This window comes from Aeromonas sp. 2692-1 (genome assembly GCF_013085505.1).
Lineage (GTDB): Bacteria > Pseudomonadota > Gammaproteobacteria > Enterobacterales > Aeromonadaceae > Aeromonas > Aeromonas hydrophila.
The window spans coordinates 721,659-778,888 of record NZ_CP038513.1 but is presented as its reverse complement, the minus strand read 5'-3'; the positions used below and the strand labels follow the sequence as shown (position 1 = coordinate 778,888).

The window sequence follows — 57,230 nt, the reverse complement described above, 5'->3', positions numbered from 1 at the left end:
GGAGTGATATCGGCTCCGGGCATGGGGGGCGAAATATAGCGCCCCTGGCCCATCAGACAGCCGAGATCGATCAGTTTCTGCAGTTGTTGCTGGTTTTCGATGCCTTCCACCACCAGGGTGAAGTCCAGATCCTGGCAGATGTCGCGCATGGCACGAATGAGGGCGAGATCCTTGGGTGACTGCAGCATGCGATGGGTGAAGCTGTCATCCACCTTGATGTAGTCCACCGGGAAGTGGAACAGGGCGTTGAGGGAAGAAAACCCGGTCCCAAAGTCATCCAGACTGATCTGGATACCCTTGGCTCTCAGTTCGTGCAAAGAGGTGAGGGCATCGGAGTCCTGCCGTGACAGCTCCCGCTCGTTGAATTCAAAGATCAGATAGCCGGGGGCTATCCCCTCGGATTCGATGATTTCAACCAACTTCATGATCTGCTCATGGCTGACCAGATGCTTGCCGGACAAGTTGATGGCCACCTTGAACTTGCTCTGGCCTGACAGCGGCAGCCACTCCTTCAATTGTTGGCAGGTGTGGCTCAGGATCTGGTAATCCAGCTCCTGAATGAGACCGCACTGCTCCGCCAGCGGGATAAAGTCGAACGCATCCTTGAGTACCCCCTCTTCGGTGATCCAGCGGGCCATCACCTCCAGCCCGGTCAGCCGGCTGTCCTTGAGCCGGATCACCGGCTGGAAATAGGGGACGATGCGTCCTTCACGCAGCGCTCTTGCCAGCATCTCTTCCGGCGAGGCCCAGGTCTGGACCGAGCACTCTTCCGAATAGCTGACGATGCGACTGCGGCCGTTGCGTTTGGCCTGATACATGGCCAAGTCGGCCTGATGGAGCAGTTGGCTGATATCGGAGGTCTGTTCCGATACACTGGCCACCCCCAGACTGACCGTGATGCCCAGCTCGTTGCCCATCAGCCGAAAAGGGTAGGAGAGGCGGCTGATGATGCGGTTGAGTACCGGGCTGATATCCTCCTCGGTCTTGCTGTTGTCCAGATAGATGACGAATTCATCCCCGCCCAACCTGGCCACCATGTCGTTTTGCCGAATGCAGGTCTGCAGGCGGCGGCTCATCTCCTTGAGCAGCTGGTCACCGGCGCTGTGGCCCAGGGTGTCGTTGACCTGCTTGAAGTGGTCCACATCGATGAAGATCAGCGAAAACCCGGGCGACTTGTAGCGGTGAAAATGGGTCATGGCATGGTTGAGGTGATTCATCAGCAGGGCCCGGTTGGGCAGCTGGGTCAGCGGATCGTGCAGGGCGTCGAACTGCAGCCGGCGTTCCAGCTCTTGATGCTGCTTGAGTTGCTTCTGCAGCCGGAGGTTGGTCTGGCGCAACTGCTGCAGGCGCTGGTTGATGGAATCTTCCGAGTTGATGTCGTGCAGCTGCTGGCGGATCCGCCTCAGCTCCAGCAGCAGGGTGAGCTGGCTGCGCAGGAAGTCGAGAAACAGCCGATCATCGGTTTCCAGCGGGTGCTGCAGGCTGATGAGAAAGTGGGCGAAGTACTGCTGCTGCAGGCGCAGCGGTTGGCTGTACCAGTAGAGCTGCTCCTTGTGCTGCTCCATGTTGTTGGTGCTGTGGCACAGTCCGGTGATGAACTCGTCGCTGTGGGGGGGCTGCTCCGGATAGATCTTCTCGAGCCGGTGGCTGTCGATGCGCACCAGCAGCATGTCCTGAATGGCCAGCATCTGGCGCAGGACTGCCTCGAGCTGGGAGAACAGCGCCTGACTGGGCAGGGTGTTGGCCAGCCGGATGATGCGGTTGATGCTCTCGATCTTCTTCTGCCAGTCAGGGTCTTTGCGGATCAGCGGCGAGGCCAGCTCCGACAGCTGGGAGCCTGCCTGGGTCTCGTTCAACCGCTTGGCCAGGCACTCCAGCAGCAGGCGCAGGGTTGGCAGCTCCTTGGGCTGGCAGCAGGCCAGCAACCACTGGACCTGGCCATGCTCGACCGGCAGCGAGCACCAGCCATCGGCTTCATCGAGCTGGGTCAGTTGATCGGTGATGCGCGACTCCTCCAGCCCCAGCTGCAACTTGAAGCTGTCGGAGATCTGGTATTCGCATACCCACTGCAGGCCGGCTTCCGACAAGCCGAGCATGCCGAAATGCTGCAGCGGGCAGAGCTGGTTCAGCTGCTGGATCAGGGTGTCGTAATCTTTGGAGGTGGCGGCGGAGGGGGCGGGGAAATCCATAATAGCGGAGACCAACGCCAGCAAGGGAGTCGAGTAATGGGGTGCTATTGGTTGCGCTGACATGAGTAACTCCCGGTTTGCCTACCCTACAAAGAGTAGCCGGAAGTCATCAGATTGAAAGGGCCGCAAATGCGGCCCTTTCAAACACTTAGAGCTTGTCGATCATGTAGTGAATGGCGTTTTCGATCTCTTCATCGCTACAGGTGGCGCAAGTTCCTCGTGGCGGCATCACACCGGTCTTGCCCGCGAAGCCGGCAATGGCGTGTTTCTTAAGCGTTTCAATGCCTTGGGCGATACGTGGTTCCCAGGCGGCCTTGTCGCCCCGCTTGGGAGCTCCGGCGATGCCGGCATCGTGGCAGGCGAAGCAGGCGCCCTTGAACACGGCCTCGCCGTCGCGCGGACCAGATGCCGCTGCCGCCGCAGGGGCTGCGCCTGCGGTCGCAATCCCTTCCAGATCCTTGGCGGTATAGACTTGACCGACAGGCTTGATCCGCTCGGCGATTGCCTCCGGTGACATATCATCGGCAGCAAGCACCACGCCGGACAAACTGGCGGCCGTCATCCCGACCGCCAGCAAATAGCTCAGTTTTTTCAACACGCTCATGTACTCCCAGCAGGCTTTTATTATCCCTAGAAAACGACTGGATTATAACCGAATAGTTACAGCCATTTAAACGCTTGTGTGTGAAGTGTTAAGCACTCTGCGTGCAAAGTTTCTTCGTCAGATCACAAACTGGCGAGACCGGCCCGAAAAAAAGAAACCCGGTTTTCACCGGGTTTCATCTCATGGGCGGGCCGAAAGGCTTATTTGTCCCAGCTGAGGATCACCTTGCCGGACTGGCCTGAGCGCATGGCATCGAACCCTTGCTGGAAGTCGTCGATGTGGAAGCGGTGGGTGATGATGGGGGAGAGATCCAGCCCGGACTGGATCAGGCTGGCCATCTTGTACCAGGTCTCGAACATCTCTCGACCGTAGATCCCTTTGATAAACAGTCCCTTGAAGATCACCTTGCCCCAGTCGATGGCCATGGTAGCGGGGGGGATGCCGAGCATGGCGATTTTGCCGCCGTGGTTCATCTTGTCGATCATGTCCTGGAAGGCGCTGGGCACACCGGACATCTCCAGCCCCACGTCGAACCCTTCGGTCATGCCGAGTTCGCTCATCACGTCGCTGAGCTGCTCCTTGGCCACGTTGACGGCGCGAGTGGCGCCCATCTTGCGGGCCAGCTCGAGCCGGTATTCGTTGACGTCGGTGATCACCACGTGGCGGGCACCCACGTGGCGGCAGACGGCGGCGGCCATGATGCCGATGGGGCCGGCGCCGGTGATCAGCACGTCTTCACCGACCAGGTCGAAGGAGAGGGCGGTGTGCACCGCGTTGCCGAACGGATCGAAGATGGCGGCCAGTTCATCGGGGACGTTGTCCGGCAGCTTGAAGGCGTTGAAGGCCGGGATCACCAGATACTCGGCGAAGGCGCCGGGGCGGTTGACGCCGACGCCTATGGTGTTGCGGCACAGGTGGGTGCGGCCGGCACGGCAGTTGCGGCAGTGACCACAGGTGATGTGGCCTTCACCGGATACCCGGTCTCCGACCGCGAAGCCGCGCACTTCCTGGCCGATGGCGACCACTTCCCCGACGTATTCGTGGCCGACCACCATGGGCACCGGGATGGTCTTCTGTGACCATTCGTCCCAGTTGTAGATATGGATGTCGGTGCCACAGATGGCGGTCTTGCGGATCTTGATCAGCAGGTCGTTGTGGCCGAGTTCAGGGGCCGGTACGTCCGTCATCCAGATGCCGACTTCTTTGTGCAGTTTGGAGAGCGCTTTCATGGTTGTTCCTTCACGATGAATGCAGAAAGAAGGGGCGCCAGGCCCCTTGATTCAAATCAGATGATGTCGAGTTCGCGGCCGATGCGAATGAAGGCATCAATGGCCTTGTCCAGTTGCTCACGGGTGTGGGCGGCGGACATCTGGGTGCGGATGCGGGCCTGGCCCTTGGGCACCACTGGGAAGGAGAAGCCCACCACGTAGATGCCGGCGGCCAGCATGCGGCTTGCCATCTCGGCGGCCAGTTTGGCGTCACCCAGCATCACCGGAATGATGGCGTGATCGGCCCCGGCCAGGGTGAAGCCGGCGGCGCTCATCCGCTCGCGGAAGTATTGGCTGTTCTCCTTGAGGCTGGAGCGCAGCGCATGCCCTTCGGCCAGCATGTCGATCACCTTGATGGTGGCGGCGACGATGGAGGGGGCCAGCGAGTTGGAGAAGAGATAGGGGCGTGAGCGCTGACGTAACCAGTCGATCACCTCCTTCTTGCCGGAGGTGTAGCCACCGGAGGCGCCGCCGAGCGCCTTGCCCAGGGTGCCGGTGATGATGTCGACCCTGTCCATCACGCCACAGTATTCGTGGGTGCCGCGGCCGTTCTCGCCGATGAAGCCGACGGCGTGGGAGTCGTCCACCATCACCAGGGCGTCGTACTTGTCGGCCAGATCGCAGATGGATTTGAGGTCGGCAATGACGCCATCCATGGAGAAGACGCCGTCGGTGGCGATCAGCTTGAAGCGGGCGCCGTCGGCGTCAGCCTGCTTGAGCTGGGCTTCCAGCTCGGCCATGTCGTTGTTGGCGTAGCGATAGCGCTTGGCCTTGCACAGCCGCACGCCGTCGATGATGGAGGCGTGGTTGAGAGCATCGGAGATGATGGCGTCTTCGGCACCGAACAGGGTTTCGAACAGACCGCCATTGGCATCGAAGCAGGAGGAGTAGAGGATGGTGTCTTCGGTGCCGAGGAAACCCGACAGTTTCTGCTCCAGCTCCTTGTGCTGATCCTGGGTGCCGCAGATGAAACGGACCGAGGCCATGCCGAAGCCGTGGCTGTCCAGCCCCTGATGAGCCGCTGCGATCAGGTCCGGGTGGTTGGCCAGCCCCAGATAGTTGTTGGCACAGAAGTTCAGCACCTGCTCGCCGCCCACCGCAATCCGGGCCTGCTGGGCCGAGGTGATGACGCGCTCCTGCTTGTACAACCCTTCAGCCTGCACCTGCTCAAGCTGCTCGGTCAGGTGACGATAGAATCCGTTAGACATCCTCGATCCTTATTGGCTATTTCAGCTGATTATCAACAATGGGCAGTATTTTACTGCAATCTGTTGCGGTGAATTCAAATGATTGTGCTGACATTCAACAATTGTGAAACAGATCTCACCCGGCTGGTTGGGCCAGTTGACGATAGTGCTGTTCCAGCTGGCGGATCTGGTCGGCCACCTGGGGTTGCACATAGGGGCGCAGCAGGAACAGCACTCGCAAGACGCCCTGATAGAGCAGCGGCTTGGTGATGCGGGTGTTGGGGGCTTGGGCAATCTGGAACGGGATCCAGCAGGTGACCACCATCTTGATGGTCTGGCCCAGATCCGGCAGATCCTCGTCGCTGACATTTATGATGCCGCCCTCGCGCAGGCTTCTGAGCAGGGCCACCACGGCGGCGCGCAACTGTTCCTGGGCCTTGAGGTATTTTTGCTGCAGCGGCTCATCGCGGCTCAGGATGTCCGGCAGATTGGCGTAGAAAAAGCGGAACTGCCACATCAGATAGAAGATGGCATCCAGGTAGCCCATCAGGTTTTCCAGTTTGATCTCGTCGCTGCGCGCCGGCGTGAAGCTCTCGCTCAGGTGGCGGGCGTATTGGTCGAAGATGGAGTGGATGATGTCTTCTTTATTGCGGAAGTGGTAATAGAGGTTGCCCGGGCTGATGCCCAGATGGGCGGCAATGTGGTTGGTGGTGATGTTGCGCTCACCCTGATCGTTGAACAGCTCGGTGGCGCTGTGAATGATCCTGTCTCTGGTTTTCATCGCTGTTCCCTCTGCCGGGCCCCTGGCCGGTGAAATCGTCAAGGTCGAATCCCCTTGCGGCCCGTGATAAACTTTTCGGCAATTTCAAATTGGCTCACTATACACAGCTTTAACAGGCAGTCACACGTGGCCATCAACGTACGCGAGGCAAACTCCATGATCGTAGTAACTGGCGGTGCTGGCTTTATCGGCAGCAATCTGGTCAAGCAGCTGAACGCTCAAGGACGGACCGATGTGGTGGTCATCGATGACCTGACCGACGGCACCAAGTTCGTCAATCTGGTCGATCTGACCATTGCCGATTACATGGATAAGGATGAGTTCCAGGCGCGGATCGTTTCCGGCGACGAATTTGAAGAGTGGGATGGCGGTATCGAGGTGATCTTCCACGAAGGTGCCTGCTCCGCCACCACCGAGTGGAACGGCAAGTTCATCATGGAGGTCAACTACGAGTACTCCAAGGATCTGTTCCACTACTGCATCGAGCGTGAAATTCCGTTTATCTACGCCTCCTCTGCCGCCACCTATGGCGGGCGCAACGACAACTTCATCGAAGATCCGAAATTCGAGCAGCCGCTCAACGTCTACGGCTACTCCAAGCAGCTGTTCGACCAGTACGTGCGTCGCTGGATGCCGGAGATCAACTCCCAGGTAGTCGGTCTCAAGTACTTCAACGTCTATGGCCCGCGCGAGCAGCACAAGGGCTCCATGGCCTCGGTTGCCTTCCACCTCAATACCCAGGTGAAGAAGGGCGAGAATCCCAAGCTGTTCGAAGGCTGCGACGGTTTCCCCAACGGCGGCCAGATGCGCGATTTCATCTATGTGGATGACGTCTGCAAGGTGAACCTCTGGTTCTGGCAGAATCCGCAGCACTCCGGCATCTTCAACTGCGGTACCGGCCGGGCCGAACCGTTCCAGAACGTGGCCGAAGCGGTGATCAAGCATCATCAGAAGGGCGCCATCGAGTACATTCCCTTCCCGGATCACCTCAAGGGCCGCTATCAGAGCTTCACCCAGGCTGACATGACCAAGCTGCGCGGCGTCGGTTATGACGCCGAGTTCAAAACCGTGGCCGAAGGGGTTGCGGACTATATGGCGTGGCTCAACCGCTAACGGGTGAGTTTTACATCGCTATATGCAGACAAGCCGGAAGCAGGCCATACCTGCTTCCGGCTCTGTTGTTTGTCACGGTTTTTCTCAGTTTCTACCGGGTAACCACGCAATGAACATATTGATGGCACTCTCCCAGCTCGAAGTGACGGGCGCTGAGGTCTATGCCACCACGGTCGGTAATGAACTGACCCGGCGTGGCCACCAGGTTTTCTACGTATCGGACACCCTGACCAAGCCCACTCTGGGTGAGGTGTTCAAGCTGCGATTCAACAAGCGCAGCATTCTGCGCCGCTTTTGGCACGTGTTTTACCTCGTCTACCTCATCAAGAAACACCATATCCAGCTGGTGCATGCCCACTCCCGCGCCTCCGGTTGGAGCAGCTATGTGGCCTGCAAGCTGACCGGCACCCCCATGATCACCACGGTGCACGGCCGCCAGCCGGTGCATGCCTCCCGCAAGGCCTTCCATGCTCTCGGCTTTCGAGCGGTGGCGGTGTGCGAGGATATCGCCCACCAGATCATCGACAATCTGGGGGTGGATCCGGCCATCGTGCAGGTGCTGCGCAACGGCATCGAAACCGACAAGTTCCAGCCTGTGCCTGCCCCGACCAATGCCAGGCCGGTGATCGCCATCGTAGGCCGGCTGAGCGGCCCCAAGGGTGAGCTCTGCTATCGGTTGCTGGATGAGGTGCTGGATCTGGACGCCTGCCAGGTGAAGGTGGTGAGCGGCAGCCAGCTGCCTGCGCGTTTCCAGCGTTTTCAGGAGCGGGTCGATTTCGTCGGTTATGTGGAAGATGTCCCTGCGCTGATGGCGCAATGCGATCTGGTGATCGGCGCCGGTCGGGTGGCGATGGAGGCCCTGCTCTGCGGTCGTCCCGCCTTTGCCATCGGTGAGGCCAAGGCCATCGGGCTGGTGACCGGGCACAATCTGGATGAGGCACTGGCCAGCAACTTCGGCGACATCGGCCCTCAGGATCTGGCGATCGATTTTGCCGCACTGAAGGCGCAGATTGCCCCGGCCCTGGCCAGTGGCACCGTTTCAGACACAATTCGTCAGCGTATTCAGGCCGAATATGGCTTGGCGGGAGTGGTCTCCGGCCTGGAATCCATCTATCAGGATGCGGTGGTCGAGACCCTGCGCCGCGAGATGCCGGTCATCATGTACCACCGTTTCATCGAGCATGACAGCGAGAAGGGAGTGCATGGCACCTGGATGCCGATCGCCATGTTCGAGAAGCACCTGCGCCTGCTGAAGTGGCTGGGTTATGAGACCCTGACGTTTCGGGATTTGGCTGACCAGGGCTTCATTCACCGGCTGCAATATGGCAAGAAGTACCTGATGATCACCGCCGACGACGGCTATCAGGACAATCTGACCCGCATGCTGCCGCTGCTGGAAAAATATGGTTACAAAGCCGTGGTATACGTGGTCACGGGGGAAGGGTATAACCGCTGGGATGTGGAGCATGCGAGCAACCCCGACACCCGGGTGGACTTGATGAATGGCGAGCAGCTCAAGGCGCTGGCGGCCTCCGGTTATGTGGAGATCGGCGGGCATACCCTGACCCACCCCAGGTTGAGCAAGCTTGCACCCGAGCAGCAAGCTCATGAAATTCAAGAGAACAAACGACAGCTCGAAGCCCTGCTCGGCCACCCTCTGCTGTCGTTCGCCTACCCTTATGGGGATATGGATGAGAGCGCAAAGGCGCAGGCGATGGCGGCGGGCTACCGTTTTGCGGTCGCCACCAACAGCGGGCCCAGAGCCATGCACCAGGACCCTTTCCGGATCCGCCGCATTGCCATTTTCCCGCGTACCGATGTTTTTGGCCTGTGGCGCAAAATCCGGGGTAACTATGTCTTCAGGAAGTCTTGATTGATGCTCAGCAGAAGCCTTGCCTTGCTCGATAGAACAACCACAGCCCTGTTTGCGCTGACCATCCTGTTCTCCTTTTGCGGCCTGTTTCTGGCCCCTTTTGGCCAGAGCATTCAATCCAATCTGCTGGCCGTGACCGGCATCTTCGGTTTGTTGAATTACTTTGTCGGCAAACAACGGGATGTGGGGCTCAAAGACCGTCGCATGCTCTGGGGGCTGCTGGTCTATGCCGCCATGATCTTCGTCAACCGGTTGATCCACGGTGATCAATACGGGGTCATGCGCGGGCTGTTTTATGTCGTTGTCTTTGCGCTGATGATGCCGCGCAAGCCGATCCTGTTGGTGCTGGGTTATCTGGCTATCGTGCTGGGCGGGATGGGATTGGGCATTCTCAGCATCTGGCAATACCAGCACGGCATTGCCAGGGTGGAAGGGTTTACCAACGCGATCCTTTTCTCGCAGGCTGCGCTGACGCTGGCCATCCTCAACTGGTTCGTCTTCCAGCAAAAACAGTTGCCTGGATGGTTGAGGGGGGGGAGCCTGTTTGGCTTGATTGCGGCCCTGTTTGCACTTTATCTCTCCCAGAGCCGGGGGGTTTGGCTCGCCTTCGGGATCATTCTTGCCTACGTCATCTGCTACAAGGCCTACTTCAAACCGTGGAAATACATTGCGGTAGCCATATTGTGTACGGCCACAACGGGCGCCATTTATCAGACCAACCAGCTGGTTCAGGTTCGGGTCGCAGAGGCTGTCTCGGATCTCAACTCGGCAGAGAGGGGTTCATACGACTCATCATGGGGCTTGCGCGTCATTGCCTGGCAGAGTGCCTGGCTGGGTTTTTTGGATTCACCTGTGGCGGGGGTGGGCACGGATGGTTTCAATGCATTGAAACAGACCCAGATCGATAATCATCAGATATCTCCTCTGATATTTCATCCGGCGCTGGTCCATTCACATAATCAATATATGCAGAATCTGGTCGTTCGTGGCAGCGTAGGATTTATTGCACTGGTGATCTTTCTTGGCCTGCCGCTCTATCTGGCGGCGAACAATATAAGCAGGATTTCTGCGGGTGTGTTGGTTCCCCTCGCGTTTGCCATTAACTCCCTAAGCGATGTGCCGTTTGAGCATCAAGGGGTGCTCTATCTGTACACGCTCAGCCTGGTTTTCATCTGGTTTGCCCATGAGTCTAAAAAGGATACCCGCACGTCATGATTCCGGTTTTTGTCATCAGTTTGGCTCGCAGCGTTGAGCGACGGGCGATGGTTGTTCAGCAGATGGCGCATCTGGGCATAGATTTCGAGTTTGTAGATGCAACAGACGGGAAGGCGCTGAGCAATGCCGAGCTGGCCAAGGTGGATTTGGAGCTGGCCAAAGAAGTGTGTGGCCATGAACTGAGTTTTGGCGAGATTGGCTGCGCCATGAGCCATATTCGAGTTTATGAGCGCATTGTCGCCGAGGGTATTGAACGCTGTGTGGTGCTTGAAGATGACATCTACCTGCACATGCACAGCAAGGCGATCATCGAGACGATAGTGCACTCCTGCCAGTCCGAGATCGTCTTCCTGCATCATGGCAAAGCCAAACGCTGGCCATTCCTGTCATCCCTGCCCGGTGGCTACCGGCTTGCTAGATACCTGACGCCCAGCAGCTCCTCCAAGCGAGGAGTGCTCTCTACCGCTGGGTATGTGCTGACCCTGGCCGGGGCGAAAAAATTATTGCAGTGTGCCTATCCGCTGCGGATGCCCTCCGACTATCTGACCGGCCGCTTGCAGCTCAATGGCCTGTCTGCCTCCGGGGTGGAGCCCTGCTGTCTGGATGTGGATCTGTTCACCACCACCATAGATGACAGAGCCTACGGTCACTATCTGAAATAGCACTGGGCGTGCCGACGGTGGCTGTTGGTTGGCAGCCCTGTCAGCCTTGCCGACGCTGTGGGTCATACATGCTGGATAACTCATGAATCTCAAGAAGTTGCTTACCCACTCCATTGCCAGATGGCTGATCGGCAGAGCGCCTGACGCCGCCCCATGCCCCGCCGGGGCGAAGGTGAAGCGGGTGCTGGTGGTCGGTTATGACGCCATCGGCGATTTCATTCTCACCCTGCCCGCCATTGCCCGGCTTAGAGAGATCTACCCCGCCGCGCGCCTCGAGCTGGTGTGCAGCCAGCGCAACCAGCTGCTGGCGGCGTCGGTCGCCGGGATCGATGAGTGTCACGTGATCACCCTGAACGACACCCTGTGGCCGGCGAGCATGTGGTGCAAGCTGCGTGAACTCAGGCAACGGCAGTATGACCTGGTGATCAATCTGTTTGACGAGCCCGACGATATCGCCATGGCCAAGTTGCTGTTGCTGGCCAATGGGCGCTTGCAGTCGTTGCCCCTGCGCTTCAAGAGTGAAGGGCAGCAGAAGTTGCTGCCGCTGTTCAACCAGAAGGCCACCATAGTGTCGTCACGCCCAGTCCGGGATCACTTCGTCTATCGCATGCTCAGCGTGACCGGTGAGCAGACCGGGGTGCCGGTCACCATACCGTCCCCCTGCAATGAGCAGCTGGATACCAGCGCGTATGGCCGTTATCTGCTGGTCAACCTGACGGGCAGCCAGGTTGGCAACTCGATGACGGAGGCGCAGAGCGACGAGATCCTGGCCCAGTTGCCGACCTATCAGGGGATCTCCTACCTGGTATTCTCCAGGCAGCCCGTGGCGTGCCCGAGGCAGGACATGAGAGTGCTGTTTCCCGACACCATTCTCGATGCCGCCAAGATCATCAAGGATGCGCGAGGGGTCATCTCGACCGATACCTCCATCATCCATATCTCCTCTTCCTTCGGGGTGCCCACCCTGGTGTTGATGAACAACGAGTGCTGGCGCGATGCCTTCATTCCGCTGGCGGGTCGCAATATCATCCTGCGCTCGGCCACGGACAATCTGGCCGCTTTGTCACCGGCCGAGATCAGCCGCCAGGTCGATGCCCTGATGGCGCTCTAGGCGCGTCAGCCTGTTATCATCCTTTTTCCAACTCAACGGCCCTTCTGGTGGATTCATGTCATTAATCAACGATCTGCAACTCCAGCGTGACATTCTTCGCCGCAAGCTGGGGCAACTGCTGTTCGATCGCAAGCGGCCGGTCCCGCTGCATGAGCGCAAGGGGAAGATAGTGTTGCTGCGCTGGGATGCCAAGCTGGGGGATGCCATCGTCTCGTCCTGGGTGGCTCGCGAAATCAAGCGCGCCAGCCCGGAGCGGGAAGTGTGGATCGTCACGACCGCGGCCATGGCTCCCCTGTTTCGTGATCATTTCGGCATGGACAAGGTGATAGAGGTGCCCAAGCGGCCTGGCTATGGTCAGCTCAAGCGGTTGGCACACTCGCTGGGGGAGGTGGAGTGTCTGGTGCACTTTGGCAAGATGCTGAAAATGAAGGACATCTACTTCATCAGTCAGGTGAGGGCGGATTGGGTCGCCGGCATGGACGATGCCCTGCAGGCGGTCAACCTCAAGCTGGGCAAGGCCTCCAGCGGCATGCACTTCTCCGACAAGTTTGCCCTGTTGTTGCAGCGACTTGGCGTGACCAATCCGGACCAGCAATACATAGTCCCGACCATGAGCCCGCCCGATGCGCTGGCCAGCTGGTGGCCGGCCGAGCCGGTCCTCTGTTTCAACCCCTATGGCAGTGGCAGCTCCCGCCGTTTGCGGCCTGAGCTTATCAGCCAGATGCTTGAGTGGATGCTGGCGGCCGGATCTTGCGCCATCTGCCTGCTCTATCCACCGGGTATGGAGGAGGAGGTGGCCGGGATCCGGGCCGGCTTGAGCCGACCGGATCGCCTGCTGCTGTCACCGGATGCGCCTTCGCTGGCCGGGTTGTTCGCCCAGCTGCGCCAGTGTCAGGGACTGATCTCGGTGGACACGGCGACGGTGCACATCGCCGCCGGGTTGCACAAGCCCATTCTTGGCCTCTACAACCCGGACATAGGGGGCGGCAACGAAAACTTCCTGGAGTGGCACCCCAACTCCCCGTCAGCCACCGTGCTGTTCTCGACCAATACCCGGGAGCAGGATATCAACTCCCTCGATCTGGCCGAATTCGAGCGTACTTTCAGGGCGTGGCTGCTTGCCAACCAGGCAGCGCTGTCAGCCGTTCCATCACCAGCTCGGGAGTAATAGCGCGCAGCAGGGCTTCGTCGATGAAGTCCTTTTCCGCGTTCTGCGGCAACTGGAAGTCGGGTCCCTTGGCATCGAACACATCGATGGCCTGATAACGGGGGTGGTTGACCGGGTTGGCGATGATCTTGTCGCCGCCCGGGGCCACTATGGTCAGCAGGGGCAGGTCGATGGCTTGCGCCATGTGACGGGGACCGGTGTCATTGCCGACAAACAGCCGGCAGTGGGCAAACAGCCCCACCAGTTCCCGTACCGAGCGGGTCTTGATGTGGTCGAAGACGCTGGCTTGCAGGGCGGCGGGCAGCAGCGGTTTCAGGCCGCGGTTGTACTCCTCTTCCCCCGGCCCGCAGTAGATCAGGATCTGGGCGTCGTGCTGCTCGATCAGCCACTGGGCGACCTTGGCAAAGCAGTCGATGGGCCAGCGCTTGTAGTGCCCGAGCGAGTTGACGCCCATGGCGATCAGCGGGCGGCTCAGGTCGACGCCAGCGGCCAGCAGGGCATCCTTTCCTTGTTGCTTCTCTTCTTCACTGAGCCAGAGGTAGTAGTTGCGATCCTCGCTGGCCAGCTTGAGCGGCTTGAGCAGCGAGAAGCGATCGTCAACCAGGGTGCTGTTGCCCTGAAATTCGGTGTCTTTGCGAAAACGCACGATGCGGTTGTGGCCGAGCCGCCAGGGGAAGGAGTCAAACCCGATGCGCAGGCGGGCGCCGGAGAAGAGGCAGCTGAGCAGGCCGATCATCTGGCCCTGGCTGTTGACCACCACGTCGTAACGTTCGCGGCGAATGGCCAGCAGCAGATCCTTCATGTAGCGCCACTGGTTGCGCCTGGCCTTCTCGATGATGATGAGCCGATCGATATTGGGATTGCCCTGCGCCATACCCGCGCAATAATCCATGACCAGATAGTGAACCTCGCCGCTTGGGTCATTCTGCTTGAGGTTGTTGCACAGTGCGGTGGAGATCAGCACATCCCCTATCTGTTTGGTTTGAACTACAAGGTATTTCATAAGGCAGGCCTCAACAGAGGTCATGGTTGATCATCAGCGTGACAGCATACCGCACAAGTGAGTCAGATGCTGTCGGTGCAACGTGAAAATCCGATCTGGCGCAGGCCGCCAACCGGGTACGCCGTCAAATGAAAGAAGCCCGTCGTTGACGGGCTTCTTGTATCGATTACTCGATGTTCTGAATTTGCTCGCGCATCTGCTCGATGAGCACCTTCAACTCGACGGCGGACTGGGTCACCTCGGCGTTGATCGACTTGGAACCGAGGGTGTTCGACTCGCGGTTGAACTCCTGCATCATGAAGTCGAGACGACGGCCGCAGGCGCCACCCTTCTTCATGATCTTGTTGGTCTCGCTGATGTGCATCTCCAGGCGATCCAGCTCTTCGGCCACATCGATCTTCTGGGCCAGCAGCACGATCTCCTGCTCGATGCGGGCCGGGTCCAGCTCCACCTTGGCTTCGGCCAGCCGGTCGGTGAGCTTCTGGCGCTGCCACTCGATGATCTGCGGCAGGTGCACGCGCACCTTCTTCACCTCTACCTGAATGCCGGCCAGACGCTGTTCGATCAAGGCCTTGAGGTTGGCTCCTTCGCTGGCGCGGGAGGCGAGGAAATCTTCCATGGTCAGGTCAAATCCGCCGAGCAACTCGGTGGCGACCGCATCCATGTCTTGCTCGGCGGCAGCCATCACGCCCGGCCAGCGCAGCACGTCGACCGGGTTGAGCTGGCCCTGGCCCGCTTCTTTCATCACCCAGTTGGCGCTGTCGATGATGAGCTTGGCCAGCTCTTCATTGATGTGCAGCTGGCTGGCAGCGGCCTGCGCGGCCTCAAAGCGCAGGTTGCACTCCACCTTGCCGCGCTGCAGCTTGGCGCGGAAGCGCTCACGCAGAACCGGCTCCAGGCTGCGCAGTTGTTCCGGCAGGCGAATGTAGGTCTCCAGATAGCGCTGGTTGACCGAACGAATTTCCCAAACGGCTGTGCCCCAGTCGCCCTTGAGTTCCTTGCGGGCGTAGGCGGTCATGCTGTGAATCATTGATTGTTCCGGGCTTGATGAAGTGTGGGGCCAGTATACTCAGCCAGCCCTGCTCCGTCAGCCGACAGCGTGGTTTTAGCGGCTGATATTTGGGCTGGGATGGCTTAGGGTCTGCTGGTGCTTTGTCACGACCGCGACGGGGTCAGTTTTTGTGCGGGACTAGGCGCTAGGCGTGAAGTGTGGTCGTTCACATGAGCCGCCGAGTAACGACGTTACGCGCAAAAAACTGGCCCGTCCCTACGGGTTGCGCTGCAAATGACGTCATGCGTTGTTGCAGGGCTTGTCAAGGGAGTGGTGGCCATTGCCTGCGCCCCGCGCCTAGCTTGACGTCATTTGTCGCAGCAACGCGGCTTGCGCCAAAGCGCCAGCAGACCCTATACTCCTGCGCCAATTCAGCCAGCCCAGAGGTCCGTCCCATGTCACGTCCCAGCGATCGCACTGCCGCGCAGCTTCGTCCGGTCACCATTACCCGCCACTTCACCAAGCATGCTGAAGGGTCCGTGCTGGTGGAATTCGGCAACACCCGCGTGCTCTGCACCGCCAGCGTCGACACCAGCGTGCCGCGCTTCCTGAAAGGGAAGAATCAGGGCTGGGTGACCGCCGAGTACGGCATGCTGCCGCGCTCCACCCACTCCCGGATGAACCGCGAAGCGGCCTCCGGCAAGCAGAGTGGCCGCACCCTGGAGATCTCCCGGCTGATCGCCCGCTCCCTGCGCGCCGCGGTAGACCTGACCGCGCTGGGCGAGCACTCCATTACCGTTGACTGCGACGTGCTGCAGGCCGACGGCGGCACCCGCACCGCCGCCATCACAGGTGCCTGCGTGGCGCTGGTGGATGCGCTGAACTGGATGGTCGAGAAGGGCATGCTCAAGCAGAGCCCGCTCAAGCAGATGATCGCGGCCGTCTCCGTCGGTATGTATGAAGGGGAAGCCATCTGCGATCTGGAGTACATCGAAGACTCCGCCGCCGAGACCGACATGAACGTGGTGATGACCGAGGATGGTCGCATCATCGAGGTGCAGGGCACCGCGGAGGCCGAACCCTTCACCCACGAAGAGCTGCTGGAGATGCTGGCGCTCGCCAAGGGCGGCATCGCCGACATCATTGCGCTGCAGAAGCAGTCGCTCTCCTGATTTTAAAAACGCGGCATTGACCGCGTTTTTTTATACCCCACGAAAGTAAACGACAAGCCAAGCAAGGAGCCAGAATGAAAGCCTACCAGCGTCAATTTATCGAGTTCGCCCTGGAGAAGCAGGTCCTCAAATTCGGTGAATTTACCCTGAAATCCGGTCGTAAAAGCCCCTACTTCTTCAACGCCGGTCTGTTTAACAGCGGCCGCGATCTTGCCCGTCTCGGCCGCTTCTATGCCGCCGCCCTGATGGATGCCGGCATCGAGTTTGATGTGCTGTTTGGCCCGGCCTACAAGGGGATCCCCATCGCTTCCGCCACCGCGGTACAGCTGGTGGAGCAGCACGACGTGGACGTGCCTTGGTGTTTCAACCGCAAGGAGGCCAAGGATCACGGCGAGGGCGGCAATCTGGTGGGCAGTCCGCTCAAGGGGCGCATCATGCTGGTGGATGACGTCATCACTGCCGGTACCGCCATCCGCGAATCCATGGATCTGATCCAGGCCAACGGCGCCTCGCTGGCCGGCGTGCTGATCGCGCTGGACCGTCAGGAGAAGGGCAAGGGCGAGCTCTCTGCCATTCAGGAAGTGGAGCGTGACTACGGCGCCCACATCATCGCCATCATTCAGATGAGTGACCTGATTGCCTATCTGGAAGAGAAGCAGGCCGAGCAGCCGGAGCTGGCGGCGCAGCTTGTTGCGATGAAGGCTTACCGCGCCCAGTACGGTATCTGAGTCGCAGTTCACACCGCGCAATCGTTGAAGGCGGCGCCCGTTGGCTCTCTGGCAGCAAACGGGCGCCGTTTTTTCATCTGCAAAAAGTGGATCATGTGGCTTGAGCTTACCCTTGCAGTAAAGGTTAGGGTTTGTTGGTCGGCGCTCATTCTGGCCGACTGGTTCCGGGGAGGAACAACATGACCACTCATCTTCAATCACCCATTCATCTGCAGTTGCCGCTCAGCGGCATGAGCTGCGCCAACTGCGCCGGCCGCATCACGACCGCCCTCAACAAGCTGGAAGGGGTCGAGGCCACCGTCAACTTCGCACTGGAGCAGGCGGCCATCGAGCTGGCCAGCCCTGACCGCCTGCCTGCGGTGCTGGAGAGCATCAAAGCGCAGGGTTACGACTACGGCAGCGAGACCATCCTGTTTCAAATCACCGGCATGACCTGTGCCGGTTGCTCGGCCCGCCTGAACAAGATGCTGGCAGCGCTGCCCGGCGTCATCTCCGCCGACGTCAACTTCTCCATCGAGCAGGCCCGTATCGTGCTGGTACCCGGGATGCAGACGCCCGCGGCCCTGCGCGAGCAGATCGAGGCGCTCGGCTTTGGCGCCCAGTTGGCGCAGGGCTCGGCCAGCGGCCGCCGTCAGCAGTTGCTGGAGCGGGAAGCGCAGGAGGCCGCCAGCGCCCGTCAGGCGCAAACCCGGGTCATCGTCTCGGCCCTGCTGACCCTGCCGCTGCTGGCGGGCATGCTGGCCATGGCCGGTCTGCTGCCCTGGCATCTGCCCGCCTGGCTGGAGCTGGTGCTCGCCACCCCGGTGCAGTTCTGGATCGGCGCCCGTTTCTATCGCGGTGCCTGGCTCGCCATCAAGAACCGCTCCGCCAACATGGATGTGCTGGTGGCGACCGGTACCAGTGCGGCCTACTTCTACAGCCTCTATCTGCTGCTCAACCTGGGGATGGCCGCCAGCGGCCAGCTCTATTTCGAGGCAAGCGCCATCATCATTACCCTGATTTCCCTCGGCAAGTTGCTGGAAGCCAGGGCCAGACGCAGTACCCAGTCCGCCATTCGCGAACTGATGGCGCTGCGGCCGGAAACCGCCACCGTCTGGCGTGGCGAGAGCTGGCAGAGCGTCGCCATCGACGAGGTGCTGCGCGGCGATCGGCTGCGGGTGCTGGTGGGTGAGCGGGTGCCGGTGGATGGCAGAATCGTGAGCGGCGAGAGCGAGCTGGATGAGTCGATCCTCACCGGCGAGAGCCTGCCGGTGCCCCGTGGCGAGGGTGACAAGGTGCTGGGCGGTGCCATCAACCGCTCCGGCGTGCTGGAGATCGAAGCTACTACGGTGGGAGAGGATTCCAGCCTCAGCAAGATCATCGCACTGGTGGAGAATGCCCAGATGGGCAAGGCGCCGCTGCAACAGCTGGTGGACAAGGTCTCCGCCGTGTTCGTGCCGGTGGTGATGGCCATTGCCCTGTTCACCCTGCTGGTGTGGTACGCCATCAGCAACGACTTCGGTCAGGCGCTGCTGGCGGCGGTGGCCGTGCTGGTGATTGCCTGTCCCTGTGCGCTGGGGCTGGCGACGCCGGCGGCCATCGTCACCGGTACCGGGGTGGCGGCGCGCCACGGCATTCTGATCAAGGATGTCGATACCCTGCAGAAGGCCCATGCCATCAAGGCGCTGATCTTCGACAAGACCGGCACCCTGACTCAGGGCCGACCGGTTCTGGCCAGCTGGAGCGGCAACGACGAGCAACTGCGTCTCGCCGCCGCCCTGCAGCAGGCGAGCGAACACCCGCTGGCGCTGGCCATGCGCGAGGCGGTTGGCAAGGAGGCGGTGTTGCCCCAGCCGGAAGCCGTCGAGGTGCGGGTCGGTGCCGGTATAGTGGGTCAGGTCGCTGGTCACACGGTCGCCATCGGCAATGGCTCTTTGCTGGACCAGCTCGGCATCGACGTACCACAACAGGATGAACAAGCCGCTGACGGCGCGACCCGGGTCTGGGTGGCCATCGACGGGGTGGTGGCCGGCATAGCCGCACTGGCCGATACCCTGCGCCCCGAGAGCCCGGATGCCATCGCCACCCTGCGCCAGCGCGGCATCGCCAGCTGGCTGGTGAGCGGCGATGCGCCGGCGCCGGTGGCCCATATTGCCGCCAAGCTGGGGCTGGACGGGGCCTTTGACTCAGTGCTGCCGGCCGGCAAGGTGGAAAAAGTGGAGGCGCTGCGGGCGCAAACCAGCGGGCTGGTCGCCATGGTGGGGGACGGGGTGAACGATGCCCCGGCGCTGGCGGCGGCAGATGTCGGCATCGCCATGGGCTCCGGCTCCGACGTGGCGATGGAGACCGCCTCCATCACCCTGATGCGATCTGATCCGCGGCTGGTGGCCGATGCCATCGACATCTCGGCAGCCACCTGGCGCACCATCCAGCAGAACCTGTTCTGGGCCTTCGTGTTCAACATCATCGGCATTCCGCTGGCGGCGCTGGGTTACCTCAGCCCAGAGCTGGCGGGGGCGGCCATGGCCCTGAGCAGCATCACAGTATTGAGCAATTCCCTGCTATTGAAACGCTGGCAGCCGCGGGCTCTCGCCCAGGTCAGCACAGAATCGAACCGTTAAGGAGTCATCCATGAACATCAGCAAGGTAGCCAAGGCGACGGGACTGACCGCCAAGACCATTCGCTACTACGAGAGCATCGGCCTCATCTCGGCGCCGGTGCGCAGCGACAACGGCTACCGCAGTTACACCGAGGGGGCACTGCGCGAGCTGCGCTTCGTCAAGCGGGCGCGGGAGACCGGCTTCAATCTGGAGGAGTGCCAGGAGCTGCTGGCGCTCTATCGGGACGAGCACAGAACCAGCGCTCAGGTGAAGAAGCTGGCGCAGGAGAAGATCGTCGATCTGCGCGCCCGCATCGCCGGTTTGCAGGCCATGCTCAGCTCGCTGGAGGGGCTGGTCGGCTGTTGCCACGGGGATGAAAACCCCGAGTGCCCGATCCTCGACGAGCTGGAGCGCGGCTGAGCCGTCTCTGCCGGCAGGCCGGGGCCTGGCATCATCGACTGACTAACCGCTTAATAACGGACGTTTTATTGTTGGCTCCGAAGGGGTAGTGGTAGACTGTGCGGCTCTTGTACAGGGAGTACGCAGTTGACCCAGAGTGTGACACGTCAGGTGAAGCAGGCCATCATGGCCCAGCTCTATACCCACGCCTCATTCAGCCTGCCTTGCCTGGGTCTGCTGGCGCTTGGCTGGAGCCTGCTGTTCCACGACTACCTGCCCGCCGCCGAAGCGCTCGGCTGGCTGGCCGGGGTGTTGCTGCTGCTGATCTGCCGAGGCTGGCACCTGCGCTGGCGTCAGCCCAGGCTGGCGCAGATCCCGCTGCCGGTGCTGGAGCGCGAGCTCTTCATCGGGGTGACCATCACCTCCATCATCTGGGCACTGGGCGTGCTGCTCTACATGGACAAGCTGCCCGATACCTATCGCGCGGCCATGATGATGCTCTCCAGCCTGATCCTCACCGGCAGCGCCATCATGCTGTTTGGCAGCCGCCGCTCGCTTTACGGCGCCGTCTTGCCGCTCGGGCTGGCCATGCTGTTCGAGCTGGGGGCGGGCAACGAGCAGGAGCGGATCGTCTCCTGCATGCTGGCCGGGTATCTGTTCGTCTTCCTGCCGACCCTGCTGCGCCGCCTGCGGCGGGATCAGGTTGCCTCGCTTTATCACCGTTTCTCCAACGCCGATCTGGTGGCCGAGCTGAAGGCGGTCTCCGAGCATCTCAAGCTCACCTCCCGCTTGGACGGGCTGACCGGTATCGCCAACCGGGCCCACCTCGACTACTGCCTCGAGCGCGCCTGGCGTCGCTGTCACCGGGCCCGGGCGCCGCTGTCGCTGGTGCTGGTGGATGTGGACTACTTCAAGCAGTTCAACGACCTCTATGGCCATCAGCTGGGGGACGAGTGTCTGCAGCAGGTGGCGGGTCTGCTGGCCGAAGTACAGCGGCGCGAGGACGATCTCGCCGCCCGCTACGGCGGGGAGGAGTTCGCCCTGCTGCTGCCCTGTACCAGCATGCAGGGGGCGCTGCAGATCGCCGAGAACGTGCGGGTAGCGCTGAAGGATTTGAGCATTCCCCATCAGAAATCCCTGGTCTCCGGGCAGGTCAGTTGCAGCTTCGGGGTGGCGACCCTGGTGCCGGATCAGAGCCTCTCCATCAGCGAGCTGATTCAAAAAGCGGATGCGGCCCTCTACCAGGCCAAGCATAATGGGCGGGATCGTATCGAAGTAGCCTTGATGGGTAAGGTTGCCTGAGTTTCACAAGACAGATTAAAGAGGTCGTCTATGCAATGTCATCGTATCGAAGAGCTGCTGGAGTTGTTGCAGCCTGCCTGGATCAAGGAACAGGATCTCAGCCTGGTGCAGTTTGTTGCCAAACTGGCCGAGGAAGCGGGATTTGAAGGTCCTCTGTCCGAGCTGACCGACGACATGCTGATCTATCACCTCAAGATGCGGGAATCCGACAAGCAGGCGATGATCCCCGGCCTGGCCAAGGACCACGTGCCCGACTTCAAGGAAGCCCTGCTCAAGGCCCGCGGCATCAAGTAAAGATTGCTCCAGCTGGAGCCTTTATTGGTGTTCAAAAGAATCTCTCAAAAAGGCGTTTCGTCAACTGGCGATACGTCTTTTTTGTTGCTTGAAATTGCGACGCCACTCGAACATTAGATACATTTTACCCACACAATTAGCAGGCTGTTTAAGATATAATCCGCTCCATAACAATTAATGAGTGGAGCGAAGTGTTGCAATGGCCGACCAGGACAAGATCGATATCAAGGATGTCACCGGCGATGTAACGGGGACATACAACCCCAATACCTTCAAAGCGAGCGATGACAGGTTCAATCCCGGCAACCGCATCTACGTGAGGGCCCAGACCGGCTACTGGCAGCGGGTGCGCAAGGCCATGGGCTGGTTCTTCGTGGTGCTCTTCGTCGCCATTCCCTGGTTGCGTTATGACGGTCGCCAGGCCGTGCTGTTCGACATCGGTCACCAGCAGTTCCACATCTTCGGTGCCACCATCTGGCCGCAGGACCTGACCCTGCTGGCCTGGATCTTCATGATCGCCGCCTTCGGGCTCTTCTTCGTGACCACCTTCCTCGGCCGGGTCTGGTGTGGCTATCTCTGCCCGCAGACGGTGTGGACCTTCATGTTCATCTGGTTCGAAGAGAAGCTGGAAGGGGCGGCCAACAAGCGCCGCAAGCTGGATGCCTCGCCCTGGAACGCCGAGAAGCTGGCCCGCAAGGGGGCCAAGCATCTGGCCTGGATCCTGCTGTCGCTGGGTACCGGCCTAACCTTCGTCGCCTACTTCCAGGATGTGTTCCAGCTGGTGCCGGACTTCTTCACCCTGCAGGCCAGCGGCTGGGTCATCTTCTGGGTGGTGCTGTTCGCCGCCTGTACCTACGGCAACGCCGGCTGGATGCGCGCCATCATGTGCATTCACATGTGCCCGTATGCTCGCTTCCAGTCCGCTATGTTCGACAAGGACACCTTCATCGTCGGCTATGACGCCAAGCGCGGTGAAACCCGTGGCGCCCGGGCCCGCAAGGCCGATCCCAAGGCGCTGGGGCTGGGGGACTGCATCGACTGCGACCTCTGCGTGCAGGTCTGCCCGACCGGCATCGACATCCGCGACGGTCTGCAGTACGAGTGCATCAACTGCGGTGCCTGCGTCGATGCCTGCGATCAGACCATGGAGCGGATGGGGTATCCGAAGGGGCTCATCAGCTACACCACCGAGCACAAGCTGGCCAACGACTCCACCCACGTGGCGCGGCCCAAACTGATTGGCTATGGCCTGGTGATGGCGGTGATGCTGGGGGTGTTCGTCTACAACGCCATGTCCATCATGCCGATGGGGCTCGATATCCTGCGGGATCGCAACCAGCTGTTCCGCGAGAACAGCGAGGGGCTCATCGAGAACACCTACACCCTCAAGATCCTCAACAAGACCCTGCATCCCCAGACCTATCAGCTGGATGTGGAGGGGCTGCCGGAGCACGAATGGTTCGGCCCGCGTGAGGTGACCTTGAAGGCGGGCGAGATCTTCACCCTGCCGGTGAGCGTGGCGGTCGACCCCTTCAATCTGAAGAAGCCGACCCTGGACATCCGCTTTGTGCTCAAACGCGAAGGAGCGGCCGCGGACGACAGCAAGGGGATCCTGCGCCAGCCCAGCAAGTTCATCAGCCGGCTGTGACCGCCGTCGCCATGGCCGGTTTTAGCCGGTCATCGGGCGCGGCAATGATAAGCAGTAGTGATAGAATGGGGCGCAACGGCGCCCCTTTCTCATGGTGGATGACATGCGTTTCAACTATTCCGACCTCAATCCCGATCTCATCATGGATGCGCTGGACCTCAGCGGCCTGCGTATCGACTCCGGTCTCATCGAACTCAACAGCTACGAAAACCGGGTCTACCAGTTTCAGGATGAAGATCGTCGCCGCTACGTGGTGAAGTTCTACCGTCCCGGTCGCTGGAGCCGGGCCCAGATCCTCGAAGAGCACGACTTTGCCGCTCGCCTCAATGAGGCGGAGATCCCGGTTGCCGCCCCCATCGCCTTTGCCGGCGAGACCCTGCTGGAGCATCAGGGCTACCCCTTCGCCATCTGGCAGAGCGTGGGGGGCCGCCAGTTCGAGGTGGACAACCTCGACCAGCTGGAGTGGGTGGGGCGCTATCTCGGCCGCATCCATCAGATAGGGGCCAGCCGTCCCTTCCACCACCGAGTCCGGCTCGATGTGGAGAGCATGCTGCACGAGCCGCGTCAGCTGCTGGCGTCCGGCGAGTGGCTGCCGAGCGGGCTGGCCAAGTCCTTCTTCGGGGTACTGGACGAGCTGATCAAGCATGTCAGTGACGCCATGACTCTGGACGTGGCCCAGATCTCCCTGCATGGCGACTGCCACCCGGGCAACATCCTCTGGCGCGACGGCCCCATGTTCGTCGATCTCGATGACTGTCGCAGCGGCCCCGCCATCCAGGATCTCTGGATGATGCTGAGCGGCGAGCGGCACGAGCAGCTGATCCAGCTCGATACCCTGCTGGCGGGTTATGAGGAGTTCATGGAGTTCGACCCGCGCGAGCTGGCGCTGATCGAGCCGCTGCGGGCCATGCGCATCGTTCACTACATGGCCTGGCTGGCCCGGCGCTGGGAAGACCCTGCCTTCCCGCGCCACTTCCCCTGGTTCAACACCGATCACTACTGGCGCCAGCAGATCGCGACCCTGCACGACCAGCTGGAAGCGCTCAAGGCACCGCCCCTGACGCTGACGCCTGGCTGGTGATGAGGGAAAGAGAGCGGGCGGCAGACGGGACTCGCGCATCCTGCTTGACCATTGACTGCGCAGTGGTGACGCAATAGGCTTGGCACTGCTTCGGTTCGCCGGGCGTGCCTCACAGTGATCCCTTAACAGGAAACGTCATGAAAAAAGTACTATTTTTCCTTGCTGCCATGCTGATGATCCCCATGGTTCACGCCGCCCCCGAATTCAAGGAAGGCGTCAACTACGATGTGGTCAAACAGACCGGTAGCGCCCAACCGGAAGTGCTGGAGTTCTTCTCCTACTACTGCCCCCACTGCGCCAAGTTCGAGCCGATTGCCGAGGATCTGAAGAAGAACCTGCCGGAAGGCGTGCCGATGAAGAAAAACCCGGTGGCCTTCCTGGGCCGCGAGATGGGTCCGGAGATGCAGCGTGCCTACGCCGTTGCCAGCCTGCTGAATGTTGAAGGCAAGCTGACCCCGGCCATCTTCGACAAGATCCACACCCAGCGTCAGTACCCGCAGAGCCGTGCCGACGTGAAGCAGATCTTCGTGGACAACGGCGTGCCGGCCGAGGAGTTCGACGGTGCCGTCGACAGCTTCGCCGTCTCCGGCATGGTCTCCCAGTTTGACCGTAACACCGAGAGCTACAATATCCGCGGTGTGCCGGCCTTCCTGGTCAACGGCAAGTACATGGTGAAGATCGAATCCATTACTTCCCAGGAGCAGTTCAACCAGCTGGTGAAATTCCTGCTGGCCAAGAAAGACTGATCCCGCCAGACCCGACGAAAAAAGCCCGCCGCTGCAAACCGGCGGGCTTTTTGTTTTTTTGGGCCTGAGCCTGGCCAGCATGGCGCGGCCTCAGATCTGGCAGTCTCGCTGGGAGGGGGCGGGGCGCGGCAACCGGGTGCGTCTGCTGATGGCCTCCGCCAGCCAGACCAGCAGCAGGATGGCCAGGATCAGGGTGGCCGCCTGATCGTAACGGAACAGGCTCAGCGACACATAGAGCTGCTGCCCCAGCCCGCCTGCGCCCACCACCCCGAGTATGGTGGCGGCCCTCAGGTTCATCTCGCCGCGATAGAGGCTGTAGGCCAGCCACTGGCGTGATACCAGCGGAAACAGACCGTACCAGAAACTGGCAACGGGGCCCGCGCCGCTCAATTGCAGGGCGAGGCGAGGGCTCTGATCCGCGTTCTCCAGCGTTTCCACGAACAACCGGGCAAGCACCCCAGTAGTGTGCAGGGTGAGCGCCAGTATGCCCGCCACCGGCCCCAGCCCGACCGCGATCACCAGCAGGCTGGCGAAGATGAGTTCAGGCACCGATCGCAGCAGGTTGAACAACAGCCGCAGCGGCCAGCAGTGGCGGGCGAGGCAGGCCAGCGGTAGCGCCAGCAGGGCGCTCAACAGGGTACTCAGCAGCGCCATCTGCACCGTATCGAGCAGGCCGGTGCCGACCGTCAGCAGGAAGGGGGGTGACCAGTCCGGTTGCAGAAACTCACCGATGAACTGGCCCAGTCCGCCGAGGGAGAAGCTCAGCATGCGCCAGTCGAGCTGATGAAACGCCATGGCGCTGGCCAGTCCCAGGCAGGCCAGCAGTTGCAGGCCGGGGGAACGGGTGTGGCGCAGCCAGGCGCTGAGGCCATCCGCCAGGGTCACCAGCAGGATGAAGGCCAGCAGCAGGGTCACCACCTCGCCGCCGGCAAACATGCGCAGGGAGAGTTCGAGCTGCTGGCCGAGCCCGCCGGCACCGACGAAACCCATGATGACGGAGGCGCGCAGGGCACACTCCCAGCGATAGACGGTGTAAGAGAGCAGCTCCTGGCGCACCGCAGGTAGCACGCCGTACCAGAGCGCCTGCAACCGGCTGCTGCCACCGAGCAGCAGGGCGCGGGCCGGTTGCAGGGCGCCGCTCTCCATGATCTCGTTGTAGACCTTGGCCAGCATGCCGCCGTAGCTGACGGCGATGGCCAGGATGGCGGCCAGGGGGCCTAGCCCGGACAGGCGCACGAACAGCAGCGCCCAGATGAGCTCGGGCAGACTGCGTAGCAGGATGGCGAGGAACCGACTGAAGGCGCGCAAGGCGCCGCGCAGCGGGTTGGGGATGGGGCCCAGCTCGGCCAGCGACAGGGCGCGGGAGCCGAGCAGGGCGAACGGGATGCCGAGCAGCAGGGCGCCGGCCAGCCCCAGAGTCGCCACGGCCAGACTCTCCAGGGTGGCGGTCAGGGTCAGGGCAAGAAAGTCCGGATCCAGCCGGGGTGGCCAGCTGGTGGCGAGGAAGTTGCCCATCTGCCGCCAGCTCTGGCCGTCGAACAGGCCGAGCCAGCCGTCGGCCTGTTGCCACAGGCTGTAGCCGATCAGCAGCAACAGCCAGGGAAGGGGATGGCGCCAGCGGTGGGTCAGTTCAAACACGCTGCCGCCTCGTCATCACCGACGTAGAGCTCGGCCAGCATGGCTGGGGTGACGGCCGTCGCCGGACAGTCGAACAGTATTCGCCCCTCGCGCAAACCGATGATGCGGGGGAAACGGCCGAGCGCCAGCTCGACCGCATGCAGGTTGGCGACAAGGGTGCTGCCCCGGGCTCTAGCCTGGGCCAGCAGGGCATCCAGGCTGCTCTGGGCGAGCACGGGATCGAGGGCGGAGACGGGCTCGTCGGCCAGGATCAGATCCGGCTGTTGATAGAGCACCCGGGTGATGCCGACCCGCTGCAACTGGCCGCCGGAGAGCTCGCCGCAGCGCTGCAGCCACTTGTCGGCGAGGCCGAGGCGTGCCAGTTCGGCCCGCGCCCCTGCTGGGTCGCAGGGGCGCAGCAGGGAGAGCAGGGCGCGGCCGAGGGACCACTGGCCGAGCCGACCGGCCAGCACGGCGGTCACCACCGACTGGGAGGCGGGCAGCGGCGGTTGCTGCCAGACCATGCCGATCCGGCTGCGCAGCCGCTGGCGGGCCCGGGTGGAGAGGCTCCAGGGATCCTGCTCCCAGAGGGCGAGCCTGCCTTCACCGCGCAGTTCGGTACCGATCAGCCGCAGCAGGCTGGTCTTGCCTGCGCCGCTCGGCCCTATGATGGCGACACACTCTCCCGCCTCGATCTGCAGGCAAAGCGGATGCAGGATGCGATTCTCGCCGAGCCGCAGCCCTGTCCCGTCCAGCGCAACGGCGATCACTTCAGCAGACCAGCCTGGGTCGCGGCCGCTTCGATGCCCTGGTAGTTCTCTGGTTTGGTCTCGATGAAACGGCTGGCCCGTTGCAGCTTGAGGATCTCGGCCTGGGCCGGGACGGCAGGATCCAGGCTGAGGAAGGCCTGCTTGATCTTCTCCTGCAGGGCCGGGTCCAGGTCGCCGCGCACCGTCCAGTTGTAGTCAAAGTAGGTCGGCGTGGTCCAGATCACCTTGACCTTGGCGGTGTCGACCTTGCCCTCTTCCACCAGCTTGTCCCACACCGAGGCATTGAGCGCGCCGGCCGGTACCTTGCCGGAGGCAACCCAGGCGACGGTGGCATCGTGGGCGCCGGAGAAGGCGACGTGGGCGAAGTCACGCTCAGGGTTGATGCCCTGTTCGGCCAGGAAGTGGCGCGGCATCAGGTGGCCCGAGGTGGAGGAGGGGGAACCGAAGGCGAAGTCCTTGCCTTTGGTGTCGGCCAGGGTCTTGATGCCGCTGTCGGCGTTGGCGATGAACTTGGAGGTGAACTGGGCGTCTTCCTGACGCTGTACCAGCGGCACCACCTTGTCGGCCCGGCGATGGGCCTGCACATAGGTGAAGCCCCCGAGCCAGGCCATGTCGAGCTTGCCGGCCGCCAGCGCCTCGACCACGGCGGCATAGTCGTTGACCGGCACGAACACGACCTCGCGGCCGGTCTTCTCGGCCAGGTACTCACCCAGCGGGGCAAACTTGCGCTGCAGTTCGGTGGGGGCTTCGTCCGGGATTGCGGAGACCCGCAGCGGCTCGGCGGCGGTGGCGCCCAGGCAGGTCAGCAGGGTAGTGAGGGCAAATATCCATTTTGAGGTCATGGGCAGTTCCTTGTGGTCTGTCGTGCGGGCAAGAGAAAGGCCCGACACGAGTCGGACCTTGCAAAGGGGTCATGGTAGGGGGCCAGCGGCGCTCTGCGCAAGATGGGCCCCGCAAAAAGGCGCGTTACACCCCGACGTGGAAGGCCTGCTTGAGGTTGCGGATGAAGTCCGCATCCCGGCACAGGGTCTTGCCGGGGCTGTCGGAGATCTTGGCGACCGGGCCGCCGTTGCACTCCATCAGCTTGAACACGATGTTCATCGGGCTGACGCCGGGCAGATCGCAGGTGAGCTTGGTGCCGATGCCGAAGCTGGTGTTGATGCGACCGCGGAAGTGACGGAACAACTCGACCGCCTTGTCGAGGTTGAGGCCATCGGAGAACACCAGCGTCTTCTCGGTGGGGTCGATGCCGAGCCGCTGGTAGTGGCTGATGGCCTTCTCGCCCCACACCACGGGATCGCCGGAGTCGTGGCGCAAGCCCTGATAGCGGCTGGCCAGCTCGAAGTCGAAGTCGCGCAGGAAGGCATCCATGGTGATGCAGTCGGTGAGCGCGATGCCGAGGTGATTGGTGAATTCATCCAGCCAGCTGGTGAGGGCGGCCCGCTGGCTGTGCTCGAGCGGGAAGCCGAGCTGCTGGTGGGCCTGGAACCACTCGTGGGCCTGGGTGCCCACCGCCGGCAGGCCGTACTTCTGGGCCAGCAGGTAGTTGCTGGTGCCGCGAAACGCCGGCAGCCGTTCCTTGAGGCGACCCACCACCGCATCCTGCACCGCGAGGGAGAAGCGGCGCCGGGTGCCGAAGTCGATGAGGTTGAACTCGCTCATCTCTTCCCGGCTCAGCTCCCGCTCCAGCTTGTCGATCTTCTGATCGAGCCGCTCCAGCGCCTGAGTGGCGCCGAACTGGGGGTAGCGGAAGCGGTTGCGCATCTCGCTGATGATGGCGAGCACCGGGATCTCCCACAGGATCACGTCCTGCCAGGGGCCCTCGACCCGCACGTTGATGCGACCGTCCTGCTCGAACACCTTGAGCAGGGAGGCATCCAGCGGCTTGCGACGCAGGTGGTCGAGGTAATCGGCGGTAAAGAAGGGGCGCTCGGCCAGGAAGTTGAGCTCGGGCCTGGTCAGCCGCAGCGAGCCGGCAAGGTGCAGCTGCTCCTCGATCTGGCCCATCATGGGCAGCAGATCCTCTTCGTTGCGGCTGTGGAACTCGGCCACCACCTCGGCATCCGGATAACGATGGAACACCGCCTGCTGCATGTGCAGCTTGTAAGCATCTGTATCAAGCAGGCTGTTGAGTATGGGTGGCATATCAGACTCCCCGCAGGCGGGTGAACGCAAGAGCGCTCCCCTGCCGCTTTTGTAGATTGCAGACGCCGGTATCGGGCAGGCTGATGAGAATGAGGGGCATATCAGGCGTCCAGCAGGCGTTGTACATCGATCAGGCTTTGGGCGAGTTCGGCGCCGGCCTCGATCATCTGGGTGTGGGCGCTGGCAACCGTCTCGGGGGCGATGCCACGACAGGCATCGAGATGGACGATCACCCGGAAGCCGGCACGGCGCAGCTGCAGCACACTGGTCTTGACGCAGTAGTCGGTGGCGAGGCCGCCGGCCAGTACGGTAGTGACGCCGCGGGCGTGCAGAAACTCGATGAGTCCGGTGCTGCGGCGCTCGGCCAGATCGTGGAAGCAGGTGCCGTAGGGGTGCAGATCCGGCTCGACCCCCTTCCAGACGAAGAAGTCGTAATCGACCGGGGCCGGCAGGCCGTCGAGCAGTTCGAAGCCGCGGGTACCCGGCACGCAGTGCACCGGCCAGGTGAGGTCGGCGTTGGGCAGGTCCAGCGGCAGCAACATGCCGGCGGGATCGCTGACGGCCCAGGCGGCGTTGGCGGGATGAGAATCCTTGCTGCCGATCCGCAGGCTGGCGAGGGTGGCCTGAGCGTTGAGCGCAGCCACAATATCATCCCCGCCCGCGACGGGCAGTTCGTTCGGGCAGAGGGGGGTAAAGCCCTTCTGCGCATCAATATCCAGGCTGGCGACGGTTCCCATTGAGTGGCTCCTGCACATACTATTCGTGTGATATTATCTACCAAACATTAATCGAAGGCGAGCAGGGCGATCGGCATGTTGAGAATGAGTCTGGATATGGTGGTGCTGCGGTTGAACGAGGAGCGGCTCGAGCTGCTGCTTGAGACCCGCGATCGCCCACCCTTTGCCCACTGCTGGCAACTGCCGGCGTTGCGCATCGACGAGACCCGGGATCGGGATCTGGACGCGGCTCGCCATCGCCTGCTGACTGAGTGGGGGCTGGGCCACTGCTACAGCGAGCAGGTCTGCACCCTCGGCAACCTGGAGCGGGATCCCCGTGGCTGGTCCACCACCCTGGTCTATCTCTGCCTGGTGGACTCCGAGGTCGAGGCGGTGCACGGCTGCTGGCACCCGCTCTGTGACCTGCCGGGACTCAGCCTCGCCTTCGACCACACCCAGCTGATTGCCCGGGGGCTGGAGCGGCTGCGGATCAAGAGCCGCTACAGCACCTTGCCGCTGCAACTGCTGGGGGCAGAGTTCACCCTCTCCGAGGTGCAACGGGCTTTCGAAATCATCCTGCAGACGCCGATGAACACGGCGGCCTTTCGCAAGCGGATCCACCGCGCCGGCATCCTGCTAGATACCGGCCGCAAGCGTACCGGCAAGCAACGCCCCGCCATCCTCTACCGGATGGAGAGCCCCTGCTGCGTGATGTTCGATCAGGTGATGAACGGAGCGGAAGCATGAGTGGCGCAGGCGTGCACAAGGTATTGGTGAGTGCCTGCCTGCTGGGCCCATGTTCGTTGCGCGACGATGGCCCAGGTTTTAGCCAGCGGGGAACAACGCATGAGTGAGATCAGCGTGCACAAGGTGCTGGTCAGCGCCTGTTTGCTGGGCCAGCCGGTGCGCTACGACGGTCAGAGCAAGGGCATTGTCGGCGACTGGCTGCGCGAGCTGGGGGCTGAAGGGCGAGCGCTGGCGTTTTGCCCCGAGGTGGCGGGCGGTCTGCCGACCCCGCGCCCCCCTGCCGAACGGCAGGGCGAGCGGGTGGTGACCGAGGGTGGACTGGATGTGACGGCCGAGTTCGATCACGGCGCCCGGCTGGCGCTGCAACTCTGCCAGGCTCAGGGCATTCGCTTCGCCCTGCTGAAGGAGGGGAGCCCCTCCTGCGGCAGCGGCCGCATCTACAACGGCCGCTTCGAGGGGCAATCAGTAGCGGGCGAGGGCATGACCACGGCCCTGCTACGCCGCCACGGCATCCGGGTGTTCAGCGAGGATCAGCTGCCGGAGCTGGCCTCGGCGCTCGCCTTGGCTGCCTGCGGCTCGGCCTGAGCCGCCGCATCGGCTGCCTGCCACTGCGCCAGCACGGCGTCCTTCTCCTGCCAGCGCTGGTTCAGCCACTGCTGGAAGCCGCGTTTGAACTGCTTGTCGTTGAAGTAATCCCCCACCAGCTGCTCATCCACCGGCAGCTCCTCGATCCGTACCCGGATGCGCTTCATCCGCCCCATCAGGAAATCCTTGAAGGGGGTTTCAGGGTTGTCCGGGTAGCTGATGGTGACGTTGATCAGGCTGTCGAACTGCTCTCCCATGGCCGCCAGGGTGAAGGCCAGCCCGGCCGCCTTGGGCGACATCAGGTGCTGGTAACGGGAGCGGGAGGCGTCGCGCTTCGCCTCGGTGAAGCGGGTCCCCTCCACGAAGTTGATGACGGTGGTGGGGATGTGGCGAAACTTCTCGCAGGCGTTGCGGGTGGTCTCGATGTCCTTGCCCCGCAGATGCGGGTTCCTCAGCAAAAACTCCCGTGAGTAGCGACGCATAAAGGGCATGTCGAGCCCCCAGCAGGCCAGCCCCAGCAGGGGTATGTAGATCAGCTCGTGCTTCATGAAGAACTTGGGCACCGGCAGCCGGTCGCGAAACAGATGACCCAGCACCACGATATCGGTCCAGCTCATGTGGTTGCTGACGATCAGATACCAGCCATCCTTGCGCAGCCGGGTGTTGTCCTCCACCTGCCAGTCGATGCGGGTGGTGAGGCGGATGACCAGGGCGTTGCAGGCCAGCCACAGGCGCATGAAACGGTTGTTGAGGCGACTGCAGGCACGGCCAAAGGCCGGGATCGGCAGCAGCAGCTTGGCCAGTGACACCAGCAGGATCAGGCTGGCGCACAGGGCGGTAAACAGTATGGTCAGGCCGGCGCTGATGAGCAGCACCAGCGGACCCGGGAGCAGGGTTAGCATGGCGTCGTTGAGGGCGTCTTGTCCGCCAGCAGCTGATCCAGGGTCTGGTCCTTCTCGTGCCAGATCCCGTTCAGCCACTGTTGAAACTCTTGTTGGAACTCGGGGTCATTGAAGTAATCCCCCACCAGATTGCGTTCGATCGGCAAAAAGCGGACTCGAACCTTGATCTCCTTGACCCGACCGCACATGAAGTCCCAGTAACTGGGGATGCCGTCCGGATAGGCGATGGTCACATCCACCAGCTTGTGCAGCTGATCACCCATGGCCGCCAGAGTGAAGGCGATGCCGCCAGCCCGCGGGTGCAGCAGGTGGCGATAGGGTGCTGCCTGTTTGTCGTGTTTGCGGGCGGTGAAGCGGGTGCCCTCCACGAAGTTCATCACACTGACCGGAATATGGCGGAACTTGGCACAGGCCTGGCGTGTGGTCTCTATGTCTTTTCCCTTCAGATGCGGCTTCTTTTCCAGCAACTTGCGCGAATATCGCCGCATGAAGGGGAAGTCCAGCGCCCACCAGGCCAGGCCGAGAAAAGGTACCCAAATCAGTTCTTTCTTGAGGAAAAACTTCAGGAAGGGGATTTTTTGATTAAAAATCCGCTGCAGTACCAGTATGTCGACCCAGGATTGATGGTTGGCAATCACCATATACCACTCATTCCGGCGCCCTTTGTCCACTCCGACCACATCGAAAGGGGTTCTGATGATGGTTTTCTGGATCAGGTTGTTGAAACCGATCCAGCAGCCGGCACTGCCATCCAGCAGCGCGTTGCAGAGGGTGCGCCAGCCCTTGAGGGGCAGCAACAGTTTGAGCAGGCCCAGCGTGAGGATGGGGATAAACCAGAACAGGGTGTTGAGAAAATAGAGCAGGGTCGAGAGGCTGCCGCGCAGTCGCTCAATCAGCTTGTTGGGCATGAGTCGGGTCCGTCTTGCTGTCGATAAGGGGCCATCAAGTGGTCAGATCTGTGGCCATAATATCAGCCGATGGCCCGCGAGACCATGCAAGGGGCCATCGCGGTCGCTTCCTGCCCCGTATCAGCCGCTGCGCAGCCGTGACAACAGCCGGTCCATGGCCCGGTAGCCGAGCGCCTCGATCAGGTGCTCCTTCTCGATGGTCTGCCATCCTGCCAGATCGGCTATGGTGCGCGACACCCGCAGGATGCGGTGCCAGGCCCGGATGCTGAGCCCCAGCTTCTGGATGGCGTTCTCCAGAAACTCGGCATCCTGCGGCGATAAGCGGCAAATTTCTTCGATTTCACGGCTATCAAGCAAGTTGTTGAGCTTGCCGTTGCGGCTCAGCATGCGCTCCCGCGCCGCCAGTACCCGCTCGCGGATCTGCTGGCTCGACTCTCCCCGCTCTGCCTTGCCGGTCAGGCTGCCCTTGGGCAGCAGTGGCACCTCCACCGTCAGGTCGAAGCGGTCGAGAAAGGGGCCGGAGAGCTTGCCAAGGTAGCGCAGGATCTGATCCGGGCTGGAGCGGGTCTGGCCATCGCCATAGTGTCCACAAGGGCTGGGGTTCATGGCGCCGACCAGCTGGAAGCGGGCGGGAAAATCCACCTGACGGGCGGCCCGGCTGATGGTGATGTGGCCGGTCTCCAGCGGCTCGCGCAGGGAGTCGAGCACCTTGCGCTCGAACTCGGGCAGTTCATCCAGAAACAGCACCCCGTTGTGGGCCAGGGATATTTCACCGGGCCGCGGGTGGCTGCCACCCCCCACCAGCGCCACCGCCGAGGCGCTGTGGTGCGGCGTACGGTAGGGTCTGTGATGCCAGTGACCGGCGCGCGGGGTGAGGCCGCCGATGGAGTGAATGGCGGCGGTCTGCTGCGCTTCCTGTTCGCTCAGCGGCGGCAAGATGCCGGGCAAGCGGCTGGCCAGCATGCTCTTGCCGGTGCCGGGCGGGCCGATGAACAGCAGGTTGTGGCTGCCGGCGGCGGCAATCTCCAGCGCCCGCTTGGCCTGGGACTGGCCGATCACGTCCTGCAGGTCCGGCACATCGGGCAGGGCATCCGTGGTCTGGGGATCCGGTAGTGGCAGTTCGTACTGGCCTGCCAGCCAGGCGGTGACGGCCAACAGCTGGTGGGCGGTGCGCACTTCGGCGTCTTGGATGAGGGAAGCCTCCGGACCGTTCTCCCGCGGTACCAGCAGGGTGCGCCCTGCATCGCGGCAGGCGAGCACGGCGGGCAGCACGCCGAGCACGGGGCGGATCTCGCCGGTCAGGGCCAGTTCGCCTAAAAATTCGTGATCGAGCAGGTATTTTGCGGGTATCTGCTTGGAAGCGGCGAGGATGCCGATGGCGATGGCCAGATCGAAACGACCGCCTTCCTTGGGCAGATCGGCGGGGGCCAGATTGACCGTGATGTGCTTGCTCGGGAACTCGAAATTGCCGTTGAGCAGGGCGCTGCGCACCCGATCCCGCGACTCCTTCACCGAGGTTTCCGGCAGGCCCACCATGTTGAAGGCGGGCAGCCCGTTGGACAAATGGACTTCCACCGTCACTTGCGGGGCCGCAACACCCAAGCTGGCACGGCTATAAACCACAGCTAATGACATAAATCCCGTCCTTGGTTTGATATATGTGCTGGTTAACCGTTTTTTATTAGTTTTTTGTTCCAATCGACGCGTTCGGACTCAGTCAAAATCAGAGTCTTGTCAGGCAAAAAACGCTTGCCCAATAAAAATCACCATGCTAGTTCTAATAGCCATTCGCGGTAAAAACCGCCCAATTTCACAGGATTTCCGGTTGTAACTATGAACATGGCCTCCCGTTTCGTCAGCATTATTGTGGTCCTAGTGGTGATTATTATCTCACCGCTCGGGGCTCGTTTAGCTGCACGGAACAAGGGATAGACCCACCACCGGACAGAACGAAACAAGCGACCCCCGAGCCTCACAGCTCGGGGGTTTTTTTTCGACCACAGGACAGGATTTTCCAGATGAACGGCGCGCAGTTTTTGGTACAGGCTCTCAAGCAACAGGGTGTGACTCAGGTGTTTGGTTACCCGGGCGGGGCCATCATGCCGGTCTACGATGCCCTGTATGACGGTGGCCTGGCCCATCAACTCTGCCGCCACGAGCAGGGTGCCGCCATGGCGGCGGTGGGTTATGCCCGCGCCTCCGGTCAGGTGGGGGTCTGCATCGCCACCTCTGGCCCCGGCGCTACCAATCTGGTAACTGGCCTCGCGGAGGCGCTGCTCGATTCGGTGCCGCTGGTGGCCATCAGCGGTCAGGTGCCTTGCGCCGCCGTCGGGACCGATGCGTTTCAGGAAGTGGACGTGCTCGGCATGTCCCTCTCCTGCACCAAGCACTCCTTCATGGTGACTGACGTGGCCGATCTGCCGCAGGTGATCGCCGAAGCCTTCGCCATCGCCAGTGAGGGGCGCCCGGGCCCGGTGCTGATCGACCTGCCCAAGGATGTGCAACTGGCCAAGGTGCCAACCCAGAGCCCGCTGTTTGCGGTGGCAGAGCCCGAGCATCTGAGCCAGGCCGAACTGACGGTCGCCCGTACCCTGCTGGCCGGTGCTGAGCGTCCGGTACTCTACGTCGGCGGCGGGGTGGGCATGGCCAATGCCGAGTCACAGCTGCGCGTCTTTGCCGCCGCCACCGGCATGCCTGCGGTCACCACCCTCAAGGGGATAGGTGCACTCGACCCCGACAGCCCCGTTTATCTCGGCATGCTCGGCATGCACGGTACCAAGGCTGCCAACTATGCGGTGCAGCAGTGTGACTTGCTGCTGGTGGTGGGCGCCCGTTTCGATGATCGGGTGACCGGCAAGCTGGAGGAGTTCGCCCCCGAAGCCAAGGTGATCCATCTGGATGTGGACGCCGCCGAGTTCGGCAAGCGCCGCGCCGCCGAGGTGGGTATCACCCAGGATCTCAAACAGGTGCTGCCGCGCCTCGCCATGCCCCTTGCTATCGACCCATGGCGTGAGCATTGCGCGAACATGGCCCGCGAGTACGCATTTCGCTATGACCATCCCGGCCAGCCCATCTATGCCCCGGCGCTGCTCAAACAGCTCTCTGCCAGATTGCCGGAGACCAGCGTGGTGGCCTGCGACGTGGGTCAGCACCAGATGTGGGTGGCCCAGCACATGCGCTTCACCAGCCCGCGCAACCACCTCTCCAGTGCCGGTCTCGGCACCATGGGCTTCGGTCTGCCGGCCGCCATCGGCGCCAAGATGTCGCGCCCCGAAGATGAAGTGGTGCTGGTGAGCGGTGATGGCTCTTTCATGATGAACGTGCAGGAGCTTGGCACCATCCGCCGGGCCCAGCTCAAGGTGAAGATGGTGCTGCTGGACAACCAGCGCCTCGGTATGGTGCGCCAGTGGCAGGAGCTGTTCTTCGACGGCCGCTACAGCGAGACCATCCTCTCCGACAACCCCGATTTCATCGCCCTGGCTGCCGCCTTCGGCATCCCCGGCGAAACCATCACATGCAAGGATCAGATAGCCGGTGCCCTCGATCGCCTGCTGGCCAGCGAGAGTGCCTACCTGCTGCATGTGGCCATTTCAGAGGAAGAAAACGTCTGGCCCCTGGTTCCGCCAGGAGTCGCCAACCACCAGATGATGGAGCAACGCCCATGAGTCAGTTCAATACCTTGCAAATCCATGCCCAGCCCAGACCCGAAGTGATGGAGCGGGTGCTGCGGGTGGTTCGTCACCGCGGTTTCAACCTCTGCGCCCTCAACATGGAGCAGGATTGCCAACAACTGCGGATCACGGTTACTGTCGAGTCGGTGCGTCCCATCCAGCAGTTGTGGAGCCAGCTGGTGAAGTTGGTGGACGTTTCCCGGGTCGATGCACTGGAACAGCAACCCCGGATCAGAGCTTAAGGAGCCAAGCCAATGTCACAGCCTTCCCAATCCGCCACTCACCCCCAATACATCTGGTTCAACGGCAAACTGGTGCCCTGGCAGGATGCCCAGATACACGTGATGAGCCACGCCCTGCACTACGGCTCCTCGGTGTTCGAGGGTGTGCGTGCCTACGATACCCCCAAAGGCACCTGCATCTTCCGTTTGCAGGAGCACACCCGCCGCCTGTTCGACTCCGCCAAGATCTACTGGATGGACGTCCCCTACAGCGAGTCCGACGTGAATGAAGCCTGCCGCACCGTGGTGCGCGAGAACGGCCTGAAGAGCGGCTATCTGCGCCCGCTGGCCTTTGTCGGCAACGTGGGGCTGGGGCTGCATCCACCGCTGGATGCCAAGGCCGACCTGATGGTGGCGGCCCTGCCGTGGGGCGCCTATCTGGGGGAAGAGGGGCTGAAAAATGGGGTGGATGTCTGCGTCACCTCCTGGAATCGGCTCGCTCCCAACACCATCCCCACCGGCGCCAAGGCGGGCGGTAACTACCTTTCTTCCCAGCTGATTAGCCGCGAGGCCAAGCGCAACGGCTTCGCCGAGGGGCTGGCGCTGGATGTGAACGGCTATCTGAGCGAAGGGGCGGGGGAGAACCTGTTTCTGGTGAAGAACGGCGTGCTGTTCACCCCGCCCGCCACTGCTGCCATCCTGCCCGGCATCACCCGCGACACCATCATGACGCTGGCCCGCGATCTGGGTTACGAGGTGCGCGAGCAGGCGCTGCCCCGCGAGGCGCTCTATGTTGCAGACGAGATCTTCATGACCGGCACCGCCGCCGAGGTGACGCCGGTGCGCTCCGTTGATCGGATGAAGGTGGGCGCTGGCAGCCGTGGCCCAGTGACCGAGCAGTTGCAGAACGCCTTCTTCGGCCTGTTCAATGGCAAGACCGAAGACAAGTGGGGCTGGCTGACGCCCGTCAACGACTGATGAGAGAGGGGAGGCGCCATGCCTCCCCGAGTCGCTTCCGGTCAGGGCACTGCGCGGTGCCCTCACCAGGATCGATTCCCGATCCGAGAGTCACTTTTTCATTTCCAAAGATAATGAGCCCGCTGGGCATTCAGGGAGTAGAGACATGCCGAAGTTGAGATCCGCCACCACCACCCACGGACGTAACATGGCCGGGGCCCGCGCCCTGTGGCGCGCCACCGGAATGACCGACCAGGATTTCGGCAAGCCCATCATCGCCGTGGTCAACTCCTTCACCCAGTTCGTGCCGGGCCACGTCCACCTCAAGGACCTGGGTCAGCTGGTGGCGCGCGAGATCGAAGCCGCTGGCGGCGTCGCCAAGGAGTTCAACACCATCGCCGTGGATGACGGCATCGCCATGGGCCACGGCGGCATGCTCTACTCCCTGCCGTCGCGCGAGCTGATTGCCGACTCGGTGGAGTACATGGTCAACGCCCACTGCACCGACGCCATGGTCTGCATCTCCAACTGCGACAAGATCACCCCGGGGATGCTGATGGCCGCCCTGCGCATCAATATCCCGGTGATCTTTGTTTCCGGCGGCCCGATGGAAGCGGGCAAGACCAAGCTCTCCGACCAGATCATCAAGCTGGACCTGGTGGACGCCATGATCCAGGGCGCTGACCCCAAGGTTTCCGACGCCCAGAGCGAACAGGTGGAGCGCAGTGCCTGCCCCACCTGCGGCTCCTGCTCCGGCATGTTTACCGCCAACTCCATGAACTGTCTGACCGAGGCGCTGGGTCTCTCCCAGCCGGGCAACGGTTCCCTGCTGGCAACCCACAGCGACCGCGAGCAGCTGTTCAAGCTGGCGGGCCAGCGCATCGTGACCCTGGCCAAGCGTTGGTATGAGCAAGACGATGCGAGTGCCCTGCCGCGCAACATCGCCACCAAGGCGGCGTTCGAGAACGCCATGGCACTCGACATCGCCATGGGCGGCTCCACCAACACCGTGCTGCACCTGCTGGCGGCGGCCCAGGAGGCGGGCGTCGACTTCACCATGGCCGACATCGACCGCATGTCGCGCAAGGTACCACAGCTCTGCAAGGTGGCACCCTCCACCCAGAAATATCACATGGAAGACGTGCACCGCGCCGGCGGCGTGGTCGCCATCCTGGGTCAGCTGGAAAAAGCGGGCCTGGTGCACGGCGATACCCGCAACGTGTTGGGGACCTCGCTGGTGGAGCTGCTGGCCGAATATGACGTCAGCCGCCAGCCAAGTCAGGAGGTGGTGGACTTCTATCGCGCCGGCCCGGCCGGGATCCGCACCACCAAGGCGTTCAGCCAGGATTGCCGCTGGCCGGAGCTGGATCTGGACCGCGCCGAAGGCTGCATCCGCTCGCTGGACAACGCCTACAGCTTGGAAGGGGGCCTGGCCGTGCTCGCCGGCAACCTGGCGCTGAACGGTGCCATCGTCAAGACCGCCGGGGTGGATGAGGAGAACCTCACCTTCCGTGGCCCGGCCCGGGTATTCGAGAGCCAGGACACGGCGGTTGCGGGCATTCTGGATGGCACCGTCAAAGCCGGTGAAGTGGTGGTGATCCGCTACGAAGGCCCGAAAGGGGGCCCCGGCATGCAGGAGATGCTCTACCCCACCACTTATCTCAAGTCCATGGGGCTTGGCAAGGCGTGCGCCCTGATCACCGACGGTCGCTTCTCCGGCGGCACCTCGGGTCTCTCCATCGGCCACGTCTCGCCGGAGGCGGCCTCTGGCGGCACTATCGGTCTGGTGGAGGATGGCGACATCATCAACATCGACATCCCGGCCCGCAGCATGGTGCTGGAGGTGGCCGACAGCGTGCTGGCTGCCCGTCGCGTTGCCGTCGAGGCCCGTGGCTGGAAGCCGCTCGATCGCCAGCGTCAGGTCTCCTTTGCCCTGCGCGCCTACGCCATGTTCGCCACCAGTGCCGATAAAGGTGCGGTGCGCGATCGTTCGATGCTGGGGGAATAAACCATGGTCTCTGCGGCGGATTATCTACGCAAGGTGCTGCTCTCCCCCGTCTACGAGGCGGCGCGGGTCACCCCCCTGCAAACCCTGAAGAAACTCTCCGAGCGGCTCGGCAATCACGTCAGCCTGAAGCGGGAGGACCTGCAACCGGTCCACTCCTTCAAGCTGCGCGGCGCCTACCACAAGATCGCCACTCTGACCGAGGAGCAGAAGGCGCGCGGCGTCATCGCCGCCTCCGCCGGCAACCACGCCCAGGGGGTCGCCCTGTCGGCCGCCAAACTCGGCATCAAGGCGATCATCGTGATGCCCAAGACCACGCCGGACATCAAGATCGACGCGGTGCGCCGGCAGGGCGGCAACGTCATGCTGTTTGGCAACAGCTTCGACGAGGCCTACGGCGAGAGCCGCCGCCTCGCCGAGTTGGAGGGCTACACCCTGATCCCGCCGTTTGACGACGTCGAGGTGATCGCCGGGCAGGGCACCATCGGCAAGGAGCTGCTGGAGCAGGATACCCACCTCACCCATGTGTTCGTGCCGGTGGGCGGCGGCGGCCTGGCTGCCGGGGTGGCGGTCTATATCAAGCAGCTGCTGCCGGATGTGAAGGTGATCGGGGTGGAGGCGGAGGGCTCCGCCTGCCTCAAGGCCGCGCTGGCGGCCGGCGAGCCGGTCAATCTGGAACGGGTCTCGCTGTTTGCGGACGGGGTGGCGGTCAAGCGCATCGGCGAGGAGACCTTCCGGCTGTGCAACCAGTATCTGGACGAGGTGGTGACCGTCTCCAACGACCAGATCTGCGCCGCGCTGAAAGACATCTTCGACGACTGCCGCGCCATCGCCGAGCCGTCGGGGGCCCTGTCGCTGGCGGGCCTCAAGGCCTACAGCGAGCGGGAGCAGGTCAAGGGGGGCCGGATGGCGGCCATTCTGTCGGGCGCCAACGTCAACTTCCACAGCCTGCGCTACGTGTCGGAGCGCTGCGAGATTGGCGAGAAGCGCGAAGGCATGCTGGCGGTGACCATCCCCGAGCGCAAGGGGGCCTTCCTCGACTTCTGCCGTCAGCTGGGGCCGCGCATGGTGACCGAGTTCAACTACCGCTACGCCGATGCCGAGCAGGCGTCGCTGTTCGTCTCGGTGCGCCTCACCGGCGGTGACGAGGAGCTGGGCCAGATCATCGATCAGCTCGGTGGCAACGGCTATCCGGTGGTCAACATGACCGAGAGCGAGCTGGCCAAGAACCACGTGCGTTACATGATTGGCGGCCGCCCGGCCCGGCCCCTCGGTGAACGCCTCTACAGCTTCAAATTTCCGGAGCAGCCGGGCGCTTTGATGCGCTTTCTGGAGACCCTGGGTTGCCGCTGGAACATCAGCCTGTTCCACTACCGCAACCACGGTGCCGACTACGGCCGGGTGCTCTGCGCGTTCGAGCTGCCGGACGAGGACGTGGCCGCCTTTCATGACTACCTGCACGAGATTGGCTACGGCTGGAAAGAGGTGAGCGATGACCCCGCCTACCGGCTGTTTCTGGCCAGCTAGGTGGGTTGCAAGCAACAAGAGGGAGGCCATTGGCCTCCCTTTTTCATGGCGCTGGCTGGCACATCCGTGGATACCCCCTGCATGGGGCGTTTTCCTGCCGGGAATGCCGTGCGCTTCACACTCTTGAGTCCCAAGTCATTTGAGGCTGGCAACAGATGGGATAACCTGATGGACGGGGCCGGGTTTGCCCCATCAGGGAAGAGAGGCGCAAGAGCGCCCATCACGACTCATTGCAGAGGCTTTCACCATGAACAAATCGATACTTGCCGTGCTGGTCAGCGGCCTGCTCGTCAGCGGGGCCGTGCAGGCTGCCGCTCAGGACAACACCTGGTACGCCGGCGGCAAGGCCGGCTGGTCCAAGTTCTTCGACGTGGATCAGAAGCAGGTCGTCTCCGACACCCTGGGGGCGCTGCAAAACACCAGCACCAGCAAGGATACGCTCGGGCTGGGCGCCTTTGCCGGCTATCAGCTCAACCCCAACCTGGGCTTCGAATTCGGTTATGACTGGTTCGGCAAGTACACCTCGTCCGGCGAATTGAGCGGGGTGAGGGTGGAAGGGGAAGCCAAGAGCCAGATGATCCAGACCACCATGAAGATAGGGTTCCCGGTCAACGATGTGCTGGATCTCTATGGCCGGATCGGCGGCGGCTACGCCTGGACCAACAGCGAACTGTCGGCCCAGACAGCCACCGACTTCATCAAGGATACCGGCAACAAGCATGGCGCCGTGTTCGTCGGGGCGCTGGGGGCTGAATACGCCATCGACCGTGACTGGGCTGCCCGCCTCGAATACCAGTACACCACCCCGCTCGGGGATACCTCCCTCGATCGTGCCGGCATCGAGATGGACAACGGCATGCTGGCGTTTGCCATGCTCTATCGCTTCGGTCAGCAGGGCGGCGAAGTGGCGGCGCCCGCACCGGCCCCGGCTGCGGCGCCTGCTCCCGCCGTGGTGGTGGTGCCCAAGACCTTCAGCCTGAGCTCGGACGTGTTGTTCGAGTTCAACAAGGCGACCCTGAAGCCGGCTGCCAGCCAGGCGCTCGACAACCTGTTCAGCCAGATAGTGGCGGCCAATCCGAAAGACGGGGTGGCAACCGTGATCGGCCACACCGATCGCATCGGCTCCGACGCCTACAACCAGGCGCTCTCCGAGCAGCGCGCCCGCAGCGTCGCCGACTACCTGATCGCCAAGGGACTGTTTGCCGACAAGGTGCGGATCGAGGGGCGCGGCAAGTCCTCTCCGATCACCGGCAACAACTGCAGCAGCGGCTCCAAACCGGCGCTGATCGCCTGTCTGGCACCGGATCGACGGGTGGAAGTGCGGCTGGAAGGGGTCTCCCAACCGGTGCAATGACCACGGTGACAGCATGAACGACAAGGGAGGCTCAAGCCTCCCTTTTCATTGCCGCCAGCGGGGGCGGTTATGTGCAGATGCCGATGCCGCAGCCCTCTGATATAGCCAATCGGTGTTAAGCCCACCCCGACAGCTGGTCGATAACTGACCAGATGTATGGCGCCGAGGGCGAAGATATGCGCATCGATCACTACGACCTCCAGGGGGAGGTGCAATACCAGCAGCAACAGGCGCAGTCCCGCAAGGTGCGCCGGCTCGGCCCCGTGCCGGCAGCCAGCCAGGTGCAGTCCCCTGCCACGGCGCCGGCGGACTCGACGCCAGCGGCTGCCGGTGGCAGCCAGCTCACCTTCACCCGCAGCAGCCTGCTGACGCTGCAGATGGCCAGCCGCACTGCTGCCGGCCCGGTACCTGCGGCCCCGACACCGGCACCCGCCAAGCCTGCCGAGGCCGGCAAGGGCGAACAGGATGGCATTCCCAACGATGGGCTCGACAACCGCCAGCGGCTCATCAAGCTGATGATCGAGGCGATGCTGGGCCACGAGATAGAGCTGCCGGATCCGATCAAACCGGCCGATCAGAGCGCGGAGGGGGTCCCCGCGCCGACGGGCGAGGGGAGCCAGCCTGCCGCCGAGCCGGATCAGCTGGTGGAAGTGACCGACAGCCTGCTGCAAAAAGAGCAGCTCAACGTGGTGGCGGCGGCAAACGTGCAGACCCAGGATGGCCAGACCCTGCAGCTGGATCTCGGTTTTGTGCTGGACTGGCGCCAGCTCGACATCAGCCAGCGTCGCACCACCCTCAATGCCCTCAAGGATCCGCTGGTGCTCAGCCTGGACGGCAAGATAGCCGGCCTGACCGACGCCCGGGTCAATTTCGACATCGATCAGGATGGCAAGGCGGACAGCCTGCCCGGCCTCGGCGAGGGGAGCGGCTTCGTGGCGCTGGATCGCAACGGCAACGGCACCATAGATGACGGTGGCGAGCTGTTCGGTGCCCGTACCGGCAATGGCTTCGGCGAGCTGGCGACCCTGGATGAAGATGGCAACGGGGTGCTGGACGAGCGGGACAGCCAGTTCTCGGCGCTGCAGTTCTGGCAGCCGGAACAGTCCCCTATCGCCCTGGTGGAGCTAGGGATCGGCGCCATCCTGCTGCATCCCCTCGACACCCCCTTCAACCATCTGGGGGAAAGCGGCAATCAGGGGGTGCTGCGCCAGTCCGGTCTCTATGTGACCGAGCAAGGCAAGGGAGGCTGGGTGCAGCAGGTCGACCTGCGGGTCTGACCCCTGCACTCGCATGGCAAACCCGGTCGCTGACGCCGCGCGCCAGCGGCCGCTTCACCATCAGCTACCAGAGCCTGACTCAGTTCAGCTCGGTGGGGTCTATATCCAGACTCCAGCGTACCCGCTTGGTCTCGGGCCACCCCTCCAGCTCCTTCACCGCCCAATCCAGCAACTGGGCCAGTGGCGCCCGGTTCGGCCCCTGCACCAGCAATTGCATGCGGAATTTGCCCGCCTTGCGTTCCATGAAGCCGCTGATGGGCCCCAGCACCTGAACATGGGGATAGCGGGCGCTGCGCAGGGTATCGGCGAGACGGGTGAGGAACAACTGCACCTCGTCGCGGCCGTTGGCCTCGGCCCGAAACAGCCCCTGATAGCTGAACGGCGGCAGCCCCAGCAGGCGGCGCTCTTTCAGCGCCGTGTCGGCGAAGTGGCCATAGCCGTTCTGGGTCAGATCCTGCAGCAGGGCGTGCTCGGGATGGTGGCTCTGCAGCACCACCAGCCCCGGCTTGCTGGCACGACCGGCGCGGCCCGCCACCTGGGTGTAGAGCTGAGCCAGCTTCTCGGCAGCGCGAAAATCGGCACTGAACAGGGCGCCATCCACATCCAGCAGCCCCACTAACGTCACATCCGGGAAGTGGTGGCCCTTGGCCAGCATCTGGGTGCCGATCAGGATCTTGTACTTGCCCGCCTTGATGTCGCCAAGATGGGTCTCCAGCTCCCCCTTGCGACGGGTGTTGTCCCGATCGATGCGCACCACCGGATATTGGGGGAAAACCGTGGTGAGCAGCTGCTCCAGCTGTTCGGTGCCAACCCCGGATCCGATCAGATCAACGCTGCCACACTCGGGGCAGTGATGGGGCAGCGGGCGCACGCTGTCGCAATGGTGGCAGTGCAGCCGTCGCCCGGCCTGATGCCAGGTGTACCAGGCATCGCAGCGCTCGCAGGCGGCGCTCCAGCCGCACTGGTGGCAGATCAGGGCCGGGGCATAGCCACGGCGGTTGAGAAACAGCATCACCTGGTTGCCCGCCGCCAGATGCTCCGCCATCAACTGTTCCAGCTGGGGAGAGAGTCCGGCCTGCAGCCGCACGTTCTTGATATCGAGGATCACCTGGCGGGCCGTCTGGGCATTGCCGGCGCGGCGAGTCAGGCTGAGGTGGTGATACTTGCCGCTGCGGGCGTTGTGCAATGTCTCCAGCGACGGTGTGGCCGAGCCAAGCAGGATGGGGATGCCGGCGCGATGAGCCCGCATCACCGCCAGATCCCGCGCATGGTAGCGAAAACCGTCCTGCTGCTTGAAGGAGCCGTCGTGCTCCTCGTCGATGATGATGATGCCGAGGTTGTGAAACGGGGTGAACACCGCGGAGCGGGTGCCGATCAGGATGGCGGCGGCGCCGTCGCGGCAGGCCAGCCAGGCGTCGAGCCGTTCCCGATCGTTCATGGCCGAGTTCATCGCCACCACCGGCACGTTGAAGCGGCGCCGGAAGCGGTTGATGGTCTGCGGGGTGAGGCCGATCTCGGGCACCATTACCAGTGCCTGCTTGCCCGCCTTGAGCAGGGGCTCGAGGATGCTCAGGTACACCTCGGTCTTGCCGGATCCGGTGATGCCATCCAGCAGGAAGGCGCCAAACTGGTCGCTCTGGTTGGTGACAGCAGAAACGGCCAGCGCCTGCTCGCCGTTGAGGCGCAGCCCCTCGCCCGGCTCGAAGCGGGTAACCCAGTCGCCGTCATGGCTCGGCTCCAGCGAACGCTTCTCCAGCAGCCCCTTCTTCTCCAGCGCGGTGAGGGCAGCACTCTGGATCTCCTCCTGCTTGAGGGCGGAGGGGGTCTGTGACCCCTTGCGCAGCAGGGCGAGCGCCTGCTGCTGCTTGGCAGCCCGCTTGAGCTCGTTGAGATCGACCGCCATGCCGGCCTCGGTGGCGAACCAGAATTCCAGCTCGCGGTAGGCGGCGGGCTCCCCCTTGCGCACCAGCACCGGCAGGGCGTGGGGCAGTACCTCTCCCAGCGGATGCTGGTAGTAGCTGGCGCTCCAGTTCATCAACGCCAGAATGTCGGGTCCCAGCACGGGGGCGCCATCAAGCACGCGTTTGATCGGCTTGAGCTTGTTGCGCGGCACTTGGCTGTCGGCCGGGTGATCCACCACCAGCCCGACCAGGGTTTGCGGGCCGAACGGGATCTCGACCCGGCAGCCGGGAGCAGGCAAAGGCAGGGGGGAGAGATAGTCGAAGTGACGGCGTAACGGCACCGGCACAGCCACACGAACCAGATCCAGCGTTTGGGAAGAATTCACCAGAGATTGCCTATTTTTTCTGCGAAGCCACTTGCCTGAACTCAGGCATTTCCTATATTATTCGCAGCCTTTGAAACTGTGTTCAACAATCGTGTGGTGTCCGACAGAAGATCGGATAGCGACACGGCCTGATAATTGAGGTTGTCCATGAAAGCTGGTATCCATCCTGACTACGTAGCCATCACCGCCAAGTGCTCTTGCGGTAACGTCATCAACACCTTCTCTACCCTGGGTAAAGATCTGAACCTGGACGTGTGCTCCGAGTGCCACCCGTTCTATACCGGCAAGCAGAAAGAAGTTTCTAGCGGCGGCCGCGTAGACAAGTTCAACAAGCGTTTCGGTGCGATGACCACCAAGAAGTAATTCTACTTCTGAAGAATTCTGAAAAAGGCGCCCAATGGGCGCCTTTTTTATTGGTCGGCGTTCTGTAACGGCCCGCTTTGCCCTATGGTGGGACTCTCCTTTCTCCCTTCGCGGGAACAGGGGCGAAGATGCGGGGCGGTAACATGGGCAAGACAGGGAGTGTGCAGATGCGTGATTGTCTGGTGATGGGGGCGGCGGGTTACATAGGTTCTTACCTGGTGCCCCATCTGCAAGAACTGGGTTATCGGGTGATTGCCGGGGCGCGGCGCCCCTGCCGTCTGCCGCCCGGGGTGGAGTTTCGCCTTGCCGACAGCCTCAAGCCGATCACATTGCTGCCCGCCTTGGCCGGCATCGATACCGTCTTCTATCTGGTGCACGCCATGGGGGCGGGGGCCGACTTCCATCGGCTGGAGCAGCAGGGCGTGAAGAACTTCGCGGCCGCCGCTCGCGCCGCCGGGGTGCGTCGCATCATCTATCTGGGCGCCATCCAGCCGGCGCAGTGCAACAGCCGTCACCTCAACTCCCGCCGTTATTGCGGTGAGCTGTTTCGAGGCGCCGGCGTGCCGACGGTGGAGCTGCGCGCCGGCATCATAGTGGGGCCCGGCTCGGCGGCGTTTGAGGTGATGCGGGATCTGGTGTTCAACCTGCCGATGATGGTGACGCCCAAGTGGGTGCGCTCGCGCACACCGCCCATTGCGCTCTCCAACCTGCTGCACTATCTGGGCGGGCTGGTGGAGGCCGACGGGGTGGACGGCCAGATCTTCAACGCCGCCGGTCCCGAGCTGCTCAGCTACCAGCAGCAGTTGCAGAAGTTCGCCGCCCACATCGGCAAGCGCTGCCCCATCATCCCGCTGCCGTTTCTCAGCCCGCGCCTCTCCGCCTGGTGGCTGCAGTTTGTCACCTCGGTGCCGCAGCCGGTGGCCAAGGCGCTGGTGGGCGGCCTCAAGCATGACATCCCGGCCGATGACGGCCCGCTGCGGGCCCTGCTGCCGCAAACCCTGCTCAGCTTCGACGAGGCGCTGGCCGAGAGCCTCTCTCTGGAGCAGCAGCTGGGCGCCGAGCAGCAGGGGGAGGAGACCCCGCTCGGCCTGCGCTGGCGCCACCCCGAGTACGGCTTCTATGACCGCACCGCCAGCGGCGATGCCATCTGCCTCGCCTCGCCCGAGGTGGTGTGGCAGGTGCTGCAGCAGCTGGGGGGTGAGCAGCGCTACTTCTACATGAACCAGCTGTGGGTGGTGCGCGAATGGATGGATCACCTGATCGGCGGCCCGGCGCTGACCCGTGGTCGCACCAACCCTGATCGCTTCGTGAAGGGGGACATGCTGGACTCCTGGCAGATCCTCGGAGTGGACGAGGGGCGCAGGCTGGATCTGCTGTTCAACATGCGGGCCCCCGGCGTGGGCCGGCTGGAGTTCAACATACTGCCGGAGGAGTCGGGGCTGACCCGGCTCAAGGTGACGGCCCACTGGCATCCACAGGGGGCCTGGGGGCTGGCCTACTGGCTCGCCATGCTGCCGTTTCATCTCTTCATCTTCCAGGGGATGACGGAGGCCATCGCCAGGCAGGCGGAGGCGAAAGCGGGCATCCCTGTGATGGGGTGAAACCATATCTATAACTAAATGGGTATTCGTGGTTGGCATGACATGCTAATTACTGGCTTGTCAGTGGCTGCGTGACGATACTTTCCTCTGTGAAAGCCCGATGGTTTTCTTTATGATCCCCAGCCCTCGCCCGTGGGCGAGCCAATGCACCACTCAATTCACTACCGTATCGGGGTCCCCCATGTCCGATCAGCGTCACGATCTTCGTCAACAAGCACTCGATTACCACGCCCAGCCCGTGCCGGGCAAAATCGCCATCGCCCTCACCAAGCCCGCCGAGACCGCCCGCGATCTGGCGCTGGCCTACAGCCCGGGCGTTGCCGAGCCGGTGCGCGAGATCGCCGCCAACCCGGCCGATGCCTACCGCTACACCGGCAAGGGCAACCTGGTGGCCGTCATCTCCAACGGCACCGCCATCCTGGGGCTGGGCAATCTGGGTCCGCTGGCCTCCAAGCCGGTGATGGAGGGCAAGGCCCTGCTGTTCAAGCGCTTTGCCGGCATCGACGCCATCGACATCGAAGTGAAGCACGAGACCAGCCAGCAGTTCATCGACACAGTGGCGGCCATCGCCGACACCTTCGGTGGCATCAACCTGGAAGACATCAAGGCGCCCGAGTGCTTCGAGATCGAACAGGCGCTGATCGAGCGCTGCGACATTCCGGTGTTCCACGATGATCAGCACGGTACCGCCATCGTCACCGCCGCCGGCCTGCTCAACGCGCTGGAAGTGCAGGGCAAGCAGATTGGCGACAGCCGCATCGTCTGCATGGGTGCCGGGGCTGCCGCCACCGCCTGCATGGACCTGCTGATCAAGTGTGGCGCCAAGCCCCACAACATCTTCATGCTGGATCGTCAGGGCGTCATCCACAGCGGTCGCACCGATCTGAACCAGTACAAGCAGCGCTTCGCCAACGACACCCCCCTGCGCACCCTGATGGAGGTGATCGACGGGGCGGACGTGTTCGTCGGTGTTTCCGGCCCCGATGTGCTGCCCGCCGAAGCGGTGGCGCTGATGGCCGCCAACCCGGTGATCTTCGCCTGCTCCAACCCGGATCCGGAGGTCAAGCCGGCGCTGGCTCACGCAGTGCGCGGGGATCTCATCATGGGCACCGGTCGTTCCGACTATCCGAACCAGATCAACAACGTGCTCTGCTTCCCCTTCATCTTCCGCGGTGCCCTCGACGCCCGTGCCAGCCGCATCAACGATGCCATGAAGATCGCCGCGGTCGAGGCGATCCGCGCGCTGGCCAAAGAGCCGGTACCGGCCGAGGTGCTGACCGCCGCCGGCGTCAGCGAGCTGGCCTTTGGCAAGGACTACGTCATTCCCAAGCCGATGGATGCCCGTCTGCTGCCGCGCGTCGCCCGTGCCGTGGCACTGGCGGCGGTGGAGTCCGGGGTGGCCCGCGTCGCCTTGCCGGCGGACTACATGCTGGGTTGAATCACTGCACCCGCGCACAGAAAACAGAAGGGGCCCCATATCGGGGCCCCTTTTCATTACGGGAAGCTTGTTGGTCGATTACTTGGTCTTGGGAGCAACCTTGACGGCCGGCGCCTTGGCGTGGGCAGCCTTGTGGTGTTTTTTCACGACCTTGGTCTGGGTAGCCTGGGGAGCGGCAGCCTTGGTCGGGGTGGCAGCCATGGTGAGGCCGGAGGTCAGGGCGAAGACAGCAGCCAGGCTCAGGGGGATCAGCTTGTTCATATTCCAGTTCCTCATTCGGGTTGATGACATGGAGCGTTTCTCCATGACTTCATCCTAGGGCTGTTCGACCTGCGGTTCAGTGAGTGACTGGTGACGGTTTGTATCCAAATGTACAGGCAGCATCAGGCAGAAACGGGCACCGCTGCTGCTGGGCAGCAGTTGCACTTCGCCGCCGTGGTGGCGGGCGATGCTGCGCACGATGGCCAGCCCCAGCCCGGCGCCGCCGGTGCGTCGGTCGCGGCTCTGATCCAGCCGCACGAAGGGCTCGAAGATCTGCGGCGCCAGCGCGGGATCGATGCCGGCGCCGTCGTCGGCCACCTCCAGCAGATAGTGATCCTGCTGACGCGCCATGCTGAGGGTCACCCGGCCGGCGGCGTGGCGCAGGGCGTTGCCGATGAGGTTTTCCAGCGCCCGATCCAGCAGACGAGTATCGCCGCGCCAGGGCAGGGCCATGGCCGGGCGCACGAAGTCGAGCCGCTTGTCCGGCCGCAGCGCCTGCCAGTCGGCGAGACGGCTGCCGGCCCAGCTGCCGAGCTCCAGCTCGCTGCACTGCAGCGGCAGCTCGGGGCGATCGAGTCTGGCGTAGGTGAGCATCTCCTCGATGAGGGCGTCCAGCGCGCCGAGATCCCGCTCCAGCCCCTGCTGCTCCTCGGCCGAGGGCGCCGGATCCAGCATGGCGAGCCGGTAGCGCAGCCGCACCAGCGGGGTGCGCAGCTCGTGGGCGATGGCATCGGTCAGCTGCTTGCGGCTGGCCAGCATGGCCTGCAGCTGCTCTGTCATCTGGTCGAAGGTGCGGCCGACCCGGCCCAGGCTGCTGCCGGGCGGCAAACGGGTGCGGCAGGAGAGATCGCCGTCGCCGACCCGGCGGGCGGTCTGTTCGAGCTGTTGCAGGCCGCGCCAGTGCGGGCGCAGCCAGAGCAGGATCGGCAGCCCCAGCGAGAGACCGATGACCAGCAGCAGCCCCACGTCGACCCAGTGCAGTTCGTGCAGGTAGGAGAGATAGGGCACGGGGCCGACGATCAGCACCTGATCGGTGCCCGGAATGCGTTGCAGGAAAGTGTCATCCTCCTCGACGATGACGATGTTGCCCGCCTCCAGAAAGGCCTGATCCTCGTTGGCCAGCGGCTGGTTGGCGAGGGCGCCGATCTGCAGCGGCAGGGTGAGCTGGCGGCTCTGCTCGGCCATGCGGGCGGGCCAGTGCTCCGGCGGCAAGCGGGCCAGCTCGCCGGTGAGCAGGCCGAGGGAGCCCTGCATCATCCGCTCCAGATAGCGATCTCCCGCCCGTTCGGCGGTGACCTGATAGACCATGCCGACCAGCAGAATGGCCAGGGTGAAACAGCCGATCAACAGCAGATAGAACTGGATGAACAGGCGGCGCATGGGGGCTCTCCTCTTGCCTGGATTACGTCTGGGCATTGCCTTGCTGCCCCCTCATCCCCAACCCTTCTCCCGCAAGGGGAGAAGGGAGCAGAGAGCATCAAGGTCATTCGGCGGGGCTTATTCCCAGGCCTGGGGCACCAGCAGGTAGCCTTTCTGGCGCACTGTCTTGATGCGGGTCGGGTTACTGGTGTCGTCCCCCAGCTTGCGGCGCAGGCGGGAGATGGCCACGTCCATGCTGCGATCTTGGCCGTCGTAGTCGCGACCGCGCAGGCTGCGAAACAGCGCCTCCCGCCCCAGGATCTGGCCGGCGTGGCAGGCGAGCTCCCACAGGAGATCAAAATCGGCGGTGGAGAGCGGAATGCTGTCGCCGTCAAGGCGCACATCCCGGCCCGGGCCGTCGATCTGCAATCGGCCGAACTGCAGGCGCTGGGGCGGCGTGCTGGCGACCACGGACTGCGGGGCCTGCTGTCCCTGCTGGCGGAACTGGACCCGCAGCCGGGCAAGCAGCACGGGGGGCGGCGTGGTCTTGAGGATATAGTCGTTGGCACCCAGCTCCAGGCTCAGGATCTGGTTCATGTCGCTGTCCAGCGAGGTAAGCATGACGATGGGACCGGCAAAGCGCGGACGCAGATCCCGGCACAGGGAGAGACCATCCTGACCCGGCAGCATGATGTCGAGCAGCACCAGGTCCGGCTGCTCGGCCTCGACCCTGGCCAGCGCCAGATCGCCCCTCGGCTCCAGCAGCACTTCCATGTCGTGGCGGGCCAGCCAGCTGCTGATGAGTTGGCCTATCTCGGGATCATCTTCAACAAAAAGAATGCGTTGCATGGTGGCATGACACCCAGACTGTGGCGCGGATGCGCGTGCCGCCAGCATAGCGGCTCCGGCCGCCCCATGCACAGGGTTAAATAATCAAACAGGGCCCGCGGGCCCTGTCTTGCTGGTCGAGCGGGGCGTCGTGCCCCGGCGGCATCAACCTGCCTTGCGTTTGAGATAGACGCCGGCTTCCATGTCGTGAACCCAGGGAGAAGTGGCTCGGACAGGGCGAAGCGGTTTCTCCTGTGACATCAACCCGCTTTGCGCTTGAGATAGACCCCGGCTTCCATATGGTGAGTCCAGGGGAACTGATCGAACAGGGCGAAGCGGGCGATCTCGTGGGTTTCGCCGAGCACCGCCATGTTGGCCTGCAGGGTCTCGGGGTTGCAGGAGATGTAGAGGATGTTGTCGTAATCCTGCACCAGCTTGACGGTGGCGTCGTCGAGGCCGGCCCGGGGCGGGTCGACGAAGATGGTGTTGCACTGGTAGGCGGAGAGATCGACCCCCTTGAGGCGGTTGAACTCCCGCTCGCCGCGCATCGCCATGGTGAACTCCTCGGCCGACATGCGCAGGATGATCAGGTTGTCGACGCCGTTGGCGGCGATGTTGAACTGGGCGGAGTCCACGCTCGGCTTGGCGATCTCGGTGGCCAGCACTTTGCGGAAGTTCTGCGCCAGGGCGATGGAGAAGTTGCCGTTGCCGCAGTAGAGCTCCAGCAGGTCGCCCTCGCTCCCCTTGGTCACGTCCAGTGCCCAGCCCAGCATCTGTTCGTTGATGGCGGCGTTGGGCTGGGTGAAGCTGTTCTCCACCTGCTTGTAGACCAGCTCGCGGCCCTGCACATTCAACCGTTCGATGACGAACTCCTCCCCCAGGCAGATCTTCTGCTTGTGGGCACGGCCAATCAGCTGCAGCTCGAATCCCTTGGCCCGCAGGTCGGCCTGCAGCGCTTCGGCAGCCTGCTGCCACTCGCTCTCCAGCTTGCGATGGTAGAGCAGGCTGACGCAGATCTGGCCGGACTGGGTGGAGAGGTAGTCGATCTGGAACAGCTTGCGGCGCAGCACGGGGTGCGGGCGCAGCCCTTCCAGCAGCACCGGCATCAGCTGGTTGATGAGACGGCTGGCGGTGGGGAACTGGTCAACCCGGATGATCTCCTTGGTGGCCGGCGCATACATGCAGTGGTACAGGTCGTCACCGTCGTGCCAGATGCGAAACTCGGCGCGCATCCGGTAGTGTTCGGCGGGGGAGGCGTGCACTTCCAGCGCAGGCAGGGTGAAGTCGGCAAACAACCCGCAGAGGCGCTCGCGCTTCTCGTCGAGCTGGGCCTGGTAGTCGGCCGGGGTTCGAAGGGGCGCCGGGTCGGCGGAAACCTGCTGGGATTGGGTCATGATTTACCTCACATGCACACCGGTCTGGCCGGGTCGAAATCGGGGGAAGCCTGCAGCCACCCAAAGGGGGCCGATTTTAAAAGGCCGCCGCAGATTGTCCAGTATTTTGTGGTCAAGAAGTGTGCAGTCAGGCCGATAGCTGATCTACAGGCATGGTGGGAGGACACATTATGCAGATCGACGGAGTGGGCGCGGCCCAACCCAAGGGAGTGGGTGTTGCTCCCAAATCGCCCCAGCAGGCGGACTCGAAGCCGGTAAGCAACGGGGACGAAGTCTCGTTGCACAAGGCGCCGAAATGGGCGCAGGTGCTGGTGCAGCAGGCGCTGCAGTTCGCACTGGAGATCAATGGCCAGGGCTACAAGGCGCCCAAGGCGCAGGATCAGCCGGAGGCGGTGACCCCGGATACCCTGTTCGACTTTCAGTCGGTGGCCGACAACGTGCTGCAGTTCGTCACCGGCCGGCTGGGGGCTGCCCGGGCCGACGGCAAGTCGGACGACAGCCTGACCGGCATGATGGAGCAGGCCCGCAAGGGGGTGGACAAGGGCTTTGGCGACGCCAGGAAGCAGCTCGGCGATTGGGCCGACAACGAAGACATCAAGACCGGCATGGATCAGAGCTACAAGCTGATCCAGGAGGGGCTCGACCAGTTCGAGAAGGAGTTCTTCGGCAAGGTCTCCACCACCGACATGGGCCAGGCCGAGATGGCCAGCCGCCAGCAGGGCTCGCTGGAGATCCAGACCAAGGATGGCGACAAGGTGGTGCTGCGCTTCAACGACAGCTGGCAGACCAAGTCCCAGAAGGATGACAGCGGCAGCCAGTTCAGCCTCAAGTCGAGCCAGAGCTTCAGCTTCTCGCTGGAGGGCAACCTGAGCAGCGAGGAGATGGACTCCATCGGCAAGCTGGTCAAGGGGATCGACGATCTGGCCGGCAACTTCTTCTCCGGCAATTTCGACGACTTGCTGAAGAAGGCGGGCGAGCTGAAGCTGGATGACAGCCAGCTGGCCTCCTATTCGCTCAAGCTCAAGCAGAGTCTCAAGCTGAGCCAGACCTATCAGGGGGCGCACTCCCTGCAGGAGATGCTCAAGCCGCTGGCGGACTACCTGCCCAAGCTGGATCAAGTGCAGCAGCAGGCTGATTCTCTGCTGCCGGCATCCCAGCAGCAGGCGCTGACGCCGGCGGTGCTGGCGGCCCGTGGCCAGAGCGATCCGGCCCAGGTGGGCAGCTTCACCAGCTTCAACCAGCGGATGCTGGATGCGCTGCGGATGATCGGCCAGTTCCAGCCGGCGACGGATGCCAGCAGCAAGAGCGTCTGAACCGTTTCGAATCGAGGACTATGACCGGCCGTTTGCCAGCTCCTGCGGGGGCTGGCAAACTGGCCTTTTTCCCGATCCGGTCAGCCCATGAACCCGAAAAAGCCCAGAGACAAGCGCGAGCTTTGCTACCCCTTCATCTTCGAAACCCAGTTCCAGTGTGACTACGAGATCGCCACCGACGAGCTCTGCTGCCAGGTGGGCGCCGTATTGTCACACCTGGCTCCGGAGGCCGAGATTGCGCCTATGCAGGCGGATCTCGCGGCGCTGCAGCGGCTTATCTACAACCTCAATGGCTCGGTACGCGGCAGGCTCGGCATCTTCGAGGAGGATCTGGTGTGGCTGAAGGGGCGTTACGATCACTACAACGAGGCGAGTCGCGGCCGGGTCACCGGTTTCGTGCTGCCGCAAGGGCCGCAGCCGATCCCGACCCTGCACCTGTGCCGCTGCGGCAGCAAGAAAGTGGTGCGGCTGCTGGTGCGGCTGGAAGAGAGCGGGGGGCGCTTCGACCCCATCCTCTATCGGTTCGCCAACCTGCTGGCCAACTTCTTCTTCGTGCTGACCGTCTACCTCAAGCAGTTGTGGCAGGTGGACGAGGTACCCTACGTCAGCATCAACTACTGAATACGGCCAAAAAAGCTTTTGTTTTTCATGAAGATCAAACACGATCATCCCATTTGTCGGTCGCCGGGATGGTTCCGGTAGCGCAGTGGGGAAGGTCATGACCATGCTTCATCTCAGTGGCAGTTCGTTCTTGATGCCGGGCAATCTCGCCTGGCGACCCCTGGCTGAATACGGCGAAGTGCAGGTGGCCCCCCATGGCCAGTGGTTGCAGACCCTGATTCACCAGAGCGCCGAGGCCGCGGCCGGGACCCACATCATCATCTGGCTTTGGGAAGATCTGGTGCCTGCCCGGACCCTGCAGGAGTGGGGCCGTCTGGCGCAGGACGATCAGCAACTGGCGGTTGCCGCCTTTGTCGACGCGCTCTGCTTGCCTCTGTTGCAGCATCTGCAGCGCCGCCCGCAGGATCACCTGCTGGTGGGGGCCTGCAGCCATGCCCCGCTCTGTGTCTATGGTCCGGCCCCTGCCGTGCTCGCCGTGCTGGCCGGTGCGTTCGAGCAGCAGATGGCCCGCCTGCGCCTGCAGCAACCGGGCCTGGACGACCTGCACCTGCCGCTCTGGCTGCAACAGCATGGCCGCCAGCACTGCTTCGATCGGCGCAACCTCTATCTGATGTCCTGCCCCTTCTCCATGGCCGGTCTGGCCAGCCTGGCGCAGTGGATTCTTCCCTTGCTGCAGCGGTTGCAGCAACCCGCCCACAAGGTGCTGGTGCTCGACTGCGACAATACCCTGTGGGGCGGCGTGGTCGGCGAAGACGGTGTCGGCGGCGTCCTGCTGGGACAGGACGGGATGGGTCGGCTCTACCAGGACTTCCAGCAGGCGGCCAGCCATTGGCACGGGCAGGGCATAGTGCTGGCGCTCTGTTCCAAGAATCTGGCTGACGATGTGTGGCGGCTGTTTGACGAGCATCCGGGCATGGTGCTGACACGGGCGCAGATCGCCGCCGCCGAGATCGGCTGGGAGCCCAAATCCCAGGGGTTGCGGCGGCTGGCCGCCCGCCTCAATGTCGGGCTGGACAGCCTGGTCTTCTGGGATGACAGCGAGCTGGAGCGGGCCGAGGTGCGGGCCAACTGCCCCGAGGTGATGGTGATGACCCCGCCGGCCGATCTCTGGAGCTGGCCGGATGCCCTGCTGACGCTGCCAGCCCTGTGCAGTCGCCACCAGAGCCGTGATGACGGCCTGCGGCAGCACTCCTATCAGGCCCAGGCCGAGGCCGAGGCGGTGCGCCGGCAACTGGGCGACGAGCACGC

The 57,230-nt window shown here is 62.9% G+C and carries 50 protein-coding genes (2 of these 50 cut by a window edge); 30 read left to right on the top strand and 20 right to left on the bottom strand.

The genetic code is table 11. From position 1 onward, the window contains the following. The 5 genes from E5E97_RS03880 to E5E97_RS03860 form a co-directional block, all read right to left on the bottom strand. Positions 1-2,252 carry the 5' portion of a bifunctional diguanylate cyclase/phosphodiesterase gene (locus E5E97_RS03880; RefSeq protein WP_011707890.1) on the bottom strand. The gene continues 34 nt to the left of window position 1, outside the view, so 2,252 of the gene's 2,286 nt are visible here — the first part of the coding sequence; it begins with the start codon at positions 2,250-2,252; the stop codon falls past the left edge of the window. An 85-nt stretch (positions 2,253-2,337) separates the two neighbouring features. Continuing rightward, positions 2,338-2,793, bottom strand: coding sequence for a cytochrome c5 family protein (locus E5E97_RS03875; RefSeq protein WP_024945508.1), 456 nt, complete (start codon positions 2,791-2,793; stop codon positions 2,338-2,340). A gap of 200 nt (positions 2,794-2,993) precedes the next feature. Next, positions 2,994-4,022: an L-threonine 3-dehydrogenase gene (tdh, locus tag E5E97_RS03870; RefSeq protein ID WP_016352377.1), complete on the bottom strand. Its 1,029-nt coding sequence runs from the start codon at positions 4,020-4,022 to the stop codon at positions 2,994-2,996. Positions 4,023-4,078: 56 nt separating this feature from the next. Beyond that, the gene (locus E5E97_RS03865) at positions 4,079-5,269 is read right to left on the bottom strand and encodes a glycine C-acetyltransferase (RefSeq protein ID WP_043163991.1); all 1,191 of its coding nucleotides are present in this window, start codon (positions 5,267-5,269) and stop codon (positions 4,079-4,081) included. Positions 5,270-5,384: 115 nt separating this feature from the next. Then, on the bottom strand, positions 5,385-6,029 hold the full coding sequence (locus E5E97_RS03860; RefSeq protein WP_011707886.1) for a TetR/AcrR family transcriptional regulator: 645 nt from the start codon (positions 6,027-6,029) through the stop codon (positions 5,385-5,387). A 156-nt stretch (positions 6,030-6,185) separates the two neighbouring features. Here E5E97_RS03860 and rfaD point away from each other — a divergent pair, with 156 nt between their 5' ends. The 6 genes from rfaD (at position 6,186) to E5E97_RS03830 (ending at position 13,171) form a co-directional block, all read left to right on the top strand. Next, positions 6,186-7,142: an ADP-glyceromanno-heptose 6-epimerase gene (gene rfaD, locus E5E97_RS03855; RefSeq protein ID WP_024945510.1), complete on the top strand. Its 957-nt coding sequence runs from the start codon at positions 6,186-6,188 to the stop codon at positions 7,140-7,142. 109 nt (positions 7,143-7,251) lie between these two features. Continuing rightward, complete coding sequence (locus E5E97_RS03850; protein WP_162901762.1) at positions 7,252-9,015, top strand: polysaccharide deacetylase family protein; 1,764 nt, start codon at positions 7,252-7,254, stop codon at positions 9,013-9,015. Beyond that, on the top strand, positions 9,016-10,230 hold the full coding sequence (locus E5E97_RS03845; protein WP_118880108.1) for an O-antigen ligase: 1,215 nt from the start codon (positions 9,016-9,018) through the stop codon (positions 10,228-10,230). It begins immediately after the preceding gene. Next, complete coding sequence (locus tag E5E97_RS03840) at positions 10,227-10,892, top strand: glycosyltransferase family 25 protein (protein WP_118880109.1); 666 nt, start codon at positions 10,227-10,229, stop codon at positions 10,890-10,892. Before E5E97_RS03845 ends, E5E97_RS03840 begins: the two co-directional genes overlap by 4 nt. 82 nt (positions 10,893-10,974) lie before the next feature. After that, positions 10,975-12,003 carry a glycosyltransferase family 9 protein gene (locus tag E5E97_RS03835; protein ID WP_162901763.1) on the top strand — a complete coding sequence of 343 codons (1,029 nt, stop codon included), beginning with the start codon at positions 10,975-10,977 and terminating at the stop codon, positions 12,001-12,003. A gap of 55 nt (positions 12,004-12,058) precedes the next feature. Continuing rightward, the gene (locus tag E5E97_RS03830) at positions 12,059-13,171 is read left to right on the top strand and encodes a glycosyltransferase family 9 protein (RefSeq protein WP_118880110.1); all 1,113 of its coding nucleotides are present in this window, start codon (positions 12,059-12,061) and stop codon (positions 13,169-13,171) included. Here the strand turns inward: E5E97_RS03830 and E5E97_RS03825 are convergent. Continuing rightward, positions 13,107-14,174: a glycosyltransferase family 9 protein gene (locus E5E97_RS03825; RefSeq protein ID WP_118880111.1), complete on the bottom strand. Its 1,068-nt coding sequence runs from the start codon at positions 14,172-14,174 to the stop codon at positions 13,107-13,109. The two genes, E5E97_RS03830 and E5E97_RS03825, sit on opposite strands and share 65 nt — an antisense overlap. Before the next feature lie 166 nt (positions 14,175-14,340). Continuing rightward, positions 14,341-15,204: a YicC/YloC family endoribonuclease gene (locus tag E5E97_RS03820; RefSeq protein ID WP_011707879.1), complete on the bottom strand. Its 864-nt coding sequence runs from the start codon at positions 15,202-15,204 to the stop codon at positions 14,341-14,343. A 416-nt stretch (positions 15,205-15,620) separates the two neighbouring features. On the opposite strand from E5E97_RS03820, the gene rph reads away from it, so the two are divergent. From rph to E5E97_RS03775, 9 genes are all read left to right on the top strand, one after another. Continuing rightward, the gene (gene rph / locus E5E97_RS03815) at positions 15,621-16,337 is read left to right on the top strand and encodes a ribonuclease PH (RefSeq protein ID WP_024945517.1); all 717 of its coding nucleotides are present in this window, start codon (positions 15,621-15,623) and stop codon (positions 16,335-16,337) included. Positions 16,338-16,411: 74 nt separating this feature from the next. After that, complete coding sequence (gene pyrE / locus E5E97_RS03810; RefSeq protein WP_042062475.1) at positions 16,412-17,065, top strand: orotate phosphoribosyltransferase; 654 nt, start codon at positions 16,412-16,414, stop codon at positions 17,063-17,065. 179 nt (positions 17,066-17,244) lie between these two features. Further along, complete coding sequence (locus tag E5E97_RS03805; RefSeq protein WP_118880112.1) at positions 17,245-19,665, top strand: heavy metal translocating P-type ATPase; 2,421 nt, start codon at positions 17,245-17,247, stop codon at positions 19,663-19,665. A 10-nt stretch (positions 19,666-19,675) separates the two neighbouring features. Continuing rightward, the gene (gene cueR, locus E5E97_RS03800) at positions 19,676-20,065 is read left to right on the top strand and encodes a Cu(I)-responsive transcriptional regulator (RefSeq protein WP_010635698.1); all 390 of its coding nucleotides are present in this window, start codon (positions 19,676-19,678) and stop codon (positions 20,063-20,065) included. A gap of 126 nt (positions 20,066-20,191) precedes the next feature. Beyond that, entirely contained in the window at positions 20,192-21,346 is a 1,155-nt protein-coding gene (locus E5E97_RS03795; RefSeq protein WP_171279891.1) for a GGDEF domain-containing protein, read from the top strand. A gap of 30 nt (positions 21,347-21,376) precedes the next feature. Then, complete coding sequence (locus E5E97_RS03790) at positions 21,377-21,640, top strand: YihD family protein (RefSeq protein ID WP_005306857.1); 264 nt, start codon at positions 21,377-21,379, stop codon at positions 21,638-21,640. A gap of 199 nt (positions 21,641-21,839) precedes the next feature. Next, positions 21,840-23,288: a cytochrome c oxidase accessory protein CcoG gene (gene ccoG, locus E5E97_RS03785; RefSeq protein WP_016352365.1), complete on the top strand. Its 1,449-nt coding sequence runs from the start codon at positions 21,840-21,842 to the stop codon at positions 23,286-23,288. A 91-nt stretch (positions 23,289-23,379) separates the two neighbouring features. Further along, positions 23,380-24,369 (top strand): serine/threonine protein kinase, encoded by a 990-nt coding sequence (locus E5E97_RS03780; protein ID WP_017409685.1) that lies wholly within the window; start codon positions 23,380-23,382, stop codon positions 24,367-24,369. Positions 24,370-24,506: 137 nt separating this feature from the next. Continuing rightward, a complete protein-coding gene (locus tag E5E97_RS03775) occupies positions 24,507-25,115 on the top strand; it encodes a thiol:disulfide interchange protein DsbA/DsbL (protein WP_011707872.1) in 609 nt (202 codons plus the stop codon). A 90-nt stretch (positions 25,116-25,205) separates the two neighbouring features. Here the strand turns inward: E5E97_RS03775 and phnE are convergent, their stop codons facing one another. The 5 genes from phnE to E5E97_RS03750 all read right to left on the bottom strand — a co-directional run bounded on the left by phnE (position 25,206) and on the right by E5E97_RS03750 (position 30,384). Continuing rightward, on the bottom strand, positions 25,206-26,753 hold the full coding sequence (gene phnE, locus E5E97_RS03770; RefSeq protein WP_171279890.1) for a phosphonate ABC transporter, permease protein PhnE: 1,548 nt from the start codon (positions 26,751-26,753) through the stop codon (positions 25,206-25,208). Then, positions 26,741-27,502, bottom strand: coding sequence for a phosphonate ABC transporter ATP-binding protein (locus tag E5E97_RS03765; RefSeq protein ID WP_171279889.1), 762 nt, complete (start codon positions 27,500-27,502; stop codon positions 26,741-26,743). Before E5E97_RS03765 ends, phnE begins: the two co-directional genes overlap by 13 nt. Next, positions 27,499-28,344 (bottom strand): putative selenate ABC transporter substrate-binding protein, encoded by an 846-nt coding sequence (locus E5E97_RS03760; RefSeq protein ID WP_016352361.1) that lies wholly within the window; start codon positions 28,342-28,344, stop codon positions 27,499-27,501. The genes E5E97_RS03765 and E5E97_RS03760 overlap by 4 nt, the downstream gene beginning before the upstream one ends. Before the next feature lie 124 nt (positions 28,345-28,468). Then, positions 28,469-29,647 (bottom strand): nicotinate phosphoribosyltransferase, encoded by a 1,179-nt coding sequence (gene pncB / locus E5E97_RS03755; RefSeq protein WP_130631437.1) that lies wholly within the window; start codon positions 29,645-29,647, stop codon positions 28,469-28,471. Between the two features lie 101 nt (positions 29,648-29,748). After that, complete coding sequence (locus E5E97_RS03750; protein ID WP_011707867.1) at positions 29,749-30,384, bottom strand: nicotinamidase; 636 nt, start codon at positions 30,382-30,384, stop codon at positions 29,749-29,751. A gap of 75 nt (positions 30,385-30,459) precedes the next feature. Between E5E97_RS03750 and E5E97_RS03745 the strand changes: the two genes are divergently transcribed. Together E5E97_RS03745 and E5E97_RS03740 are read left to right on the top strand one after the other, a co-directional pair. Continuing rightward, complete coding sequence (locus E5E97_RS03745; RefSeq protein WP_011707866.1) at positions 30,460-31,110, top strand: DNA mismatch repair protein MutT; 651 nt, start codon at positions 30,460-30,462, stop codon at positions 31,108-31,110. A 99-nt stretch (positions 31,111-31,209) separates the two neighbouring features. Continuing rightward, positions 31,210-31,695 carry a DUF523 domain-containing protein gene (locus E5E97_RS03740; RefSeq protein ID WP_101149667.1) on the top strand — a complete coding sequence of 162 codons (486 nt, stop codon included), beginning with the start codon at positions 31,210-31,212 and terminating at the stop codon, positions 31,693-31,695. Here the strand turns inward: E5E97_RS03740 and E5E97_RS03735 are convergent. The 3 genes from E5E97_RS03735 to E5E97_RS03725 all read right to left on the bottom strand — a co-directional run bounded on the left by E5E97_RS03735 (position 31,641) and on the right by E5E97_RS03725 (position 35,140). Next, on the bottom strand, positions 31,641-32,597 hold the full coding sequence (locus E5E97_RS03735) for an acyltransferase (protein WP_171279888.1): 957 nt from the start codon (positions 32,595-32,597) through the stop codon (positions 31,641-31,643). The two genes, E5E97_RS03740 and E5E97_RS03735, sit on opposite strands and share 55 nt — an antisense overlap. Next, positions 32,591-33,505: an acyltransferase gene (locus E5E97_RS03730; protein ID WP_029302342.1), complete on the bottom strand. Its 915-nt coding sequence runs from the start codon at positions 33,503-33,505 to the stop codon at positions 32,591-32,593. The genes E5E97_RS03735 and E5E97_RS03730 overlap by 7 nt, the downstream gene beginning before the upstream one ends. A 120-nt stretch (positions 33,506-33,625) precedes the next feature. After that, on the bottom strand, positions 33,626-35,140 hold the full coding sequence (locus E5E97_RS03725; RefSeq protein WP_118880121.1) for a YifB family Mg chelatase-like AAA ATPase: 1,515 nt from the start codon (positions 35,138-35,140) through the stop codon (positions 33,626-33,628). A gap of 383 nt (positions 35,141-35,523) precedes the next feature. Here E5E97_RS03725 and ilvG point away from each other — a divergent pair, with 383 nt between their 5' ends. From ilvG to E5E97_RS03690, 7 genes are all read left to right on the top strand, one after another. Continuing rightward, a complete protein-coding gene (gene ilvG, locus E5E97_RS03720; protein WP_118880122.1) occupies positions 35,524-37,170 on the top strand; it encodes an acetolactate synthase 2 catalytic subunit in 1,647 nt (548 codons plus the stop codon). After that, a complete protein-coding gene (gene ilvM / locus E5E97_RS03715) occupies positions 37,167-37,418 on the top strand; it encodes an acetolactate synthase 2 small subunit (RefSeq protein WP_005306810.1) in 252 nt (83 codons plus the stop codon). Before ilvG ends, ilvM begins: the two co-directional genes overlap by 4 nt. Before the next feature lie 12 nt (positions 37,419-37,430). After that, a complete protein-coding gene (locus E5E97_RS03710) occupies positions 37,431-38,375 on the top strand; it encodes a branched-chain amino acid transaminase (protein ID WP_118880123.1) in 945 nt (314 codons plus the stop codon). 145 nt (positions 38,376-38,520) lie between these two features. Beyond that, positions 38,521-40,362 carry a dihydroxy-acid dehydratase gene (ilvD, locus tag E5E97_RS03705; protein WP_171279887.1) on the top strand — a complete coding sequence of 614 codons (1,842 nt, stop codon included), beginning with the start codon at positions 38,521-38,523 and terminating at the stop codon, positions 40,360-40,362. 3 nt (positions 40,363-40,365) lie between these two features. Next, complete coding sequence (gene ilvA / locus E5E97_RS03700; protein WP_011707857.1) at positions 40,366-41,886, top strand: threonine ammonia-lyase, biosynthetic; 1,521 nt, start codon at positions 40,366-40,368, stop codon at positions 41,884-41,886. Between the two features lie 247 nt (positions 41,887-42,133). Continuing rightward, complete coding sequence (ompA, locus tag E5E97_RS03695) at positions 42,134-43,240, top strand: porin OmpA (protein WP_171279886.1); 1,107 nt, start codon at positions 42,134-42,136, stop codon at positions 43,238-43,240. Between the two features lie 152 nt (positions 43,241-43,392). Next, on the top strand, positions 43,393-44,517 hold the full coding sequence (locus E5E97_RS03690; protein ID WP_171279885.1) for a hypothetical protein: 1,125 nt from the start codon (positions 43,393-43,395) through the stop codon (positions 44,515-44,517). 79 nt (positions 44,518-44,596) lie between these two features. Here E5E97_RS03690 and priA read toward each other — a convergent pair whose 3' ends face one another. Beyond that, entirely contained in the window at positions 44,597-46,804 is a 2,208-nt protein-coding gene (priA, locus tag E5E97_RS03685; RefSeq protein WP_171279884.1) for a primosomal protein N', read from the bottom strand. Between the two features lie 147 nt (positions 46,805-46,951). Here priA and rpmE point away from each other — a divergent pair, with 147 nt between their 5' ends. From rpmE to E5E97_RS03670, 3 genes are all read left to right on the top strand, one after another. Then, positions 46,952-47,167, top strand: coding sequence for a 50S ribosomal protein L31 (gene rpmE / locus E5E97_RS03680; RefSeq protein ID WP_016352348.1), 216 nt, complete (start codon positions 46,952-46,954; stop codon positions 47,165-47,167). Positions 47,168-47,334: 167 nt separating this feature from the next. Then, complete coding sequence (locus E5E97_RS03675; protein WP_043126011.1) at positions 47,335-48,768, top strand: DUF2867 domain-containing protein; 1,434 nt, start codon at positions 47,335-47,337, stop codon at positions 48,766-48,768. A 181-nt stretch (positions 48,769-48,949) separates the two neighbouring features. Next, a complete protein-coding gene (locus E5E97_RS03670; RefSeq protein WP_171279883.1) occupies positions 48,950-50,206 on the top strand; it encodes a malic enzyme-like NAD(P)-binding protein in 1,257 nt (418 codons plus the stop codon). 78 nt (positions 50,207-50,284) lie between these two features. Here the strand turns inward: E5E97_RS03670 and E5E97_RS03665 are convergent, their stop codons facing one another. The 4 genes from E5E97_RS03665 to trmA all read right to left on the bottom strand — a co-directional run bounded on the left by E5E97_RS03665 (position 50,285) and on the right by trmA (position 54,048). Continuing rightward, positions 50,285-50,467 (bottom strand): hypothetical protein, encoded by a 183-nt coding sequence (locus tag E5E97_RS03665; RefSeq protein ID WP_171279882.1) that lies wholly within the window; start codon positions 50,465-50,467, stop codon positions 50,285-50,287. A 54-nt stretch (positions 50,468-50,521) separates the two neighbouring features. Further along, complete coding sequence (gene rstB, locus E5E97_RS03660) at positions 50,522-51,847, bottom strand: two-component system sensor histidine kinase RstB (protein WP_113994441.1); 1,326 nt, start codon at positions 51,845-51,847, stop codon at positions 50,522-50,524. A gap of 117 nt (positions 51,848-51,964) precedes the next feature. Next, positions 51,965-52,675, bottom strand: coding sequence for a two-component system response regulator RstA (gene rstA / locus E5E97_RS03655; RefSeq protein ID WP_162901765.1), 711 nt, complete (start codon positions 52,673-52,675; stop codon positions 51,965-51,967). Positions 52,676-52,914: 239 nt separating this feature from the next. After that, the gene (gene trmA, locus E5E97_RS03650; RefSeq protein ID WP_171279881.1) at positions 52,915-54,048 is read right to left on the bottom strand and encodes a tRNA (uridine(54)-C5)-methyltransferase TrmA; all 1,134 of its coding nucleotides are present in this window, start codon (positions 54,046-54,048) and stop codon (positions 52,915-52,917) included. A 170-nt stretch (positions 54,049-54,218) separates the two neighbouring features. On the opposite strand from trmA, the gene E5E97_RS03645 reads away from it, so the two are divergent. The 3 genes from E5E97_RS03645 to E5E97_RS03635 form a co-directional block, all read left to right on the top strand. Further along, positions 54,219-55,361: a DUF5610 domain-containing protein gene (locus E5E97_RS03645; RefSeq protein WP_113994443.1), complete on the top strand. Its 1,143-nt coding sequence runs from the start codon at positions 54,219-54,221 to the stop codon at positions 55,359-55,361. An 87-nt stretch (positions 55,362-55,448) separates the two neighbouring features. After that, positions 55,449-55,982: an ATP--cob(I)alamin adenosyltransferase gene (locus E5E97_RS03640; RefSeq protein ID WP_118880131.1), complete on the top strand. Its 534-nt coding sequence runs from the start codon at positions 55,449-55,451 to the stop codon at positions 55,980-55,982. Between the two features lie 97 nt (positions 55,983-56,079). Then, a protein-coding gene (locus tag E5E97_RS03635) for an HAD family hydrolase (RefSeq protein WP_162901766.1) crosses the window boundary here: on the top strand, positions 56,080-57,230 show its 5' portion. It continues 532 nt past the right edge of the window; only the first 1,151 of its 1,683 coding nucleotides appear in the window; its start codon is at positions 56,080-56,082; its stop codon lies off the right edge, out of view.

Coding starts and splice junctions, on each gene's coding strand:
- ilvG (WP_118880122.1), top strand. CDS start 35,524: ATGAACGGCGCGCAGTTTTTGGTACAGGCTCTCAAGCAACAGGGTGTG.
- rstA (WP_162901765.1), bottom strand. CDS start 52,675: ATGCAACGCATTCTTTTTGTTGAAGATGATCCCGAGATAGGCCAACTC.
- E5E97_RS03645 (WP_113994443.1), top strand. CDS start 54,219: ATGCAGATCGACGGAGTGGGCGCGGCCCAACCCAAGGGAGTGGGTGTT.
- E5E97_RS03865 (WP_043163991.1), bottom strand. CDS start 5,269: ATGTCTAACGGATTCTATCGTCACCTGACCGAGCAGCTTGAGCAGGTG.
- E5E97_RS03860 (WP_011707886.1), bottom strand. CDS start 6,029: ATGAAAACCAGAGACAGGATCATTCACAGCGCCACCGAGCTGTTCAAC.
- E5E97_RS03805 (WP_118880112.1), top strand. CDS start 17,245: ATGACCACTCATCTTCAATCACCCATTCATCTGCAGTTGCCGCTCAGC.
- E5E97_RS03760 (WP_016352361.1), bottom strand. CDS start 28,344: ATGACCTCAAAATGGATATTTGCCCTCACTACCCTGCTGACCTGCCTG.
- E5E97_RS03735 (WP_171279888.1), bottom strand. CDS start 32,597: ATGCTAACCCTGCTCCCGGGTCCGCTGGTGCTGCTCATCAGCGCCGGC.
- E5E97_RS03740 (WP_101149667.1), top strand. CDS start 31,210: ATGAGTGAGATCAGCGTGCACAAGGTGCTGGTCAGCGCCTGTTTGCTG.
- E5E97_RS03675 (WP_043126011.1), top strand. CDS start 47,335: ATGCGTGATTGTCTGGTGATGGGGGCGGCGGGTTACATAGGTTCTTAC.
- E5E97_RS03750 (WP_011707867.1), bottom strand. CDS start 30,384: ATGGGAACCGTCGCCAGCCTGGATATTGATGCGCAGAAGGGCTTTACC.
- rstB (WP_113994441.1), bottom strand. CDS start 51,847: ATGCGCCGCCTGTTCATCCAGTTCTATCTGCTGTTGATCGGCTGTTTC.
- rph (WP_024945517.1), top strand. CDS start 15,621: ATGTCACGTCCCAGCGATCGCACTGCCGCGCAGCTTCGTCCGGTCACC.
- cueR (WP_010635698.1), top strand. CDS start 19,676: ATGAACATCAGCAAGGTAGCCAAGGCGACGGGACTGACCGCCAAGACC.
- E5E97_RS03640 (WP_118880131.1), top strand. CDS start 55,449: ATGAACCCGAAAAAGCCCAGAGACAAGCGCGAGCTTTGCTACCCCTTC.
- ilvM (WP_005306810.1), top strand. CDS start 37,167: ATGAGTCAGTTCAATACCTTGCAAATCCATGCCCAGCCCAGACCCGAA.
- E5E97_RS03820 (WP_011707879.1), bottom strand. CDS start 15,204: ATGATTCACAGCATGACCGCCTACGCCCGCAAGGAACTCAAGGGCGAC.
- E5E97_RS03780 (WP_017409685.1), top strand. CDS start 23,380: ATGGTGGATGACATGCGTTTCAACTATTCCGACCTCAATCCCGATCTC.
- E5E97_RS03825 (WP_118880111.1), bottom strand. CDS start 14,174: ATGAAATACCTTGTAGTTCAAACCAAACAGATAGGGGATGTGCTGATC.
- ilvD (WP_171279887.1), top strand. CDS start 38,521: ATGCCGAAGTTGAGATCCGCCACCACCACCCACGGACGTAACATGGCC.
- E5E97_RS03840 (WP_118880109.1), top strand. CDS start 10,227: ATGATTCCGGTTTTTGTCATCAGTTTGGCTCGCAGCGTTGAGCGACGG.
- E5E97_RS03665 (WP_171279882.1), bottom strand. CDS start 50,467: ATGAACAAGCTGATCCCCCTGAGCCTGGCTGCTGTCTTCGCCCTGACC.
- ccoG (WP_016352365.1), top strand. CDS start 21,840: ATGGCCGACCAGGACAAGATCGATATCAAGGATGTCACCGGCGATGTA.
- E5E97_RS03690 (WP_171279885.1), top strand. CDS start 43,393: ATGTATGGCGCCGAGGGCGAAGATATGCGCATCGATCACTACGACCTC.
- E5E97_RS03730 (WP_029302342.1), bottom strand. CDS start 33,505: ATGCCCAACAAGCTGATTGAGCGACTGCGCGGCAGCCTCTCGACCCTG.
- ilvA (WP_011707857.1), top strand. CDS start 40,366: ATGGTCTCTGCGGCGGATTATCTACGCAAGGTGCTGCTCTCCCCCGTC.
- E5E97_RS03710 (WP_118880123.1), top strand. CDS start 37,431: ATGTCACAGCCTTCCCAATCCGCCACTCACCCCCAATACATCTGGTTC.
- E5E97_RS03790 (WP_005306857.1), top strand. CDS start 21,377: ATGCAATGTCATCGTATCGAAGAGCTGCTGGAGTTGTTGCAGCCTGCC.
- E5E97_RS03875 (WP_024945508.1), bottom strand. CDS start 2,793: ATGAGCGTGTTGAAAAAACTGAGCTATTTGCTGGCGGTCGGGATGACG.
- E5E97_RS03830 (WP_118880110.1), top strand. CDS start 12,059: ATGTCATTAATCAACGATCTGCAACTCCAGCGTGACATTCTTCGCCGC.
- pncB (WP_130631437.1), bottom strand. CDS start 29,647: ATGCCACCCATACTCAACAGCCTGCTTGATACAGATGCTTACAAGCTG.
- E5E97_RS03835 (WP_162901763.1), top strand. CDS start 10,975: ATGAATCTCAAGAAGTTGCTTACCCACTCCATTGCCAGATGGCTGATC.
- trmA (WP_171279881.1), bottom strand. CDS start 54,048: ATGACCCAATCCCAGCAGGTTTCCGCCGACCCGGCGCCCCTTCGAACC.
- E5E97_RS03670 (WP_171279883.1), top strand. CDS start 48,950: ATGTCCGATCAGCGTCACGATCTTCGTCAACAAGCACTCGATTACCAC.
- E5E97_RS03850 (WP_162901762.1), top strand. CDS start 7,252: ATGAACATATTGATGGCACTCTCCCAGCTCGAAGTGACGGGCGCTGAG.
- E5E97_RS03775 (WP_011707872.1), top strand. CDS start 24,507: ATGAAAAAAGTACTATTTTTCCTTGCTGCCATGCTGATGATCCCCATG.
- E5E97_RS03725 (WP_118880121.1), bottom strand. CDS start 35,140: ATGTCATTAGCTGTGGTTTATAGCCGTGCCAGCTTGGGTGTTGCGGCC.
- tdh (WP_016352377.1), bottom strand. CDS start 4,022: ATGAAAGCGCTCTCCAAACTGCACAAAGAAGTCGGCATCTGGATGACG.
- rpmE (WP_016352348.1), top strand. CDS start 46,952: ATGAAAGCTGGTATCCATCCTGACTACGTAGCCATCACCGCCAAGTGC.
- pyrE (WP_042062475.1), top strand. CDS start 16,412: ATGAAAGCCTACCAGCGTCAATTTATCGAGTTCGCCCTGGAGAAGCAG.
- rfaD (WP_024945510.1), top strand. CDS start 6,186: ATGATCGTAGTAACTGGCGGTGCTGGCTTTATCGGCAGCAATCTGGTC.
- ompA (WP_171279886.1), top strand. CDS start 42,134: ATGAACAAATCGATACTTGCCGTGCTGGTCAGCGGCCTGCTCGTCAGC.
- E5E97_RS03745 (WP_011707866.1), top strand. CDS start 30,460: ATGTTGAGAATGAGTCTGGATATGGTGGTGCTGCGGTTGAACGAGGAG.